The 40474-nt window shown below is 48.0% G+C and carries 39 protein-coding genes, 1 tRNA gene and 2 pseudogenes; 12 read left to right on the top strand and 30 right to left on the bottom strand.

What is annotated here, in order from left to right:
- The first annotated feature begins 290 nt into the window (after positions 1 to 290).
- The 4 genes from yqaB (at position 291) to luxS (ending at position 3576) form a co-directional block, all read left to right on the top strand.
- Entirely contained in the window at positions 291 to 857 is a 567-nt protein-coding gene (gene yqaB, locus EA14781_RS02570; RefSeq protein ID WP_000273324.1) for a fructose-1-phosphate/6-phosphogluconate phosphatase, read from the top strand.
- Complete coding sequence (locus EA14781_RS02565; RefSeq protein ID WP_001287448.1) at positions 854 to 1282, top strand: YqaA family protein; 429 nt, start codon at positions 854 to 856, stop codon at positions 1280 to 1282. Before yqaB ends, EA14781_RS02565 begins: the two co-directional genes overlap by 4 nt.
- Before the next feature lie 72 nt (positions 1283 to 1354).
- On the top strand, positions 1355 to 2911 hold the full coding sequence (gshA, locus tag EA14781_RS02560; protein WP_000611774.1) for a glutamate--cysteine ligase: 1557 nt from the start codon (positions 1355 to 1357) through the stop codon (positions 2909 to 2911).
- A gap of 149 nt (positions 2912 to 3060) precedes the next feature.
- Positions 3061 to 3576 carry an S-ribosylhomocysteine lyase gene (luxS, locus tag EA14781_RS02555; protein ID WP_001130206.1) on the top strand — a complete coding sequence of 172 codons (516 nt, stop codon included), beginning with the start codon at positions 3061 to 3063 and terminating at the stop codon, positions 3574 to 3576.
- A 194-nt stretch (positions 3577 to 3770) separates the two neighbouring features.
- Here the strand turns inward: luxS and EA14781_RS02550 are convergent.
- The 15 genes and pseudogenes from EA14781_RS02550 to EA14781_RS02480 all read right to left on the bottom strand — a co-directional run.
- Positions 3771 to 4037: pseudogene (locus EA14781_RS02550) on the bottom strand (AAA family ATPase); the annotation flags it as partial.
- Positions 4038 to 4073: 36 nt separating this feature from the next.
- Entirely contained in the window at positions 4074 to 5612 is a 1539-nt protein-coding gene (gene emrB, locus EA14781_RS02545) for a multidrug efflux MFS transporter permease subunit EmrB (protein ID WP_001187290.1), read from the bottom strand.
- Positions 5613 to 5628: 16 nt separating this feature from the next.
- The gene (emrA, locus tag EA14781_RS02540) at positions 5629 to 6801 is read right to left on the bottom strand and encodes a multidrug efflux MFS transporter periplasmic adaptor subunit EmrA (protein WP_002461492.1); all 1173 of its coding nucleotides are present in this window, start codon (positions 6799 to 6801) and stop codon (positions 5629 to 5631) included.
- Positions 6802 to 6927: 126 nt separating this feature from the next.
- Complete coding sequence (gene emrR, locus EA14781_RS02535) at positions 6928 to 7458, bottom strand: multidrug efflux transporter EmrAB transcriptional repressor EmrR (RefSeq protein WP_000378445.1); 531 nt, start codon at positions 7456 to 7458, stop codon at positions 6928 to 6930.
- A gap of 91 nt (positions 7459 to 7549) precedes the next feature.
- Entirely contained in the window at positions 7550 to 7885 is a 336-nt protein-coding gene (gene ygaH / locus EA14781_RS02530) for an L-valine transporter subunit YgaH (protein WP_000119741.1), read from the bottom strand.
- Positions 7875 to 8612, bottom strand: a complete 738-nt coding sequence (gene ygaZ, locus EA14781_RS02525) for an L-valine exporter subunit YgaZ (RefSeq protein WP_000445627.1) — start codon at positions 8610 to 8612, stop codon at positions 7875 to 7877. Before ygaZ ends, ygaH begins: the two co-directional genes overlap by 11 nt.
- A gap of 123 nt (positions 8613 to 8735) precedes the next feature.
- A complete protein-coding gene (locus EA14781_RS02520) occupies positions 8736 to 9920 on the bottom strand; it encodes an MFS transporter (RefSeq protein WP_000169336.1) in 1185 nt (394 codons plus the stop codon).
- Between the two features lie 192 nt (positions 9921 to 10112).
- Entirely contained in the window at positions 10113 to 11105 is a 993-nt protein-coding gene (proX, locus tag EA14781_RS02515) for a glycine betaine/L-proline ABC transporter substrate-binding protein ProX (protein WP_001216542.1), read from the bottom strand.
- A gap of 57 nt (positions 11106 to 11162) precedes the next feature.
- A complete protein-coding gene (proW, locus tag EA14781_RS02510) occupies positions 11163 to 12224 on the bottom strand; it encodes a glycine betaine/L-proline ABC transporter permease ProW (RefSeq protein ID WP_000774957.1) in 1062 nt (353 codons plus the stop codon).
- Positions 12217 to 13419: a glycine betaine/L-proline ABC transporter ATP-binding protein ProV gene (proV, locus tag EA14781_RS02505; RefSeq protein WP_000985480.1), complete on the bottom strand. Its 1203-nt coding sequence runs from the start codon at positions 13417 to 13419 to the stop codon at positions 12217 to 12219. The genes proW and proV overlap by 8 nt, the downstream gene beginning before the upstream one ends.
- Positions 13420 to 13773: 354 nt before the next feature.
- The gene (nrdF, locus tag EA14781_RS02500; RefSeq protein WP_000777912.1) at positions 13774 to 14733 is read right to left on the bottom strand and encodes a class 1b ribonucleoside-diphosphate reductase subunit beta; all 960 of its coding nucleotides are present in this window, start codon (positions 14731 to 14733) and stop codon (positions 13774 to 13776) included.
- Positions 14734 to 14742: 9 nt separating this feature from the next.
- Positions 14743 to 16887 (bottom strand): class 1b ribonucleoside-diphosphate reductase subunit alpha, encoded by a 2145-nt coding sequence (nrdE, locus tag EA14781_RS02495; protein ID WP_000246555.1) that lies wholly within the window; start codon positions 16885 to 16887, stop codon positions 14743 to 14745.
- Positions 16860 to 17270, bottom strand: a complete 411-nt coding sequence (gene nrdI / locus EA14781_RS02490; protein WP_000053318.1) for a class Ib ribonucleoside-diphosphate reductase assembly flavoprotein NrdI — start codon at positions 17268 to 17270, stop codon at positions 16860 to 16862. Before nrdI ends, nrdE begins: the two co-directional genes overlap by 28 nt.
- Positions 17267 to 17512 carry a glutaredoxin-like protein NrdH gene (gene nrdH, locus EA14781_RS02485; RefSeq protein ID WP_001223222.1) on the bottom strand — a complete coding sequence of 82 codons (246 nt, stop codon included), beginning with the start codon at positions 17510 to 17512 and terminating at the stop codon, positions 17267 to 17269. Before nrdH ends, nrdI begins: the two co-directional genes overlap by 4 nt.
- A 208-nt stretch (positions 17513 to 17720) precedes the next feature.
- Entirely contained in the window at positions 17721 to 18152 is a 432-nt protein-coding gene (locus EA14781_RS02480; RefSeq protein WP_000209801.1) for a carboxymuconolactone decarboxylase family protein, read from the bottom strand.
- 87 nt (positions 18153 to 18239) lie between these two features.
- On the opposite strand from EA14781_RS02480, the gene pdxR reads away from it, so the two are divergent.
- A complete protein-coding gene (gene pdxR, locus EA14781_RS02475) occupies positions 18240 to 19574 on the top strand; it encodes a MocR-like pyridoxine biosynthesis transcription factor PdxR (RefSeq protein WP_001138447.1) in 1335 nt (444 codons plus the stop codon).
- Between the two features lie 55 nt (positions 19575 to 19629).
- On the opposite strand, the gene EA14781_RS02470 is transcribed toward pdxR, so the two are convergent.
- Positions 19630 to 19959: an ElaB/YgaM/YqjD family protein gene (locus EA14781_RS02470; RefSeq protein ID WP_000483315.1), complete on the bottom strand. Its 330-nt coding sequence runs from the start codon at positions 19957 to 19959 to the stop codon at positions 19630 to 19632.
- A 151-nt stretch (positions 19960 to 20110) separates the two neighbouring features.
- On the opposite strand from EA14781_RS02470, the gene EA14781_RS02465 reads away from it, so the two are divergent.
- Positions 20111 to 20455: a DUF2002 family protein gene (locus tag EA14781_RS02465; RefSeq protein ID WP_000281308.1), complete on the top strand. Its 345-nt coding sequence runs from the start codon at positions 20111 to 20113 to the stop codon at positions 20453 to 20455.
- A gap of 36 nt (positions 20456 to 20491) precedes the next feature.
- Here EA14781_RS02465 and alaE read toward each other — a convergent pair whose 3' ends face one another.
- Positions 20492 to 20941, bottom strand: a complete 450-nt coding sequence (gene alaE, locus EA14781_RS02460) for an L-alanine exporter AlaE (protein WP_000492664.1) — start codon at positions 20939 to 20941, stop codon at positions 20492 to 20494.
- Positions 20942 to 21610: 669 nt separating this feature from the next.
- On the opposite strand from alaE, the gene stpA reads away from it, so the two are divergent.
- On the top strand, positions 21611 to 22012 hold the full coding sequence (gene stpA / locus EA14781_RS02455) for a DNA-binding protein StpA (RefSeq protein WP_000115372.1): 402 nt from the start codon (positions 21611 to 21613) through the stop codon (positions 22010 to 22012).
- Positions 22013 to 22058: 46 nt separating this feature from the next.
- On the opposite strand, the gene EA14781_RS02450 is transcribed toward stpA, so the two are convergent.
- Together EA14781_RS02450 and EA14781_RS02445 are read right to left on the bottom strand one after the other, a co-directional pair.
- Entirely contained in the window at positions 22059 to 22583 is a 525-nt protein-coding gene (locus EA14781_RS02450) for a rhodanese family protein (RefSeq protein ID WP_001229486.1), read from the bottom strand.
- 9 nt (positions 22584 to 22592) lie between these two features.
- The gene (locus tag EA14781_RS02445) at positions 22593 to 22892 is read right to left on the bottom strand and encodes an ArsR/SmtB family transcription factor (RefSeq protein ID WP_001114364.1); all 300 of its coding nucleotides are present in this window, start codon (positions 22890 to 22892) and stop codon (positions 22593 to 22595) included.
- A 182-nt stretch (positions 22893 to 23074) separates the two neighbouring features.
- On the opposite strand from EA14781_RS02445, the gene EA14781_RS02440 reads away from it, so the two are divergent.
- Complete coding sequence (locus tag EA14781_RS02440) at positions 23075 to 23233, top strand: YqaE/Pmp3 family membrane protein (protein WP_000508177.1); 159 nt, start codon at positions 23075 to 23077, stop codon at positions 23231 to 23233.
- Positions 23234 to 23312: 79 nt separating this feature from the next.
- On the opposite strand, the gene csiR is transcribed toward EA14781_RS02440, so the two are convergent.
- The 7 genes from csiR to EA14781_RS22555 all read right to left on the bottom strand — a co-directional run bounded on the left by csiR (position 23313) and on the right by EA14781_RS22555 (position 33282).
- Positions 23313 to 23972: a DNA-binding transcriptional regulator CsiR gene (gene csiR / locus EA14781_RS02435; RefSeq protein ID WP_000156802.1), complete on the bottom strand. Its 660-nt coding sequence runs from the start codon at positions 23970 to 23972 to the stop codon at positions 23313 to 23315.
- Positions 23973 to 23992: 20 nt separating this feature from the next.
- Positions 23993 to 25393, bottom strand: a complete 1401-nt coding sequence (gene gabP, locus EA14781_RS02430) for a GABA permease (RefSeq protein ID WP_000531677.1) — start codon at positions 25391 to 25393, stop codon at positions 23993 to 23995.
- A gap of 328 nt (positions 25394 to 25721) precedes the next feature.
- Positions 25722 to 27002, bottom strand: coding sequence for a 4-aminobutyrate--2-oxoglutarate transaminase (gene gabT, locus EA14781_RS02425; protein WP_000097685.1), 1281 nt, complete (start codon positions 27000 to 27002; stop codon positions 25722 to 25724).
- A 13-nt stretch (positions 27003 to 27015) separates the two neighbouring features.
- On the bottom strand, positions 27016 to 28464 hold the full coding sequence (gabD, locus tag EA14781_RS02420; RefSeq protein WP_000772871.1) for an NADP-dependent succinate-semialdehyde dehydrogenase: 1449 nt from the start codon (positions 28462 to 28464) through the stop codon (positions 27016 to 27018).
- 22 nt (positions 28465 to 28486) lie between these two features.
- Positions 28487 to 29755: an L-2-hydroxyglutarate dehydrogenase gene (gene lhgD, locus EA14781_RS02415; protein ID WP_000272005.1), complete on the bottom strand. Its 1269-nt coding sequence runs from the start codon at positions 29753 to 29755 to the stop codon at positions 28487 to 28489.
- A gap of 19 nt (positions 29756 to 29774) precedes the next feature.
- Positions 29775 to 30752, bottom strand: coding sequence for a glutarate dioxygenase GlaH (gene glaH, locus EA14781_RS02410; RefSeq protein WP_000993129.1), 978 nt, complete (start codon positions 30750 to 30752; stop codon positions 29775 to 29777).
- Positions 30753 to 31065: 313 nt separating this feature from the next.
- Complete coding sequence (locus EA14781_RS22555) at positions 31066 to 33282, bottom strand: alpha amylase C-terminal domain-containing protein (protein WP_001134939.1); 2217 nt, start codon at positions 33280 to 33282, stop codon at positions 31066 to 31068.
- A gap of 518 nt (positions 33283 to 33800) precedes the next feature.
- Here EA14781_RS22555 and EA14781_RS02400 point away from each other — a divergent pair.
- Positions 33801 to 33876, top strand: a tRNA-Ile gene (locus EA14781_RS02400).
- 614 nt (positions 33877 to 34490) lie between these two features.
- Here the strand turns inward: EA14781_RS02400 and ykgO are convergent.
- The 3 genes from ykgO to ykgR form a co-directional block, all read right to left on the bottom strand.
- Complete coding sequence (ykgO, locus tag EA14781_RS02395; RefSeq protein ID WP_000866440.1) at positions 34491 to 34631, bottom strand: type B 50S ribosomal protein L36; 141 nt, start codon at positions 34629 to 34631, stop codon at positions 34491 to 34493.
- Positions 34628 to 34894 (bottom strand): type B 50S ribosomal protein L31, encoded by a 267-nt coding sequence (locus EA14781_RS02390; protein WP_000812361.1) that lies wholly within the window; start codon positions 34892 to 34894, stop codon positions 34628 to 34630. Before EA14781_RS02390 ends, ykgO begins: the two co-directional genes overlap by 4 nt.
- A gap of 461 nt (positions 34895 to 35355) precedes the next feature.
- On the bottom strand, positions 35356 to 35457 hold the full coding sequence (ykgR, locus tag EA14781_RS02385; protein ID WP_000662203.1) for a small membrane protein YkgR: 102 nt from the start codon (positions 35455 to 35457) through the stop codon (positions 35356 to 35358).
- 758 nt (positions 35458 to 36215) lie between these two features.
- Between ykgR and EA14781_RS24085 the strand changes: the two genes are divergently transcribed.
- Together EA14781_RS24085 and EA14781_RS25580 are read left to right on the top strand one after the other, a co-directional pair.
- Positions 36216 to 37304, top strand: coding sequence for an OTU domain-containing protein (locus EA14781_RS24085; protein WP_002461502.1), 1089 nt, complete (start codon positions 36216 to 36218; stop codon positions 37302 to 37304).
- 59 nt (positions 37305 to 37363) lie between these two features.
- Positions 37364 to 37599, top strand: a pseudogene (locus EA14781_RS25580) (transposase); the annotation flags it as partial.
- Positions 37600 to 37705: 106 nt separating this feature from the next.
- On the opposite strand, the gene EA14781_RS02370 reads toward EA14781_RS25580, so the two are convergent.
- On the bottom strand, positions 37706 to 38287 hold the full coding sequence (locus EA14781_RS02370; protein ID WP_000062487.1) for a hypothetical protein: 582 nt from the start codon (positions 38285 to 38287) through the stop codon (positions 37706 to 37708).
- 997 nt (positions 38288 to 39284) lie between these two features.
- On the opposite strand from EA14781_RS02370, the gene EA14781_RS02360 reads away from it, so the two are divergent.
- Complete coding sequence (locus EA14781_RS02360) at positions 39285 to 40472, top strand: EspG domain-containing protein (RefSeq protein ID WP_000606939.1); 1188 nt, start codon at positions 39285 to 39287, stop codon at positions 40470 to 40472.
- Positions 40473 to 40474 lie beyond the last annotated feature (2 nt).

Below are 40474 nucleotides of genomic sequence, written 5' to 3'. Positions count from 1 at the left end.
GGATGCACCATTTTCTCCGTAATCTTCAGCGATGAAGATATGGAGGAGGTGGCGGTAACGATCGCCTGCACCAGGAAGGATAACGTTGCTTCAGCAACGGCCCGAAGGGAGAACGCCAGTGAGTCATCCTCCCGGATGCACCATCTTCTCTAAAAATTTCCTTTAAAAAATCTCTCATTTCTAAATAACTATTTTCTCCGTTTCCTGAATATTCTTCTCCTTCGCCATCAGCGACAAAATCAAGCAATTACGCTAAAGTAGCGTCATATTTTTCGACTTGCGAGAAGACCATGTACGAGCGTTATGCAGGTTTAATTTTTGATATGGATGGCACTATCCTGGATACGGAACCGACACACCGTAAAGCGTGGCGCGAAGTATTAGGGCGTTACGGTCTTCGGTACGATGTTCAGGCGATGATTGCGCTTAATGGCTCGCCCACCTGGCGAATTGCTCAGGCGATCATTGAATTGAATCAGGCTGATCTCGACCCGTATGCGCTGGCGCGTGAAAAAACAGAGGCAGTAAGAAGTATGTTGCTGGATAGCGTCGAGCCTCTGCCACTTGTTGAAGTGGTGAAAAGTTGGTACGGCCGTCGGCCTATGGCTGTCGGTACGGGGAGCGAAAGCGCGATAGCAGAGGCGCTGTTAACGCATCTGGGATTACGCCGTTACTTTGACACGGTCGTTGCCGCTGATCACGTCAAACACCATAAACCTGCGCCAGACACATTTTTGTTGTGTGCACAACATATGGGCGTGCAGCCAGCTCAGTGCGTGGTCTTTGAAGATGCTGATTTCGGTATTCAGGCAGCTCGCGCCGCAGGTATGGACGCTGTGGATGTTCGCTTGTTGTGAGTGAAGCGTTATCGCTCTTCTCGTTGTTTGCCAGCAGTTTTCTCAGCGCTACACTATTACCCGGTAATTCCGAAATAGTTCTGGTGGCAATGTTGCTTTCCGGGGTGAGTCATCCCTGGGTTTTAGTATTAACAGCAACAATGGGTAATAGCCTTGGAGGGCTAACTAACGTTATCCTTGGGCGCTTCTTTCCATTGCGCGAAACATCGCGCTGGCAAGAGAAAGCCACCGGCTGGCTGAAACGCTATGGCGCAGTCACACTATTACTTAGCTGGATGCCAGTGGTTGGCGATTTACTGTGTCTGTTAGCGGGATGGATGCGCATTTCCTGGGGACCAGTAATCATTTTTTTGTGCCTTGGTAAAGCGTTGCGCTATGTTGCGATTGCAGCAGCCACCGTTCAGGGCATGATGTGGTGGCACTAATTGTAGGCCTGCACACATGGCCACCATTACAGTTATGCTAATTAAAACGATTTTGACAGGCGGGAGGTCAATTTGATCCCGGACGTATCACAGGCGCTGGCCTGGCTGGAAAAACATCCTCAGGCGTTAAAGGGGATACAGCGTGGGCTGGAGCGCGAAACTTTACGTGTAAATGCCGATGGCACACTGGCAACAACAGGTCATCCTGAAGCATTAGGTTCCGCATTGACGCATAAATGGATAACTACCGATTTTGCCGAAGCATTGCTGGAATTTATCACACCAGTGGATGGCGATATTGAACATATGCTGACTTTTATGCGCGATCTGCATCGTTATACGGCGCGCAACATGGGCGATGAGCGGATGTGGCCGTTAAGTATGCCATGCTACATCGCAGAAGGTCAGGATATCGAACTGGCGCAATATGGCAGGTCAAATACCGGTCGCTTTAAAACGCTGTACCGTGAAGGGCTGAAAAATCGCTATGGCGCTCTGATGCAAACCATTTCCGGCGTGCACTACAACTTCTCTTTGCCAATGGCATTCTGGCAAGCGAAGTGCGGCGATATCTCGGGCGAAGACGCCAAAGAGAAAATTTCTGCGGGCTATTTCCGCGTTATCCGTAACTACTATCGCTTCGGTTGGGTTATTCCTTACTTGTTTGGCGCATCTCCAGCAATTTGCTCTTCATTCCTGCAAGGTAAACCGACGTCGCTGCCGTTTGAAAAAACCGAGTGCGGTATGTACTACCTGCCGTATGCGACCTCTCTTCGTTTGAGCGATCTTGGCTATACCAATAAATCGCAAAGCAATCTTGGTATTACCTTCAACGATCTTTACGAGTACGTAGCGGGCCTTAAACAGGCAATCAAAACGCCATCGGAAGAGTACGCGAAGATTGGTATAGAGAAAGACGGCAAGCGGCTGCAAATCAACAGCAATGTGCTGCAGATTGAAAACGAGCTATATGCGCCGATTCGCCCGAAACGCGTTACCCGCAGCGGCGAATCGCCATCTGATGCGTTGTTACGTGGCGGCATTGAATATATTGAAGTGCGTTCGCTGGACATCAACCCGTTCTCGCCGATTGGTGTAGATGAACAGCAGGTGCGATTCCTCGACCTGTTTATGGTCTGGTGTGCGCTGGCTGATGCACCGGAAATGAGCAGTAGCGAACTTGCCTGTACACGCGTTAACTGGAACCGGGTGATCCTCGAAGGTCGCAAACCGGGCCTGACGCTGGGCATCGGTTGTGAAACCGCGCAGTTCCCGCTGTCGCAGGTGGGTAAAGATCTGTTCCGCGATCTGAAACGTGTTGCGCAAACGCTGGATAGCATTAACGGCGGCGAAGCGTACCAGAAAGTGTGTGATGAACTGGTCACCAGCTTTGATAATCCCGATCTGACTTTCTCTGCCCGTATCTTAAGGTCTATGATTGATACTGGTATTGGCGGAACAGGCAAAGCGTTTGCTGAAGCGTACCGTAACCTGCTGCGTGAAGAGCCGCTGGAAATTCTGCGCGAGGAGGATTTTGTTGCTGAGCGCGAGGCATCAAAACGTCGTCAGCAGGAAATGGAAGCTGCAGATGCTGAGCCGTTTGCGGTGTGGCTGGAAAAGCACGCCTGACAGAAAAGAAAAAGGCCACTCGGGAGTGGCCAAAATTTCATCTCTGAATTCAGGGATGATGATAACAAATGCGCGTCTTTCATATACTCAGACTCGCCTGGGAAGAAAGAGTTCAGAAAATTTTTAAAAAAATTACCGGAGGTGGCTAAATGCCGTTGTTAGATAGCTTCACAGTCGATCATACCCGGATGGAAGCGCCTGCAGTTCGGGTGGCGAAAACAATGAACACCCCGCATGGCGACGCAATCACCGTGTTCGATCTGCGCTTCTGCGTACCGAACAAAGAAGTGATGCCAGAAAAAGGCATCCATACTCTGGAACATCTGTTTGCTGGTTTTATGCGTAACCATCTTAACGGCAATGGCGTAGAGATTATCGATATCTCGCCAATGGGCTGTCGCACCGGTTTTTATATGAGTCTGATTGGTACGCCAGATGAGCAGCGTGTCGCTGATGCCTGGAAAGCGGCAATGGAAGACGTGCTGAAAGTGCAGGATCAGAATCAGATCCCGGAGCTGAACGTCTACCAGTGTGGCACTTATCAGATGCATTCGTTGCAGGAAGCGCAGGATATCGCCCGTAATATTTTGGAGCGTGGCGTGCGTATCAACAGTAACGAAGAGCTGGCGCTGCCGAAAGAGAAGTTGCAGGAGCTGCACATCTAGTTAGCTCAGGCAGAAGAAGTCGGGCGGTGATATCACTGCCTGGCTTGCCTGATGCGCGATGCTTATCAGGCCTACGTGGAAATCTCAATTTATTGAATTTTCTCACTATTGTAGGCCGGATAAGGCGTCCGCGCCGCATCCGGCATCAAACCGCGAGCAATTTGTCAGCAATATACGAATATCACAGTCTGTTTTTACCGATCAGTCACCCGATATTCCACACTATGCGCTTCATCTGGTTGAGGAACTTCCAGTCTTGAGGCCATTCGCATCACGACCGCTTCAGGCACCGCATACTTGCGCCTAGCATTTTGCTGCTTCCATTGCGCCCATGGTACTTCCAGATAAACGATTTTTGCCCGTGCGCCATAAGCCGTAAACAGACTGATGAGCTGGCTACGCAGCTGGCGGGTAATGTTCGTCGCATTCCAGACGAACGGCTTTTTATGGCGTAAGATGAGCAAACAAAAAGGGAGCCGTAGCTCCCTTTGATAACATTAATGCGCGCCGCCTGCGCCGCCACCTGCGCCAAATGGCGGTTTAGCAAACCACACCAGCCCCAGCAGGACGAGGAATATCCCGGCTGACATCCAGAAGATCTCATTGGCGGAAATAATCAGCCCCTGATTGGTGATCTGCTGGGCAATCCAGCCAGATGCCTGTTGTTGCGTCATCCCCAGCCCTTCCAGTTGACTGTACATCGCCTGGGCGTTCGGATTATACGGATTCACTGACTCGGTCAATTGCGCATGGTGCAGCGACTCGCGATTGGTCCACATGGTCGTGGTGATGGACGTACCGATGGACCCTGCCAGTGTTCGCGTAAAGTTGGAGAGACTTGACGCCGCCGCCAGCCGTTCAGGCGGCAAACCAGACAGCGTAATGGTGGTCAGCGGCATAAAGAAGCAAGCCACCGCGAAGCCCTGGATAAACTGCGGCCAGGCCGACGCGCCAAAATCCATACCTGGTTCAAAGGTATACGCACGCCAGTAGAAGCAGACGGCATACATAATAAAACTAAAGGTTACCAGTCGACGCATATCCAGTTTATGTGCGAAGCGGCCAATAATCGGCGACAGGATCACCGGAATAATCCCTACCGGCGCAGACGCCAACCCTGCCCACGTCGCCGTGTAACCGTAGACCTCCTGTAATAACTGCGGAAGTAAAACAATAGCGCCGAAGTAAAGCATATAGGCGAGGCTGATACATAAGCAGCCAATGGTAAAGTTGCGCGACTTAAACAACGACAGGTCAACTATCGGGTTATCGTCCGTCAGTTCCCAGACAATCAGGAAACTGATAGCCACCACAGCCACCACAGTGAGAATGATAATTTCCTGTGATGAGAACCAGTCCAGTTCTTTACCCCGGTCGAGCATAATCTGCAGGCTGCCGATACCAATCACCAGCAGCGCCAGCCCCACGGCATCAATTCGCCGCCGTTCGGTACGGGTTTCGCGTCCGCGCAGGGTTTGCAGCGTCATCAACACTACTGCTATGCCAATTGGCACGTTGATAAAAAAGATCCAGCCCCAGTGATAATTATCGCTGATATAACCACCAAGGATTGGGCCGCAAATTGGCGCGACAATCACCGTCATCGACCACAACGCCAGCGCAATAGAACGCTTAGCTGGCGGGTAGTTATTCAGCAATAGACTTTGCGAAAGCGGGATCAACGGTCCGGCGACAATCCCCTGAATCACGCGGAAGAAGATCAGCATGTTCAGGCTGCTGGAGACACCACACGCCCACGAAGCAATGGCGAAAGCGATGGTCGACCAGAGGAACAGTTTTACTTCCCCGACACGCTTTGCCAGCCAGCCGGTAAGGGGGATCGAGATGGCATTCGCCACCCCGAAAGAGGTAATTACCCACGTTCCCTGACTGAGCGATGAGCCCAGATTTCCGGCGATAGTGGGGATCGCCACGTTAGCAATGGTGGAGTCCAGCACCTGCATGAATGTCGCCAGCGACAGCGCAATCGTCATAATGATCAGTTGCGCGCCTTCCAGCGGTTTTTGCTGTTGCATCACACACACCTCTGGATTAGCCAGCGTTAGCTTTTACGATGTCGTCGATCAGTTTATTGACAGGTTCCAGGCTGATTTCACGGGCGGTACTTTCCGCTACTGGAGTGGAGCGCACTGTGCTTGCCAGTACCTGACCGTTACGGTTAGTCGTATTGACGCTTACCAGCGTGGATAAACCGATACGCAGCGGGTGCTGTTCCAGTTGTTTCTGGTCCAGTTCGACACGAACAGGAAGACGCTGAACGACTTTGATCCAGTTTCCGGTGGCATTTTGCGCCGGAAGTAGTGAGAACGCGCTACCCGTACCCATATCCAGACCGACCACTTTCCCGGTGTATTTCACATCATCGCCGTAAATATCGGTGGTGATGGTGACCGGCTGACCGATACGCATATTGGCAATTTGCGTCTCTTTAAAGTTAGCATCGACCCACATGTTAGTGGCTGGAACCACTGCCATCAGCGGCGTTGTCGGGCTAATTTGCGCACCAGGCTGTACAGCACGGCGAGAGACATAACCGGTCATCGGGCTGACAATACGAGTACGCTCCAGTGCCAGCCAGGCATTACGCACTTCGGTAGCGGCCTGTTGCACCGCAGGCTGATCTTCCAGTTTAGTCCCCAGAATCATCGCCTGATTGGCATTGTATTGTTGGATGGCGACATCCAGTTGCGCCTGGGCGCTGGTAACGGCGTCGCGGGCGTGTTGCAGCTCTTCGCGGCCAATCAGGTTGGCGTTGCCCAGCGGGACACGGCGGTTGTAGTCGCTCTGTGCTTTCGCGAGGGCGATTTTTTGCACCTCAATATTCGCCTGCAACTGTTTGCTATTAATCATTAACTGGTGGGTCTGGCGCACGCTGGAGGCCAGCGCCGTTTTGGCTTTTTCAAACGCCTGACGGGCATCCGTCGGGTCGAGAGTGACCAATACATCGCCTTCTTTCACAAAGTCGGTGTTATCGGCCCAGACTTTCGTCACGCTGCCCGACACCTGAGACATAATCTGAATCTGATTCCCTGCTACGTATGCGTCATCAGTTTCTTCAAAATGACGCAGTACCAAAAACCAATAAATCCCTGTCGCTACGGCAATAATAATAAAGAGCAAGGTGAGAAGGAGTAGCAGGCGTTTACGCTTGCCGTTCTTCTTTACCGGTTGCTGCGGGGTTTGAGTCTCCGCATTTGCGCTCATAGTGTTCTCCACGATCTTCTTAACTCATCGGCTGAGCCGACCTGCTTGCCAAAAAGGCCAGCACGTTACGATGCTGGCCGGTCAGTTTTTCTTTTATAAATCTGGATTTTTGAGCGAGATGACGCGTTAGCTCATCGCTTCGAGAACCACACCGTCTTGTTCCATCTGGTCGAGACGAGAGAGCAATTTGCGGGTGATTTGCTCGAGTTGATCTTTCTCACTTGCGGTAAGTGAAGACCAGAGTTGATGCAGGCAGTTATGCTGCGGTGGTAGGACCTCGCGCAAAAACTCATGACCTTTTTCCGTTAATTGCAGATGCAGGCAACGGCGATCGTTATCGCTTTCACGACGCTCGATCCAACCACGTTTTTCCAGCTCATCGGCAATACGCGTCGCATTGGTACGGGATGATCCAAGAGCACAACTCAATTCAGAAGGCTGAATACTGTGATTTTCCTGAGACTCCAGCGTAATCAACGCCATAAACAACGTCTCGTTAATCCCCTGAGCCTTCAGCATTTTATTGCGGTTCTCCAACAACTTGCTTTGCATGTGCATACAAAGACGAGTCAGAAGAATCTCCTGATAAGGAAAATCTTCATGGCGGCTGGCGCGAAATTTTAGCATTTGTTCAATGGGCGTAAACGAACTATCCATTTGGGTATGACCTCATTAATTTCAGCCGATATAGTAACGACAGTGACAAATAAAGTAAATGTATTGTTTTATAAAAATCAATTCTTGTGAGTTATATAATCGTCAGCACTTTCCAGGCGAGCCCATAGGCCAGCGCGCTGAGTAGAGTGGGGACGATAATGCTGCGTGTTTTGTAGAAGCTGGCGCCCAGTACCACAAAACCGACCAGCGTGGGCACGAAACGGCGTGAGTCGTGCATCACTTCTGGTGCAGTAGAAACAACCAGCAGAGCGCAAATAGAGGCAATGCCAATGGTGTCGAGCAAAATACCCACCGCGCCGCGTTTGGCTGGACGAGCATTGCCCGCCTGCAGACGCAGTGGTAAATAACGAAAACAGTAATTCGCAGCACCGACCAGTAATCCGAGCAGCAGAACCTCATAGCTCATCAGGTGCTCCTTGCCAGAACGACTGGATGAGCGCGGTGAGGCAACCACAGACAATACCTGCCAGAATGGCGACGGGAATTGAAAACAACGTTACGCCTGCGAGGGCGCCAATTAACGCTGCGGTAACGCAAAGGGATTGTTTGCGTTGGAAAGAGGCGAGCAGGAAACTCATAAAGAGCGCTGGCAGCATAAAGCTTAATGCTGCTTCAACGGCTGGATAACCTTGCAGCAAACCGCTGCCGGAGAATGCCCCTATTACCGTACCAAATACCCACGACGACCACGAACTGAAGGCGATGCCAATCATCCAGTTTTCACTCCAGCGGCGATTATTGCGTACCAGCTTTGCCGTTGCCGCTGCAAAAACTTCGTCTGTCAGGCCAAACGCCCACAGCGCAGTTTTCGATTTTTGCAGATGCCGGGCTATGCGACTACGCAATGACGGGCCATACAAAACATGGCGAACGTCCATTGCCATCACGGTCAGTGCAGCAACCCACAAACTACTCCCGGCCGCCAGCATCGCAGTAATGACGAACTGACTGGCTCCTGCATAAATAATGCAGGAGAAAAAAACACTTTCGAGAGGGGTAAATCCCAGACGGGTCGCATTCAGACCGAAAGCAAAGGCTACCGGAATATAACTAATAACAATCGGTAAACTGTCTTTGCATCCTTCCATGAAGGTCGCCGAATCAGAAACAGGCTGAGGAATTGGACTTTCCATAGAGTGTACGCTTAACGACTGTTAATATTATAAATAGACTGAATGAATATCTTAACCTTATCAGACTGATGGGATTCTTAACACCCTTATCAGTGTAAAGCGACGAAAACGGTTGCTGATTGCTTAATTTGCAGCTTTCTGATGATGAAAACCTCGCCACCAGACCAACAAGTTAACCAGAGCAATCGTCGCGCCAGCCAGACAAACGCCAGCCCAACCAGCATGTTGCCAGGCGGAGGCCGAAATCAACGAGCCGGCTGCGCCGCCCATAAAGTAGCTGGTCATATAACCCGCGGTCAGGCGATTACGCGCATCTGGGTGAATTCGATAAATCACGGTCTGATTAGTGATATGCACGCCCTGGACGGTGAGATCCAGCACCAGGATGCCAATAATCAGCGCCAGCACGGAGGTATGACCGAACCAGATCGCCAGCCATGAAAGTAATAACAGCAGTAAACCAAAAGTCGTTGTGAGGTGCGATTTGCCCTTATCAGCAAAACCTCCCGCTGGACGTGCGCCTAATGCTCCCGCGGCACCTGCCAGGCCAAACAGACCAATCATGCCGTCGCTATAATTAAAGGGCGGTGCAGCGAGCAGAAAAGCCATCGATGTCCAGAGAATACTGAAGTTGGCAAAAGTCAGGCAGCCCAGTACCGCACGGGTGCGTAGTATCTTATCGTGCATAAACATACTGAAAACGGAACCTAACAACTGTGGATAGTTGAGTTGGGTTTCTGATTTCATTTGTGGCAGACCGCGCCATAACGCCAGCGCCATCAGTGCCATTAACACCGATGCAACCCAGAAGACGGTACGCCAGCCGCCGAGGTTTGCCAGCAGCCCGGCAATAGTCCGCGCCAGCAAAATCCCCAACAGCAGGCCGCTCATAATGGTGCCAACCACTTTGCCGCGTTTATCGGGTGAAGCCAGCGTCGCCGCCAGCGGAACCAGAATTTGTGCCACGACCGAGAATAAGCCGGTTAATGCCGTGCCGAGGATCAACATTGCCAGCGACTGACTGCTGGCGGTGAGCAACATGCCTCCGGCTGCCAGTAAGGTCATGAAGACAATCAGGCGGCGGCGTTCAAACATATCCCCGAGGGGGACAAGAAACAGCAGACCGGCGGCATAGCCTAATTGTGCGACGGTGACGATAAAGCCTGCTGAACTGGCGGAAAGGGAAAAGTTACGCGCGATGGTGTCGAGCAACGGCTGGGCGTAATAGTTGCTGGCGACTGCCAGACCGGTGGCGATCGACATCAGCACGATCAGCGCCGGGCTAAGCTCATGATTGGTTTTAGTCATTGTTTTTGTTTATCAGGTGATGATTAGTCTGGAAACCAATCATAGCGGATGTTTATGGATGTCGGGTAAAAAGATAGATTGTTGAAATGTGCGGTGTGGTTTGTAGGCCTGATAAGACGCGTCAGCGTCGCATCAGGCATTGTGCACAAAACGGCGGATGCGGTGAAAACGCCTTATCCGCCCGAATAAAAATTATTTCTGCGCCGCCAGCGCCTCATTCACCCAGCCGTCAAATTGCTGCTGGTGGGCTTTGATCCAGCCATCAACGTGGCCCTGAATATCGCTTTCTGAGGCTTTGCCGTCATGCATAATGGCGTTCTGGGCGTTAATATCCGCCACTGGCAATTGCATAATGGCAAATAGTTTTGCTGCCGCCGGGTTTTTCTCTGCCCAGGCTTTGTTGGCGACAATATGTATGGTACTTACCGGGAAGCCATAATTCGCGCCATTCGGCAGTTTGGTGTCGGCGTTTTTATCTCCCGGCAGTGCGGAGAACGGCACCTGCAACCAGACCACATCTTTCCCCGGTTTTAGTTCATTACTCACCCAGTACGGCGTCCAGGTGTAGTAAAACACCGGCTTGCCCTCTTTGTAACGACTGATGGTATCGGCCATCATTGCCGCGTAGTTCCCCTGATTGTGGGTTACGGTATTGGTCAGGTCATACGCGGCAAGCTGATAGTTGATGGCACCTTCGCAGCCCCAGCCTGGGTTACAACCGGTTAAATCCGCTTTACCGTCGCCGTTGGTATCGAACAGTTTGGCTATTTTCGGATCTTTCAGTTGTGCGATGTTGGTAATTTTATACTGGTCGGCGGTTTTCTTATCGATCAGGTAACCCTGTGCCGCACCGTTAACAAATATCCCTTCACGATAAAATTTCTTATCGCCACCGGCAGCTTTGTACATGTTGTCATGCAGCGGCGTCCAGTTTACTGCGGTAAAGGTCGCATCGCCGGAAGCCAGCGACGTATAGCCAACGTTGTAATCCACTTCGCTGGCCTGGTTGACGGTATAACCTAATTTCTCCAGCGCACGGCTGACCAACAGGGTCTGGAAGGTTTCTTCGGTAATGGTGCTCTGAACCGGGTTTACGGTAATTCCCTTGCCCGGTAGATCGGTAGCAAAAGTTTGTGTAGAGATAAGCGTGGCAAACGCTGTCGCAAAAAGTACGCTATGTCGCATTGTTATTCCTTTTTTTTGGCAGGGGGTAATGCCCGGCGTCACCGGGCAAGTGCATAGTTATTTAATGAATGGACGGGTCAGCAGACCGACAGGGCCAGTGGTATACCAGCGACGGTTGCCGCGACTGCGGGCGTCGCGCCCAACGGCCTGTGTCAGGCGATCGAGGATAATGGCGAGGATCACAATCCCGATGCCGCCAACGGTAGCAAGTCCCATGTCCAGACGACCGATACCGCGCAGTACCATCTGACCCAGCCCGCCGACGGCAATCATCGAGGCGATGACCACCATGGAAAGAGCCAGCATCAGTGTCTGGTTGACGCCCGCCATAATGGTCGGCATCGCCAGCGGTAACTGAACTTTGAACAACATCTGGTGCGGGCTGGCACCGAATGAGCGTGAGGCTTCAATCAGATCCGCCGGAACCTGGTTAATCCCCAGAATAGTCAGTCGGATAATCGGCGGCAGAGCAAAGATGATCGTCACCACTACGCCCGGTACGTTACCAATACCAAACAGCATGACGATTGGCACCAGATAAACAAACGCAGGCGTCGTCTGCATGGCATCAAGCAGAGGACGGATTATTTTTGCTGCCCGTGGGCTTCTCGCCAGCCAGATCCCCAGAGGCAGGCCGATGACGATACAAAACAGCAGGGCGGTTAACACCAGCGCCAGAGTAACCATTGCCTGCGACCAGGCACCGATTGCACCGATGGCAACCAGCGAAATCAGCGTTGCCACGCCCATTCCTGCGCCGGAAATCTGCCAGGCTAACAGGGCGAAAAGGATAATCGCCACAGGCGCGGGCATACCCAGCAGCAGTTGCTGGAAACCGTTGAGGATATAATCCACCGGAACGCGCACGCCCTGAAAGACAGGACGGAAATGGGTAACGACCCAGTCGATCCCTTCAGTTACCCAACTGTCGAGTGGGATCAGCGTTTTATGGAACGGATCCATAATATTGAAATGTTCAGGTGCCGGCGGGGGCGTATTCGTCAGCCAGTCAGCGCCGCCGTCAGTAGGCGTTGTTGCCGGCATTCCCCAGGCGTCTGCGGATTGTGCGGCGCTGTCCGCCGCTGCTGTGGTATCCCACGGATTGTTTTGATCAGCCATTGTTTACCCCCTCACGATCTAAAGCGCGTAGCAGCATCCCTTTGGAAATGATGCCGACATACTGTTGGTCCTCGTCGACCACGGGCACCGCACAGGGTGCCTGTCCGACATGCGAGAGCAACTCGCTGAGAGGCGTTTGCGCATCAACCGCTAAGGGAGTATCAATCAACGCGGCATCAAGACCTTGTTGCTGCGTTAATGCCGCTTTTAACGAATCGATAGACACGGCGCCGACAAATTTATTACCGCGTTCGATGACGTAACCATATTCGCGATCTTCATCCTGCAATAATTTCAGTGCCGAACGCGGGCCGAAGCCGGGCGTTTTACGAATTAAGCCGTTTAGTGTCCGACGAGCAATATCTTTTGCGCTGAACACCTGGCTAATATCGACGCCACGGAAGAAGGTTCGGACATAATCGTTTGCCGGATTATTGAGAATTTCGTCCGGTGTACCGACCTGTACCACTTCGCCATTTTGCATAATGGCAATCCGGTCGCCAATACGCATCGCTTCGTCGAGATCGTGGGAAATAAAGACAATGGTACGTTGATGTTTCGCCTGTAATTTTACCAGCTCATCCTGCATCTCCGTGCGAATTAATGGATCTAGCGCAGAGAAGGCTTCGTCCATTAATAAAATATCTGGATTAATCGCTAATGCACGGGCTAGTCCAACGCGCTGACGCATGCCGCCAGAAAGTTCATCCGGGTAGCTGTGGGCATAATTTTCCAGCCCCACCTGACGCAGAGCATCAAGTGCTTTTTCCCGACGTTCCTCTGCGTTAATTCCCGCTAATTCCATACCGAACGCGGTATTATCCAGCACGGTCATATGCGGCATTAAAGCAAATGACTGAAAGACCATCGCAATCTTTTTTCTGCGCACCTCACGGAGCTCTGCGTCGGATATTTGGGCGATATCGATGCCGTCAATTAGCACTTGTCCACGGGTGGGTTCAATCAGGCGATTGAGAAGACGTACCATTGTAGATTTACCCGAACCGGATAATCCCATGATGACAAATATCTCGCCTTCTTCAATCGCCAGACTGGCGTCTTTTACGCCAAGCGATAGTCCAGTTTTTTCCAGAATTTGTTCTTTTGAAAGTCCCTGTTCGATATATTTGAAAGCTCTCTGTGGATGCTCGCCAAATATTTTATAGAGATTTTTAATTTCTAATTTAATTGCCATGCAATAGAAGGATTCCTGTTATTTGTTTATGTCGATATATTACCCAATAGAAATAGTTACTTTTTTCTACCCTAACATACTGAGAATCTGAGGCAACCCCTGAGGGCAAATGTGGCATGAATATTGATGCGAGCAAATCGCCGGAATTTCCCATGATATAAGGGCTGAGAGCAAATCGAGAAAAGTTGATATTTTTTGTTATAGATAGTGGAAAAATGCCTGAATATTGTGGTTTCAGGCGAATAATGCAACAGAGAATCAATGTAGATCACCACAAAATATTTACGTGATAAAAGGCTATTTGGCGGAAATTATTTCCCTGCTGTGGTTGGTGATATATTCAAAAATAACTGGTCAGAAATTCCAGTCTTCATCTTCTGTTTCGACCGCTTTTCCCATTACATAAGAGGAGCCAGAGCCGGAAAAGAAATCGTGATTCTCATCGGCATTCGGCGAAAGAGCGGCGAGAATTGCCGGATTCACTTTCGCCATTTCTGCTGGAAATAACGGTTCGTAGCCCAGATTCATCAACGCCTTATTGGCGTTGTAGCACAGAAACGCTTTTACGTCGTCAGCCCACGTGGTTTCGGCGTACAGCTCATCGGTGTATTGCAACTCGTTGTCGTAGAGTTCCAGCAACAAATCGAAGGCGAAACGCTTCAACTCTTCACGTTGTGTCAGGGATATTTTTTCCTGGTTTTTCTGATGCTTATAACCGATGTAATAACCGTGGACTGCTTCATCACGGATAATCAGACGGATCAGGTCGGCGGTATTAGTCAACTTACCGCGACTGGAAAGATACATCGGCAGCCAGAAACCAGAATAGAACAAAAATGATTCAAGAAAGACACTGGCGATTTTCTTTTTCAGCGGATCATCACCGCGATAATGTTGCTGAATAATCTGTGCTTTTCGCTGCAACGGCGCGTTTTCTTCACTCCAGGCGTAGGCGGCATCGACATCTTTTGTCTGGCACAGCGTCGAGAAAATCGAACTGTAAGAGCGGGCATGAACCGCTTCCATAAAGCTGATATTCGATAATACCGCCTCTTCATGAGGCGTGAGCGCATCGGGCATCAGCGAAGGCGCGCCGATAACATTTTGCAGCGTGTCGAGCAGCGTCAGGCCAGTAAAAACGCGCATCGTCAGTTGTTGTTCTGCGGCACTTAATGTCTGCCACGCAGGAATATCGTTCGACAGCGGCACCTTTTCCGGGAGCCAGAAATTGCTGGTCAGGCGATTCCACACCTCCAGATCTTTATCGTCAGATATCTTGTTCCAGTTGATGGCGCTGATACGTGAGAGTTTCATAGATATTCCTTAAAGCGCGCAGGAGACGCAGCCTTCAATTTCAGTACCTTCCAGCGCCATCTGACGCAGGCGGATGTAGTAGAGCGTTTTGATACCTTTACGCCAGGCATAAATCTGCGCTTTGTTGATATCGCGAGTGGTGGCGGTATCGGGGAAAAACAGCGTCAGCGACAGCCCTTGATCGACATGGCGAGTCGCTTCGGCGTAGGTGTCGATGATCTTTTCTGCGCCAATTTCGTAAGCGTCCTGATACAGCGCCAGATTTTCGTTAGTCATAAACGGGGCAGGGTAGTAAACGCGTCCTGTTTTGCCCTCTTTGCGTATCTCTACTTTCGCTACAATCGGATGAATACTCGACGTGGCGTGGTTGATGTAAGAGATAGAACCGGTTGGCGGCACCGCCTGGATATTCTGGTTGTAAATGCCATAGCGCATTACGTCATCGCGCAGTTGCGCCCACATTTCGCGGGTAGGTAACGTGATACTGCTATGAGCAAACAACTCGCCAACTTTCGCCGTTTTCGGTTGCCAGTTACCTTGCAGATATTGGCTAAAATATTCACCGCTGGCATAGCGTGACTGTTTGAACCCGGCGAAGGTTTCACCGCGTTCGCGCGCCAGCAACATCGAAGTACGCAGGGCGTGCCAGGTGATGGTGTAGAAATAAAGATTGGTGAAATCCAGCGCTTCCGGCGAACCGTAGGCGATGCCTTCTCGCGCCAGATAGCCGTGTAAATTCATCTGCCCCAGACCGATGGCGTGCGAGGCGGCATTCCCGGCTTCGATGGATGGCACGCTGCGGATATGACTCATATCTGACACCGCCGTTAAACCGCGTATGGCGGTCTCTACCGTGCGGGCAAAGTTTGGGGAATCCATGGTGTGGGCAATATTCAATGAACCTAAATTGCAGGAGATATCATGGCCTGTGCGCGCATAGTCGAGATTCTCGTCATACGCTGAGGCGCTGTTAACCTGCAAAATTTCTGAGCAGAGATTGCTCATATTTATGCGCCCGGCTATAGGGTTAGCACGGTTAACCGTGTCTTCATACATGATGTACGGATAGCCGGACTCAAACTGGATTTCTGCCAGTCGTTGGAAGAAATCACGGGCATTGATGTATTTTTTGCGGATGTGTTTATTGGCAACCAGTTCGTCATAGTATTCACTGATGGCGATATCGGCAAACGGCTTGCCATAAACTCGCTCAACGTCATAGGGTGAAAAGAGCGCCATCTGCGCATTCTCTTTCGCCAGATGGAAGGTGATATCCGGGATCACCACCCCCAGCGACAGCGTTTTAATGCGGATTTTTTCGTCGGCATTTTCCCGTTTTGTATCGAGAAAACGCAGAATATCGGGATGATGCGCGTGCAGATATACCGCGCCAGCTCCCTGACGCGCGCCGAGCTGGTTGGCGTAGGAAAAGGCATCTTCCAGCATTTTCATCACCGGGATCACGCCAGAAGATTGATTTTCAATACGTTTAATTGGCGCGCCCGCTTCCCGCAGATTCGACAGTAAAAATGCCACGCCGCCGCCGCGTTTCGACAGTTGCAGTGCAGAATTTACCGCCCGACCAATCGACTCCATATTGTCTTCAATACGCAGCAGAAAACAGGAAACCAGTTCGCCGCGCTGCTGCTTACCGCAGTTGAGGAATGTCGGTGTGGCAGGCTGAAAGCGTCCTGACAGCATCTCATCAGCTAGTTGCGTCGCCAGTGTTTCATCGCCTTGTGCCAGCGTCAGCGCCACCATCGTGACGCGATCGGCAAAATCTTCCAGATAACGCTTACCGTCGAATGTCTTCAACGTATAGCTGGTGTAAAACTTCCATGCCCCGAGGAATGTCTGGAAACGAAAACCGCTGGCGTGCGCGTGGGCAAACAGTGTAATGACAAAATCGCGAGAGTAGCGGTTGAGGACGCCTTCATCATAGTAACCCTCGTTGACCAGCCAGTTCAGTCGCTGCTGCTGGCTGCTGAAGGTCACAGTGTTCGGACGCACATGCGTCGCCATAAAGGCGTCTACTGCCTGGCGGTCTTTATCGAACTGGATGCGACCTGCGTTATCGTAAAGGTTAAGCATCGCATTCAGGGCGTGATAATCCATCGTTTCCTGCGTCAGGCGTTCTGCGGTTGTCGTTGCCAAAATTCGGTTACTCCTTTACGAACGTTTTCGATATCGCTTTGTGTACCCATGAGTTCAAAGCGGTACAGCCACGGCACGCCGCATTTCCGGGCAATCACATCTCCGGCGCGGCCATACGCCTCACCAAAATTGCGATTACCCGAAGCAATAACGCCGCGAAGCAACGCCCGGTTATGCTCGTCATTTAAAAAGCGAATTACCTGTCGTGGTACTGCGCCAGCCATACCGCCGCCGCCGTAAGAGGGCACGATCAGGATGTAAGGCTCGTCTACCTGAATCCGTTCCCGCTCATTGAGTGGAATGCGCACCGCAGGCAGCCCTAAACGTTCGATAAAACGCTGCGTATTTTCGGAGCGACTGGAGAAGTAGACGATCAAACTCATGCACTGACCGCGCGTGGTGCAGGATGCAAGCGATTAATCATATCCGGGCGAAAGCCTGACCAACTGAGATCGCCTGCAATCACCACCGGCAACTGGCGAAAGCCCTGAGCGCGCAACGCTTCTGCCGCTTCAGGTTCGCGATCGACATTAATCATTTCAAAGTCAAAACCCCGGTTTTCCAGCGCCCGTTTAGTGGCGTGGCACTGAACGCAATCGTTACGAGTGTAAATAGTAATGCGCATGATTCGTATTTCCGTTTAAAATGAAGATACGGCGCGATGATTCGCGTCGGGTTATCTCTCTGTTACCAGAGAGATACTAGATGTAGTTGAAAAAAGATTCAACCATACAAGATATGGGAAATTTCGATAAATTTCACCACCGTTGAATGACTCAACGGGGAAGGGGATTTTGTGCTTGCTTGCCGGGCGAGTACCCGGCATCAGGGAATTACATGCGCATGGAAACCGCCAGACGGTTAAAGCAATTCATCAGCCCGATGGCGAACGTCAAGTCGCTGATCTCTGTTGCGCTGAAATATTCAAGCAAAGGCTGATAAACCTCATCTTCCGCATGGGTTCTGGCAATATCGGTTACCGATTCCGCCCACGCCAGCGCTGCTCGCTCGCGCTCATCAAAATGATGGCTTACGCGCCAGCCTGCAAGTGCGTCGAGTTTATGCTGTGGCACACCGGATTTGCGTAATGCTTTGCTGTGCATCTCCAGACAAAATGCGCAGCCGTTGATTTGCGAAATACGCAGATAAACCAGCTCCATCAGTGTGATGTCCAGCGTGCTATTTTCCAGCGCTGTTTTAGCCTGTACCAGGGCGCTATACACCGCAGGACTAAGCTCATAGTAAGGCTGACGTAACGTAGTCATACAGTTTCTCCTCTTATTAACGCCCGCAATGTAGCACTATAATGGACTGTTAAAGAGAGCCATAAATTGCGTAAAAAAGCAGACCATATGCCACGTTATCAGGATATCGCCCGTCAGTTAAAAACGGCTATTGAGCAAGGGGAACTGAAGCCTGGCGCACGGTTGCCTTCCAGTCGAACCTGGTCGCAGGAATTGGGCGTGTCTCGCTCCACTGTTGAAAGTGCTTATGCTGAGTTGGTGGCGCAGGGCTGGCTGATTCGGCGGGGGCAGGCTGGTACCTTTGTCAGTGAGCAGATACGTCTACAAAAATCCGCTGTTGATGTGGTGGCTTTTGCCGGTGAAAGCCAGCAGTCGCTGCCATTTCAAATGGGATTACCCGCACTCGATCTCTTTCCTCGTGAACTGTGGGCGCGGGTAATGGGGCGTCGCCTGCGCACTCAGACGCGTTTTGATTTGGCGTTAGGCGATGTCTGTGGCGAGACGGTGTTGCGTGAGGCGATTGTTGATTACCTTCGTGTTTCTCGTGGTATTGATTGTCAGCCAGAGCAGGTATTTATTACTCACGGTTATGCGGCCTCAATGACCTTAATTTTGCACGCGCTGGCGAAACCGGGAGACGGGATGTGGATGGAAGATCCCGGCTTTCCACTGATTCGCCCGATTGTCACTCGTCACGGTGTGGAGATTTTACCTGTGCCCGTTGACGATAACGGACTGGATGTCACAAGCGGAATGCAAAATTATCCTGATGCGCGTTTTACCCTGATAACTCCGGCACACCAAAGCCCGCTCGGTGTGGCGCTCTCTCTGGCGCGCAGGCATCAGATACTGGAATGGGCGGAGCGTAGCCGCTCATGGATTATTGAAGATGATTATGACAGTGAATTCCGCTATCACGGTAAGCCGCTACCGGCGTTGAAAAGTCTCGATGCGCCGCAGCGGGTAATTTATGCCGGAACGTTTAGCAAATCACTGTTTCCGGCGCTGCGTTGCGCGTGGCTGGTGGTGCCGGTGGAACAGATTGCCCAATTCCGGCAGCAGGCGTCACTGGCGCCGTGTGCTGTGCCCATTCTGTGGCAAAATTCGCTGGCGGATTTTATTCATGAGGGGCATTTCTGGCGACATCTGAAAAAAATGCGTCAGCACTATGCTCAACGGCGACAGTGGATTGAGCAGGCGCTTATGCAACAGGGATTTCAGGTCGTGCCGCAAAAAGGGGGGATCCAACTGGTCATCAGATTGCCCGGAGATGACATTGCTCTTGCGCGTAAAGCCAGTGCAGCCGGGCTGGCGGTGCAAGCGCTGAGTGACTGGCGTATTCAGTCATCCGGGGAAGGGGGATTGTTGCTCTCATTTACCAATATCATCAATGAGAATATGGCGCAGCAGGTTGTACAGCAATTGTACTACGCCTTAAATTAAAAACCCCAAAGCCAGGTTTCGGGGTTAAAGACGTGTATTTATTATCATGGTTTCACTACGATTTTCGTATACCTAACAGCACGCCGATAAAAATACCCACCGCCGCCGCTGTTCCTACGCTACACCAGGGTTTTTCTCGCATAAACGTATTGGCACAACTCACTGCATCGCGTGCGGCTTGCTGCACTCGGGTACGACCATGCATCCGTGCTCTGGTATCTTTCAGTAGAGCCTGAGCTTTACTGCGAGCGGCTTCGGCTTCACCTTTGACCTCGCTTCCCCAGGATTTCAGTACAGATTCGAGGCTGTCGGCTAATTGATTGACATCATTCTGAATATCTTGCACGTCCTCATCGACGTCGTTACGGCTCGGTCTGTTAAACATATGATCCCCCATTAGAATTTGATGTAATTTTCAGTGTAGACCAAAATATTCCTTGCAGAGGTTTATCACGGCTTTATGGATTTTTCTGAAAGCGCTGTTAATGCTCAATCGGGTAAGGTAAGCCCGCGGTAGATAATAACGAGGACAAAATATGTATTTACGACCAGACGAGGTGGCGCGCGTACTTGAGAAAGTTGGTTTTACCGTCGATGTGGTAACCCCGAAAACGTATGGTTACCGTCGTGGAGAACATTACGTTTATGTTAATCGCGAAGCGCGAATGGGACGTACCGCACTGGTAATTCACCCGACATTAAAAGAACGTAGCTCGACGCTGGCAGAACCCGCTTCCGATATTAAAACTTGCGATCATTACCAACAGTTTCCGCTCTATTTAGCCGGTGAACGGCACGAGCATTATGGTATTCCGCACGGCTTCAGTTCGCGTGTAGCGCTTGAACGTTATTTGCACGGATTGTTTGGCGAAGCCAGTTAAAGACGCGACTGGCAATGCCAGTCGCGAAAAGAAAGGTCAGGCTTTTACCTGCTGGTAACGGCTGACTTTGAACAATCGACGGCAGTAATCGAGGAAGTAACCATAGACCGCTCCCATCAACATCGAAACCACGATGTTAGAACTGACCGCAGCCATAATCTGGTGCCAGTCCGCGCCAACCACTAACAAGATCGCCACATACACCGGTGACTGAAACGTCACATAAGCCAGGATATCCGCCAGATTTTTTATCCAACCCGACGGGCTAACTTTGCGTGCTGCCCGCATAAACAGATCGCGATACATGCCGTATGGCCATGCAATTAAGATGTTCACCGGGATAGCGACCAGTCTGGAGTAAAGAGACTGTTCAACGCTCATTCCAGAGAGGAAAACTTCAATACACATGTTCACGACAGAACAGTAAACAACCATCGCGAACGTGTCTGCAACTGCATGACGCAAGCGTGACTGCGGTGAGAACATGTTAATGCTCCTTAATAAAAGCGAAATTGGATATGAATAAAAATGAAAGTAGTGATTTCGAGTGCCATTTTCATTTTCGCATAGCGTATATTGCTGGCTATTGGTAATCAATTAGTGAAAAATTTTTATTTAATCCGTTTTTGTAGATAAAATGTTCCGCAGTGACTTGTTTTTCGTACATTCTGGATTTTTTAATGCCACGATATTAAATGTTGTTATAAATCATGTCGTTATAGCGTTAATCTACGGTTCGCATGTGGACTGTCCTGGTGCTCTTGCTGTTTTAAAGTGTAGAGAATATGGATTGAGTCGCGGTTTAACACCATTCAGCATTTTTAATGTTATAAAACGAGAAATGGCAGCATAAAGTTTCGATAGGTGACCGTTTGTTCTATTCTTTGTTTCTGCATATTTATGCATGTTGTATTTGTCTGACATTAACAATGGTGTTGTAAAGAACAGCCAATCAGTTGTTAATAACCGTAATGAGTAAGCCAAATGGCTAATATACAATCTGAAAATAATTACTGGTGCGTCAGGAAATAACAGTTGAAATAATATCGTGTGCGATTGTGAATAGATTAAATCTTGTGGAAATATAATAAGTGATCGCTTACACTACGCGCTGAAATACTTTTTTTGTGTTGGCGTTAAAAGGTTTTTTCTATTATGTCTGTAATGTTACAAAGTTTAAATAACATCCGCACCCTCCGTGCGATGGCTCGCGAATTCTCCATTGACGTTCTTGAAGAAATGCTCGAAAAATTCAGGGTTGTCACTAAAGAAAGACGTGAAGAAGAAGAAAAGCAACAGCGTGAACTGGCTGAACGTCAGGAAAAAATTAGCACCTGGCTGGAGCTGATGAAGGCTGATGGAATTAATCCAGAAGAGTTATTTGCTAACGGTGCGACTGCGCCGCGCGCAGGTAAAAAGCGTGAACCGCGTCCAGCGAAATATAAATTCACCGACTTCAATGGTGAAACAAAAACCTGGACCGGTCAGGGTCGTACGCCGAAGCCGATCGCTCAGGCACTGGCTGAAGGTAAATCTCTCGACGATTTCCTGATCTAATCCCTGCTGCCGGATGCTGCCGTTATGGCGCGTCCGGCGTCGTTTCTTAAGTTCGCTGATTCCACGGCATCTTATCCAACAGTCTTGCCATCCCACAAAAACCGCTGATTCCTGCAAACATTAATCCAGCCCCAACAAAGCCACTTAATAAGAAGAAACCACTATTCAGGGTATAACCCAGGACAACGCCGATTAATATTAACCCGCCAGCGGCAATCTGTACCTGACGCATTAACGGCAAGGGCTGTGATTTATTTATTGCTACCGGCAACCCTGCTTTTTTCCAGCCATCAATCCCACCATCCAGTAAAAAGATATCTGCGGGGGCGGCAATCGCTTCCAGCTTTTGAGCATTATTAGCGGTGCGTTTACCTGCCTGGCAGTGGAATATAATTTGTTCACTCCGTAATTTTGTTGGAAGGCCAGACTGTTCCAGTACGGATAATGGAGCCAGATCTGCTTCGGAAATATGTTCACGAAGATATTCATCAGCATCACGAATATCGATTAACTTCGCACCATGCGCGATTAATTCTTGTGCGTCACGGGGAGAAATAGTTGTCAAAGCCATAGTCACTCCTTACGGACAATAGACATTTTTCAGAGTGGCGATAATGGCATTTACCGCCTCATTTTTAATGGAATAAAGAATGCGTTGCGCATCCCGTTGGCTGTCTATAAGCCCTTCTTCACGCATACGAGCAAGATGCTGTGATGCTGCGGAGGCGCTAAGACCAGTGATGCGTGCCAGTTCACCGGCGCTGGTGCCAGGCGAACCGCAAAGCATACACAGGATCAACAGGCGTTTGGGATGGCTCATCGCTTTCAGTAAGGCTGCGGCCTGTTCGGCGCTGGCTTGTAGTTGGGCTAATTCAGGCATAGTAATTTAAGAATTTTCTAAATTTAGAAAATTCTAAACTAAAAATGCATCATATACCAGCACCAGCAGCGTAAATGAGAGTAAAAGCGTAGTCTGAAACTGGCAGGCTACGCTAAAATCACTACGCTTAAGAGATAAAATCTCTTTTTAAACAATGGGTAATTTTCTTATAGGGAGTAAATATGGGGTTCTGGAGAATCGTCATCACCATCATTTTGCCGCCGCTTGGCGTGTTGCTGGGCAAGGGATTTGGTTGGGCGTTCATCATTAATATTCTGCTGACGCTGCTTGGCTATATCCCTGGTTTGATTCATGCTTTCTGGGTGCAAACCCGCGATTAATCCTGTGTTCGCTCCGCGGCGTTAACGCGCCGCGTTCAAACTGCCTGCGCCAATAATGTCTACTGAACGGTCTTTAAACTTATCCCGCCATTGCCTGCTGGATAATCGGGATCGGCGTCAGCAAATGTTGACGCATTAACTCACTGGCGCGCGCGACATCTCGCGCCAGCACTGCCTCGGTCAGAGCCTGGTGCTGATCGTGTTTATCTTCCAGCATTTCCACGGAAAGCACTGTTCGTCGCAGCCAGATAAATCGATAGCGCGCCGCCAGATCAAACAACCGTTCACGCATTTGCAGCAAATAGTGAGAACCACAGCCCGCCACAATTGCAGTGTGAAAAGCCTGATGACGCAGATCCCACTCATCAAGCATTTTCTCACTGGCATCACACGCCGCGAGCTTACTGAGCAGATGCGCCTTCGCAAGAACGTCTGCCTCCCATTCATCGCCACCGCGGGCAATCGCCAGACTGACCAGCATTGCTTCCATATTGGCGCGGGCGTCGAAAATATCGAGCAGCTCCTGCTCTGACATAGACGCCACCCGATAGCCTTTTTGGTTTACCACCGTGACCAGTCGTTCCGCCACCAGTTGTGAAAGCGCTTCCCGCAACGGCCCGACGCCGAGTGCATAACGCGAGGTCAGCAAACTCATCCGTAATTTTTCATCCGGTTGAAAATTACCGCGAATAATATCGTTCTTCAGCCAGCGATAGCCATCCAGGGACGTAATGGTCATGGTGTAACTCCTGATGATTATCAGCGCGTGTTATGAACGGGCGTTTTTTGCCACAAGATAAGCTTCTTCCAGCGTGCCATAATTGGCACGGTACAGATAATCCCTATCGCTAATAAGCCGGTGGAGATCACTTCTAACTGTTGCGCCGGGCGGAATAACATCACTACCAATACAAAGGTAATAAAGCCAATGACCAGCCAGGTGAGCCACGGATAAAGCCACATGCGCAGGCGAATTTCGCTTCCTTCAGCTCGTAGAATTTTGCGCATCCGCAACTGCGAAACGGCGATGACTAAATAAACCAGCAGAGCGATAGCGCCGGAGCTGTCGATCAGAAATTTAAACACTTTGGCAGGTGCGTAATAGTTCACCACCACCGTTAAAAACGCCGCACCGGTGGAGAGTAATACTGCCACATACGAGGTTTTGCTGCGGTTGATTTTGCCCATTGCCGCAGGGGCATCACCGCGACGGCTTAAGGAGTAGAGCATTCTTGACGCGATATACAGCGCCGAGTTCAGGCAACTGGTTACCGAAAGCAAAATAACGCAATCCATAATGAATTTTGCGTGCGGAATATTCAGCAACTCCAGCACAGAACGGTAGGAACCCACGGTTTTCAGTCCTGGCATATTCCACGGAATGAGAGCCACGACGACGAAAATAGAACACAAATAGAAGATAGAAATACGCCAGATAACCGAGTTGGTGGCGCGAACAATATGTTTATCCGGCGTGTCAGATTCAGCTGCGGCGATGGTGACAATTTCTGCGCCCATAAACGAGAACATGGTGATCAACATCGCGCTTAGTACCGCCCCGAAGCCGTTGGGCATAAAGCCGCCGCTATCCCATAATCTTGAAATACCGCTCACTTCGGCATACGGGTAAAAACCGCTAATTGCCACTGCACCGAGGAAAATAAACGCCAGGATAGCGATGACTTTGCACAGCGCCAGCCAGAACTCAAATTCGCCGTAGTTTTTAACGCTTAATAAATTACTGCCGGTTAAGGCGAGGGTGATGACCAGGGAAAATAACCAGATGGGAATGCCTGGAACCCACGAGTGCAGGATCATGGCGGCGATGTTGGCTTCAAGTGGGATAACCAGTACCCAAAACCACCAGTACAACCAGCCGATGGTATAGCCCGCCCAGCGGCCAATGGCTTTATCGGCATAGGTGGAAAACGAACCGGTATCGGGCGTGGCAACCGCCATTTCCGCCAACATCCGCATAATCATAACCACCAGTAATCCGGCGAACAGATAGGCCAGTAATACCGCCGGGCCCGCTTCGGCGATGGCGACGCTGGAACCGACAAACAGACTTGCGCCGATAACACCGGCAATAGACAACATGGTGACGTGGCGTGACTTCAGCCCGCCGCCTAACTCATGTGGTTGCGATGATTGCCCCATCCTGAATCCTCTCGAAAGTGCGTCACTTGGGAGAGCGCCCCGACATTTCCCGCGTCAGGTCACGCGTTTAATTGTTATTGGTTCTTTTTGCCGGAGAGCGGCTCCGCCTTATCCGGTCGACATAGATTTATTCCTGTTCACGTACAAATTGTCGGATGTGGCGTAAACGCTTTATCCGACCGGGATTCCCGTAGGCCGGACAAGACGCGCAGCGTCGCCTCCGGCATGGGTGCGCCGATTGTCGGATGCGGCGTAAACGCCTTATCCGACCTACGCTCTCGTAGGCCGGACAAGACGCGTAAGCGTCGCCTCCGGCATGGGTGCAGTGCTACTGTTTTGCCTCAGCAAAACACTGGCTGATGATCTCCAGACCCTGACGAATCTGAGCGTCTTCAATGGTGAGTGGTACAAGGATGCGCAGCACGTTGTAATACGGGCCGCAGGAGAGAAGAATCAGGCCTTTATCGCGGGCACGCGCCACGATCTCGGCGGTGAGTCTGGCGTCCGGTTTACTGTGATCGCCACCTTCAAACAATTCGATAGCGATCATCGCTCCCAGCCCGCGTACGTCGCCTACCTCCGGGTGTTTTTCGGCGATCGCCAGCAATCCGTCTTTTAGCTTCTGCCCCAGATCGTTGGCTTTTTGCAGCAGATTTTCCTGCTCGAACACTTTCAACACTTCCAGCGCCGCCACGCAGGCAATCGGGTTACCGGCATAGGTGCCGCCTAAGCCACTTGGAGCGACAGCGTCCATCACTTCGGCGCGTCCGGTGACGCCCGCCAGCGGGAAGCCGCCTGCGATCGATTTCGCAAAGGTGGTGAGATCCGGCGCGACGCCCATCTGCTCCATCGCAAACAGCGTGCCGGTACGCCCCGCGCCGCTCTGCACTTCATCGGCAATCAGCATGATCCCGTGTTCGTCACACAGCGCGCGTAAACGTTGCATAAAGGCTGGCGTTGAGGCGTAGAAACCGCCTTCGCCCTGAACTGGTTCAATCACGATGGCGGCGATATCTTCCGGCGCGGCGTCATTTTTGAAGATTCGGTGGATACTGGCGATAGCGTCATCCTCGCTGATGCCGTGCAGCGGGCAAGGATAAAGCGCGCGATAAACATGGCCCGGCATCAGTCCCATCCCCGCAGAGTACGGATTCACCTTGCCAGTCAGCGCCAGTGTATAGTGTGTGCGCCCGTGATACGCGCCGCTAAAAGCGATGGTGCCGCTACGTTTGGTGGCGGCGCGGGCGATTTTCACCGCATTTTCCACCGCTTCAGAACCTGTCGTCACCAGCAGCGTTTTTTTGGCAAAATCGCCCGGCACCTTCTGATTCATCATCTCGCACAGCTCCAGATACGGCTCGTAAGCCAGCACCTGGAAGCAGGTGTGCGACAGTTTTTTCAACTGCGCTTCCACCGCCGCCACCACTTTCGGATGCAGATGTCCGGTATTGAGCACCGCAATGCCGCCTGCGAAATCAAGATACTCACGGCCTTCAACGTCCCACACCCGGCAGTTTTCTGCGCGGTCAGCGAAAATCGGGTGAATTTGCCCAACGCCACGAGGAACGGCCTGACTGCGGCGCTGCATTAACTCTTTATTACTGCTCATTCGCGTTCTCCAGTTAAAGACCGATGCACATATATTTGATTTCTAAGTAATCTTCGATGCCATACTTCGAACCTTCACGACCCAGACCCGAGGCTTTAATGCCGCCGAACGGGGCCACTTCATTGGAAATAATCCCGGTATTGATGCCGACGATGCCGTATTCCAGCACCTCGCCCACGCGAAAGACGCGGCTTAAATCACGAGCGTAGAGGTAGGCGGCAAGGCCAAATTCGGTGTCATTGGCTTGCGCAATCACATCGGCTTCATCTTTAAAGCGGAACAGCGGGGCGAGGGGGCCGAATGTCTCTTCTTTTGACACTTTGGCGTTGGCCGGAACGTCCACCAGAATGGTCGGCTGGAAGAAGTTGCCGCCGCGTTCGTGCGCTTTACCGCCGCAAACCACGCGCGCGCCTTTCTCCAGCGCATCGGCAATATGCTCTTCCACTTTTGCTACCGCTTTTTCATCGATCAGCGGCCCGATGGTGACGCCTTTATCCAGCCCGTCGCCAATGTGCAGTTTACTCACCGCCTGCTGCAATTTTTCAGCAAAGCGGTCATACACGCCGTCCTGCACGTATAAACGGTTGGCGCAAACGCAGGTTTGCCCGGCGTTGCGGAATTTCGAGGCCAGCGCGCCTTCCACGGCTTTATCGAGATCGGCATCGTCAAAGACGATAAACGGCGCGTTGCCGCCCAGCTCCAGCGACACTTTTTTGATGTCTTTCGCGCACTGTTCCATTAACTGGCGGCCAATTTCGGTTGAGCCGGTAAATGACAGCTTGCGCACCAGCGGGTTGCTGGTCAGTTCGTTACCGACCGCGCCAGCAGACCCCGTCACTACGTTGAATACGCCAGCCGGAATGCCCGCGCGAGTCGCCAGTTCCGCCAGCGCCAGCGCAGAGAACGGCGTCTGACTGGCGGGCTTCAGCACCATCGTGCAGCCTGCCGCCAGCGCCGGACCGGCTTTGCGGGTAATCATCGCCGCCGGGAAGTTCCACGGCGTGATAGCCGCGGTGACGCCAATCGGCTGCTTGATAACAATCAGGCGCTTATCGGCCTGATGACCGGGAATGGTGTCGCCATAAATGCGTTTGCCTTCTTCAGCAAACCACTCAATAAAGGAGGCGGCGTAGCTGATTTCGCCTTTCGCTTCAGCTAACGGTTTGCCCTGTTCGAGGGTCATCAGGCGCGCTAAATCGTCCTGATGCTCCATCATTAAATTGAACCAGTTGCGCAGAATGTTGGCGCGTTCTTTGGCAGTGAGCGCACGCCAGGCGGGCAGGGCGCGGTTGGCGGCGTCGATAGCGGCGCGGGTTTCATCAGCGCCCATTTTCGGCACGCTACCCAGCTTGTCGCCGTTCGCCGGATTGGTGACGTCGATGACCTCGCCATTGTTGGCGTCCAGCCATTCCCCGTTAATCAACGCCTGCTGGCGGAATAAGTTACTGTCGTTAAGTTTCATTGTTACGTCCTGTTTTCAAAGGTTATTGATTAAAGGCGGCGTGTAAGGCATCCACACTACGTGCCGCTCGCAGCGTGCGTCCGGGGTTACTCTGGCTTGCCAACAGCGTTTGTACCTTGCTGACAATATGCGCACCAATAGGAATTGCTGATGTCGCTGCCGGGGAGGGCGCATTACAGGTGTGGATCGTGCGCGGGGTGGTGACAAACAGAAAATCGTCAATCAGCTTGCCGTCCGGCGATACCGCCTGCGCCCGCACACCGGCGGGCCAGGGCTGGAGATCGCTTAACGAAAGCCGGGGACAATACTTTTGCACCAGCCGCAGATAGCCGCTTTTGCACAGCGAGTTTTTCATCTCGCCCAGTCCTGAGCGTAGATGGTTTTGCAGAACCCGGCGAATCCCCGGCGAGCCTAAAATCTCCAGCGTGTCGCGAAATGAGAAGTCGCGCTTGCGATAGCCTTCGCGTTTGAAAGCCAGCACCGCGTTTGGCCCGACGGTCACGCTGCCATCGATCATACGGGTGAGATGCACGCCCAAAAATGGCATCGCGGGGTCGGGAATGGGGTAAATCAGGTGGTTAACAATCTGGTTATGCTCCGGCGCAAGGCGGAAATACTCGCCACGGAACGGGCAGATGATAAAGCCCGGTTCGAGGCCGAGCATTTTCACCAGCCGGTCAGCCATCAGCCCGGAACAGCTGATCAGCGTTGACGTCTGATACTCGCCGCCCTGACGGGTACGTATCACCACGTCGTTTTTATGCTCACTAAGGCCGCTGACTTCGGCGTTATAGATAATCTTGCCGCCTCTGGCCTGGAAAATTTTCGCCATCGCCGCCGTCACTTCGCGGTAGCTGACAATGCCGCTGGACGGCACAAAAATGCCGCCAAGCCCGGTGATATTCGGTTCGCGCTCGCGCAGTTCCTCGGCGTTTAACCACTCGCGCTCGATACCGTTCGCCGCCGTGCGTTCCCATAAGGCGCGCATCCGTTCCATTTCGAGTTCGGACGTGGCAACCAGCATCTTGCCGCAGTTGTCGTAGCGAATGCCGTTTTGATCGCAAAAGGCTTTGGTGGCGCGGTTTCCCGCCAGGCAAAACTGCGCCTTCAGGCTGCCTGGCGTATAATAGACCCCAGCATGGATCACGCCGCTGTTGTGGCCCGTCTGATGACAGGCTGGACCGGACTCTTTTTCCAGCAACACAATGCGGGCGCCCGGATAGACATCAATCAGTTGCATGGCGGTCGACATGCCGATGATGCCGCCGCCAATAATCACAAAATCATACATCCGCTCAATTCCTTTGCGCTTACTGATGCGTCTGGTAGTGATGAGTGGCGTAGGCGAAGTAGCCACGCTGACGCATCAGTTCACGACGCAGATCTGGGTGCGCGGTAAAGCGGTCGCGACCGTGCAGCCAGAACAGGTTGTTAATCAACAGGAATTTGCCAACGGGAACGGGTACAGAAAGAATGCCTTTACTGGTTTCAATGGCGTCCGAAAGCTCGCTCAACCACACGCCTTCTTCGAAGTCTTTCGGCTGGACAAACTGGTCGATATAGCGCATCACCGGGCGGCCCTGCTGATCGACATCGAACACCGGATGGAAGACATCTTTGCTGACGTTTTTGCTCGGCGGTGCGGCAAAGCGCATCGGACGGCGCGCCAGCGGGTGGCGGAAATAGTGGTCCAGATGTTCCCAGTCATCGAGATGCAGCAGCAGCGAATTTCCGCCCTGCATGTTCTGCTCGTCGATTTTCATCATCAGCACATAGTCGGTGATTTCTTCAACGTAGGTGCCGTCGTTATGCAACTCCATCACGCGGTGCGGCTGGCGCAGATAGCTGTCTGAGTTATCGACATTTTTCACCACGAATCGCGCGTAATACTGACCGCTCATCGCATCGAAATTTGAGCGGCCAATCAGATGCGCTACCGCCGTTGCCAGCTTCACCATCTCATCCGCCTGCGCGACATCATCGATACCCACCGCATTGATCAACAGCGCACCTTCAGCGCGGTTTAATAGGGTCTTCAACAGCAGCGGTTGCAGCTGATTCGCACACAGATCGTCGAGAATTTTGCCTACCCGAAAACGCAGAAACGATTTGTACTCCAGCGCCTGCACGGGCCAATCGGCAACCTGTTCGAGGAACCGATTGGTCGTCTGTTCGGTAAAGGTGAGTTCCAGCAGACGCGGGGATTGCGCCGACGGGGTGAGGGTGAATCCGCTATAGTCCTGGCCGGAATCGACAGCGCTGTTTTGTACGGCGGTCAGTGCATTCATCAGAAGCGATCCTCTTAGGGTTTCAGGGAGAAATGGTGATGCTCATTTCGTAGCCATAATCTAAAAGTATCTACATTTCTAAAAAATGCGCATAAAACTCACATATTGTTTTCTTATTGTGATCAAAAACAACAAATTATTAACTTTTTTGTAGTGATAATAGATATGTTATGAATAAAATAATCAATAAAAACAAATGATTAATGATAGGGGATGATGAAGACGATAAAAATCATGAGTGAGGATGTTTTACAACAAAAAATAACTCTACCCTGAGAATTTATACAGGGCAGAGTAAATTTAAGATCAGCAGTTATCTGATATCAGGCAATTCACCTGTTTTACCTAACAAGATGGCGCTTCGTCCGGGTACGCTGATATGTAAATTCTTACCTGATGTATTGAATATTTCACCGGGAGGAATATCCTGAGCAGAACTGTATTTATCATTAATAACAGTAACCGTATCACACCCCATATTTTTATATTTTCCTGGCTGTAATGGGTTTTGCCAAATGCTATCCACGGATTCCTGGCCTTTATTTATAATAACTAATCCATCGTGAGGACCTTCATTGATGTCCAGTAAATTTCCTCGACTAAAGGCAAGCACATTTTTTGTCGAGAGTGCTCCTCTAAATTCGTACCATATACCTGGTTTTTCACGAAATAGAGAGTGAAATTCATTAAATAATTTCTGAGATGGAGATAATCCGCCGTTAATCCAGGCTTCGCCACCTGCTCTGATTGTTCCATCGAAGTTTCTAATCTCGGTGGTTGACGTTAATTCCTGTCCGTCATCATAGACTAAAAGTCTGCCATAGGGGAGAGCGGTCAGAAACGCCATTGCCAGTATTTCATCTCGTAGAGCTCTGAACATAAGATGTAGAAATGTTTCGTTATTATTAGGAATATCATGATTAATAGTCATAAATACATATTTGTCGAAGGAGAGATTGCTTACTAGTATTGGGGCAAGGAGTCGAATATCACCGTTAAATTTTAGTGCCTCTAATAATATCATCAAGCGCTCAAAATCAATTGCTCGTAAATGATCCATTTCCTGAAGTAACGATGTGAGATTTTGTGCATCCGAAGTGTTGCTCACAATATATTCAATATAGCTCATTACGGGGATATCTTGATCCTCAGTGTCAAAAAGATTAGTTATATGAGAACGCCTTTTGATATTTTTTACTGGTGGTGATATTGACTTCTTTATCTGTTCATGGCTTGAGTGTTTTGCAGCATCATAGCGTAGACCAAATACCCCCAGTTTTCGCATGTTATGAACATATGTATTTTCTAATGCTATAACTCTGTCACATTCAGGTGTTGTTTTTGGCATGTTTGATAAGCGCTTTCTTATTAAGACCTCATGATTTCTCCATTCATCATCTTTTATATCCCCATAATCTTGCTCAAAGCATTCAGAGGTCATGTGAATTTCTTCTGGATGGATTTGACAACATAGTTTTGTTTTTGGGGCCTCGATAAATGGAATAAACACTTGCCCTTGCCAATATCCAGGAATACCACTTTCTATATCCTCAGCGATCCTCTCTCTTATATCTGCAGAGGGGTAGTTTAAGTCATCTTTACCGCTCCCGCCTTTTCCCATAAAATTAAATGTATAATCAGGAATGATATCTATATTGAACTTGCGGGCATCTTTGACTAGCGCGATGAAATCCTGTAAATCACCCATCGGGTTATGTATGGTGCAAAGATCTTCAGGTTGATAAGCGTGATACCATAAATTCTTTTCATTTTCTGGTGTCGCAGGTCCATCTGCACGAAAAAATGTTACTGGTGGTATTTGTATGTAGCCATAGTAGCACTGAGCGAGTTCAGGTAACTTTTTTCTGATTTGGTTATAACTGGCATTAAAGGCGTGGTAGATCACTTCCCCTGGCTTTTCTGGCGTGATGACTTCACACCTTGATTTTTGTACATAAGTCAGATTTTTTCTTTCTAACGTTTGTTTCAGATGGTCAAGATTAATTAATGCTTTAAAAAATTCCTCCTGGCCGGAGGGGGCAATGACTCTGATATTGTAAACTTCAGCAGATAACTCATAATCAGGAATATTGATGCTATGGACAATATAATTATCTTTGGGGGATAAGTTTTGAGGATCTCTTTCAGTAAAATGCTCAGCTTTTCCATAATAATGGCCGCAGTCCTCTCTTTGATAAACCCATGTTTTTCCCTGACCAATTCTGTCTGGTGCAATAGGGTTGCGTTGTGCCGCCTTATTGGTTTCTCGATATGTGATATCGGGAGAGAGGGAAACTGAATAATCATTTAATAACAATGTGAAGATATCGATTTCAGCACGAGAGGTGGATAAAAAATCTCTTTCCTTTAACTCAATGGGATAGATTCCATTATTATCGATAATATCAGTGGTACGATTTAAGTTATCTCTTGCAGAGGTGCTAGGGGGGATAATATGTTCATTTAACGTTTCTTGTTGTAGCAATCTGGCTGTAGTTAGCCCTGATATATTAGAATTATTGGGTGGCATAGTGAGCATCCTCTGGTGATCATACAATGATTTGATTTACAGTGTTTAATTTTATTGAAGTGTTAATGTATTACTGACCTGTATATATCGGTGAGTACTGTAATTAGTAACACTGTTTTGATTATTAAGGTGTTTTTAGTTAACAACTGTCAAAAATCGCTCATCTGAATCTAATGATTAGTTTAATAAGTTCTATAAAAGAAAATATTGCTATATAAGATTTGTTTTTTTAGTCAAAAAATAGTTTTTATTGTTATGATAAAAATTAGCCATGATGGGTTGAGACAATCAGGCTGTAATCGTTACAAGAGATGTTAAGATTAGATATTCTTTTTATATAAATAAAATTTAACAATTGAGGCTATATACTGAATACCTGGTATGATTGAAGAGGATTTCTTTGACTACTTGTTATGATAGATATTTTTCAGGAAAGAAGGACGATATGCAAAAGTATGCTATTTACATCATATGATCACCATGTTTATTAGTGGGTATTTAAGTATTGTATATGTAATGGCCCCTTAGCTCAGTGGTTAGAGCAGGCGACTCATAATCGCCTGGCCGCTGGCTCAAGTCCAGCAGGGGCCACCAGACCACTATTAGCTCATCAGGAAGTGCAAATGATAACTGATACAATTGTATAGTACAGAGTTCGGGCCTTGATGATGATTCTGTTTTATTATCTGACAGAGGGAATTAGCGGTATTTCAGAATAGAAAAACGAATGGGGGGTTTCGAATGAGGACTGATGTTTCAGTACATGGCATGCCACTGCAATGTACTCATCCGTCAGTACTCATTCAAAAGCATCAGGAAAAAATGCCCGCTATGCCGAGCGGGCAAATTGCTTACATGTGGAATTAAGTAATTAACGATAAAGCCGTAACATTATCATGTTTTGTATTCATTTATGTAATCGGGTTAATTACCTAATTCACTTGAACTTATTCTCGCATGACAAGTATTACGACTGCCTCTGTCCTGGTCAGCTTCGGGCGTTGTGTGGCTGAAAGAGGATTTTATTCATTTTATGTCGGAGAAATTAATCTTATCCAAAAACTGGGAGGACTCAGCTGGCAAACCATTAATGAGCAAGATGAGTCCATTCGCAGATAAGTTAATGCTGGCATACTGAATATACCAGCATTAATTAGACATGATTATGTGGTCAACCAAAAAATGTTATTAAGCGGCTGAACTCAGAATTAACGCTTTCTTTTGCGTCCCTGAACAGCTTTAAAACGAGGATTAGATTTGCAAATGACATACAGCCGTCCTTTGCGCTTCACAATCTGACAGTCCGGGTGACGTTCTTTTGCTGTACGCAGAGAGTTCAGTACCTTCATTGTGCCCCCTTTTTCGCACCAACAAAACGACCAAAACACTGGGTAAATCGTGCCACATTTCCTTCTGATGCAACGGTTCTCAGTTTGCCCGTATAGAACGGGTGTGATTTTGAAGAGACATCAATCGTCACGTACGGATATGTTACGCCATCCAGTTCAATCTCACGGTCTGTTTTGATGGTAGAGCCAATTTTAAAGTACTCATCAACACTCGTGTCATGGAACACCACGGTACGATATTCAGGATGGATATTCTGTTTCATTTTTGCTTTCCTGTTATGTTATAACATAACTCATAAGAATACATTCTCATCTATACAATTACAACACTCAATCTTCATGGTCGTTCATGGTATGTGGAATTCCAGCAACTAAATCGAACTGCCGGGGATAAGTGATAATGTTGACGGTTGTTAGTGATGGCACAATTCAACAGCCAGATTACTGATTTATGATAGCTTTGCTAAGCGGTATGGCCCCTTCGAGAATGTCGGTTTTTCTGCTTTGCTGGCACGATTATGTATCTTTAGGTAAGCGTTACGGTGCGCGTCCAGTAGCAAAAATGCTGATTCAATTCACAGTCTCTTCCAGAGCCACAACAAATACAGTTTCTTCAAAATTCCTTTCGAAAAAATGCAAACATCCCTCCCTCTGGGATAGTTATTATAAAGGAGAGAGAGTATATATATATTAAATATCACCTAAGCAAACTATTTTGATGTTATTAATAGAAATGGAGAAATAAATAGGCGTATTCAACAACTGCAACGAAAACAACGATATTAATCAGTTTGTTACTGATTTTCTGTATTTTATTCTCTTTCATTGGTATTTCCTCGCTTTAAAAAAGAGCACGCCTCATGAGCGCCTCTTCTATAAATAGCGATTTTGGCCAACCAATTTTTTGAGATGTATCACAAGTTTGAATGGATGTGTTACATCACGTACTAGATTCAGGAACAAGCATGGTTGCTTTTTGAACAATTATGCAAATTAAAATCTTGTAACGAGGGGGATGAGTAATCAAGGAATTGCCAGAATTCGGGTGAGCTCTCCTGCAATATTGTCATATTTTCAGACACAGCCAACAGAGTAGCTGCCACTTAGTCTGACAGTTATTGTGAACCATTTAGTGAGCCGCACATCAGTGCGTGGTAGTCTTTTCTCCAGACGGAGAGCCTGCTTTCCTGTCTCACGAATACGTTGATGTGCCTCAGTAATAGGCGTGGTTAAAGAGGTAATATCCTGATCCTCTTGCCTGAATTCAGGGATGAAAGTATGTTTAGTTTTCTTTTTTATTAAGTCAACCTGTTTTGTGCTAGTGGGAGAATATGATCTTTAATCAAGTGGCTAAATTTAGTTGACTGCTACAGAATGGATAGTTCACTATAATAATGTGTAAGTGTAGATACTCCCCAACAGAAACATGACTGGAAGGTGTGTTTATCGGGGATAAGAAGATTTTTAGCAATAGGCAACTTGAATAATATCTGCACAAAGAAACGATAAGCATACTTTTTAAATAACATAAAAAATCACAAAAAATGATATTGCAACCAATAAAAACTCTTATGGATTGATAATATGCCTTTGTCTAAACCAATAAATAATTTTGTAAGTGCGATTAGAGATGCATTTACGGGCGATTGTTGTAAACACAGACGTAGTGATAATAAAAATCAAATGGCGTCTGGGAGGAAAATAACAGTCCTCAGTCGTGATAATATCACTTCCCCTCCTGGCAAACAAAAAATATCAGATGGTTTATCATGCGGTACAACAACCTCGGCACATTTACTAAATGTAAAATCAACAGTAGCTTTTACACAAAACATAACATCAGATATGGCGACATCTCCGTCTTTATCGGTAAAACGTTCAACCCCCCCGCTTACGACATTAACGACTCGCAGGGAATTTATGACCAAACGACACCTTCCTCCACCAGTCCCTGCCCGGCCCTCTAAGTCAACTCTTGCCGCATTTATGAATCGTAATGTAGCAGTGTCAGGAGGAAAGGGGCTCCCTCCACCAGTTCCTCCCCGGCCCTCTAAGTCGACTCTTGCCGCATTTATGAATCGTAATGCAGCAGTGTCAGGACGAGATGTGCCTTTGTCAGCGTTGATAAAACCGTCGAGCCCGCAATCAGTTTTTTCTGATTCTGTGAGTTCGTCACGGCTGGAATTAAAAAAACAAATAATAAAAGCTCTTGACCTGGATTATTGGCAAGGCTCCGGTGGTGAGATAATGCCATTAGTTCTAATAGATTTTTATAAACGCCATAACATTAATATTAATATATATTTGAATCATTGCAAAGTGAATAATTTTGATAAAAAAGCAATAAATTTAATTAATGCCGGCAATCATTATAACGCCTTGACCATGAACAGTCGTGGTAATATTGAGCGGATAGATGTGCCCGGTGATGGAAATTGTTTATATCATGCTGTGGTTAAGTCTCATCAAATAACAAGAAAACCAAAACCATATGGTAATGAATTACAAAAAGATAAGCCTGAATGGTGTATCTTAAAAGAGTCTTTAAAAACTCATTTTGATAAGGATTTTGATCAGTTTGTAGAACAGGTAAAATGTATTTTAATTTCTGAAAATACACATGAAGCAAACAAAATACTCGATAAGGTAGCTCAGTATTCAGGTGTTAAATGAAATATTTGACTCCCTGAATTGATACATCAAAGGTATAAAAATAACCCTTCGTTTAAATAATAGTGCTGCCAAAAATCTCGATATCAACGCTGATGTGGCACCTGAAAGGACGCAGGACAATCGGACTCTACAAGCGATTTCCGCATATCAGGAAGAAGTTATGGGGAAACCATTTTGGGTCTCCAGACTATTTGTCGATACGGTAGATATGAGCGAAGAAATTATCAGACGTTATGTGAGACATCATGAAAAGATGGAACAAATACACGAACAGCAAATGGAGTTGCTGAAGTAGAACACGAAATATGACCATCGCCCCCTAATAGGGGGCATTCTGAAAGGCCACCTCCTCAGGAGGTGGCCTTTTACTGAGTATAAGTTTCAATGCGGCTAGTAATTATTTACTCAGAGAGATCATATATTAATGATTCTGAAATCCCACAAAGGTTATGCAAGTTTTGTGTATCTAGCTTGCAATGATTTGCACCAACTAAAATAACGCCACTGGTGGCTTTTTTTATTTTATTAAATGAGATAGCCATACCTTCATTACGCTCTTTAACTTTTTCTATTATGCTTTTCTTTCTCGATATTTCATTGTCTATTAAATTTATTTCTACGCAATGCATTCTCGCAAATAAAATTAATGTAGGTAAAGAGATTTCATTATCTTTACTGCCAGTAATGGCTGAGCAATCTGAAGAGAACTCATTGAACAACGGATCCTTTATTAGATCATCATATTTTCGATCATTTAAATACATACTAAGCTTCGTTCGTTCATCCCCTCCAAACAGATCACATGTAAAATCAGGAAATTCAAGATAAATATTATTAACCTTTCCTGTTTCAATTAATTTTATTAAAAAAACTCTAGCGTTTGCGCGATCATGTCTTTCGCAAACAATAATATTGTCTCTGTCAATATTTAATATTGCATCCGATAATAATTTATTTTCCCGTTCTGAGAATGGCATGGACATTGTTAAGTTCATGGGGATGGTAGTGGTTACGTCATGAGTTTTTTGATATATGAGGGAATTTCTTATACTACTGTTGACACTAAGCATACATATAAACTATTTGGCTGGATTTTGTTCTCTGTTTACCTGTTAAATAATTATACACGTCATTAAGATAAATACAAAAAATGTGCGGTTACGGACATGCGATATAGATAATTCAAAACTTCCTTATTGCTTTAATGTTTTTTTGCTGGAGCCATTTCTTCGGTTAGATGTTACTGCTTAACCAGATAATAGCTAAATTTATTATCCAATATAATTATTATTCCCCCTTAATGCTTTGAGTGTTTTTTTGTAATGTTTTAGAAATAACTTTATATTGTTATGTCCTGCATATACTAAACATATGCGCCACTACGTACACAATGTTGATGTGGAATAAATTTTCTCAGGAGGTTGCTGGAAAATCACAGCGTGAGCCAGGAGAGGGGTTATCAGCTCAACCTGCCGATAAATTGAGAGACGTGCAGTCGGAGAGAAGTATTTTGAAAATGAGAAAGATTGGTAAAAAGTTGACTATGCGAAATAGAATATCGACATGTAGTTTGATACAAGGCATTCTAAAACGATTTCAAATAGATAAACAATTAAGCTCAAATTGTTTGCAATGCTTTATTTTGTGTGTGTCAAATGATTCAGTATTCCTTTTAATAAAGATACGAATTGAATACCATGCATCCATACCACCAGAGAAACTGAAGTACTTGGGGTATGGGCTGCGCAACAACTCGGGACTTTTCTTTGGCAGTATGTTCGTCGGCAATTACTTTAATTTTTTGCGTAAGATTTTCCTTAAACATAACACGATGTCTGTGTTCTGTTGATGAAATATCCGGTTTAAGTGGGGCAGCTACGATGTAATCATATTCAATTAGTTGCCCAATACAATTATTTGAGGTTATATTTTACGGTCTGGCGGGATTCGACTTCTAACAGTAAGTAAAAAGGATGTATAATGATAAATGGTATTTCTCAGCTGAATTCAGCTCAGCCAAATACGGTTCAACCAAATACAGAGCAGCAAAATTCAGCTTTGTTAGCTTTGAAATCAGTGTTAGAGGTAAGTTATTACCTGGGTAATAACTGGCTTGATCAGTCATGGACTGGGCGAATATTAAACTACTTAGGTTTAGGCCAATGTTATTCAGAATATAAAATTGATGACCAAAGATTGTTGGATATATTGAATATATTAAGACCGATATTACCAAAGTGCAATGAAGCAGGAAAAACACAGGCAAGTTTTGCTGATGACTCGAAACTAGTCATTTCGGTCAAAAAAAGTGAGCTGATTGAAATAACAATTATAACACCTGAAAGGAGAGATATTTCTGTATCTCTTGAACGAAGTAAACAAGATTGTTTATTAAAATCATTACCTGTTGCTTTGCATATGCCATATATTCAAAAACATCATTCTTTACCAGAAATGGAGATTAATGGACCTGATGATATGAGGTTTTTGTGTAACTTTGCTGCAAAGCTTTCAACAGCAATAGTTCCTTACAGTGAGAAAACAAATCCCCTTTCTGGTATGAGTCCCCTGAACTCTATATATGCAGACACGTTCAGAGGGCTTGGAAATTCAGACGTATCTATTAATGGCGTAAAATTATCTCGAGAAGCACAACAACTTCTTTGTCATTTTATTGGTCTTAAAGATACAGGCTCCTCTCCTCCCTTAAGTATCATAAATAGAGGTATTAGTTATGATAAGGCTGTGGAGATGGTAGTTAAAAGTAATGCTGGAGAAGAACAGAAGGAGCGCTTGACTGCGGTGTTGTGTCAGCCTGAATTTGTTGCTGCTATATGTTCCTCTTTCTATCAATCATTTACTGTTCCTGCTTTTTTGTTAATGCATGAGCGAATATCTCTCGCGCGTCAGCATTTCGCAGAGAAATTATTAAATTTACCAAATGCACATTTTAGTATAAATATATCGAGTTCTTCAGAGGGGGGACTCTATGTTTTTAACAATGTGGGAACCTGCATCATGGCTTCAGAAGATAGAGATAATGTTGTCGGTGTATTAACTATGAGAACATCTTATGAAATACCTTTGGGTACAAAGTGTGAAATTCCCGAGCTTGTTCGAGTAATTAAACCTACGTATAGCGCATCTGAAGCGTATTCGAGGCGTTGATA

The sequence above is a fragment of the Escherichia albertii NBRC 107761 = DSM 17582 genome (assembly GCF_000759775.1).
GTDB lineage: Bacteria > Pseudomonadota > Gammaproteobacteria > Enterobacterales > Enterobacteriaceae > Escherichia > Escherichia albertii.
Note: the sequence above shows the minus strand (reverse complement) of the source record. Positions and strands in the feature narration are given on the sequence as shown.

Coding starts and splice junctions, on each gene's coding strand:
- EA14781_RS02450 (WP_001229486.1), bottom strand. CDS start 22,583: ATGGCTTTGACAACTATTTCTCCCCGTGACGCACAAGAATTAATCGCG.
- proW (WP_000774957.1), bottom strand. CDS start 12,224: ATGGCTGATCAAAACAATCCGTGGGATACCACAGCAGCGGCGGACAGC.
- proX (WP_001216542.1), bottom strand. CDS start 11,105: ATGCGACATAGCGTACTTTTTGCGACAGCGTTTGCCACGCTTATCTCT.
- alaE (WP_000492664.1), bottom strand. CDS start 20,941: ATGTTCTCACCGCAGTCACGCTTGCGTCATGCAGTTGCAGACACGTTC.
- EA14781_RS02390 (WP_000812361.1), bottom strand. CDS start 34,894: ATGAAACAGAATATCCATCCTGAATATCGTACCGTGGTGTTCCATGAC.
- nrdI (WP_000053318.1), bottom strand. CDS start 17,270: ATGAGTTTGATCGTCTACTTCTCCAGTCGCTCCGAAAATACGCAGCGT.
- EA14781_RS02440 (WP_000508177.1), top strand. CDS start 23,075: ATGGGGTTCTGGAGAATCGTCATCACCATCATTTTGCCGCCGCTTGGC.
- EA14781_RS02360 (WP_000606939.1), top strand. CDS start 39,285: ATGATAAATGGTATTTCTCAGCTGAATTCAGCTCAGCCAAATACGGTT.
- glaH (WP_000993129.1), bottom strand. CDS start 30,752: ATGAATGCACTGACCGCCGTACAAAACAGCGCTGTCGATTCCGGCCAG.
- nrdH (WP_001223222.1), bottom strand. CDS start 17,512: ATGCGCATTACTATTTACACTCGTAACGATTGCGTTCAGTGCCACGCC.
- gabP (WP_000531677.1), bottom strand. CDS start 25,393: ATGGGGCAATCATCGCAACCACATGAGTTAGGCGGCGGGCTGAAGTCA.
- EA14781_RS24085 (WP_002461502.1), top strand. CDS start 36,216: ATGCCTTTGTCTAAACCAATAAATAATTTTGTAAGTGCGATTAGAGAT.
- yqaB (WP_000273324.1), top strand. CDS start 291: ATGTACGAGCGTTATGCAGGTTTAATTTTTGATATGGATGGCACTATC.
- ygaZ (WP_000445627.1), bottom strand. CDS start 8,612: ATGGAAAGTCCAATTCCTCAGCCTGTTTCTGATTCGGCGACCTTCATG.
- EA14781_RS02465 (WP_000281308.1), top strand. CDS start 20,111: ATGTATTTACGACCAGACGAGGTGGCGCGCGTACTTGAGAAAGTTGGT.
- EA14781_RS02445 (WP_001114364.1), bottom strand. CDS start 22,892: ATGCCTGAATTAGCCCAACTACAAGCCAGCGCCGAACAGGCCGCAGCC.
- EA14781_RS02480 (WP_000209801.1), bottom strand. CDS start 18,152: ATGACTACGTTACGTCAGCCTTACTATGAGCTTAGTCCTGCGGTGTAT.
- csiR (WP_000156802.1), bottom strand. CDS start 23,972: ATGACCATTACGTCCCTGGATGGCTATCGCTGGCTGAAGAACGATATT.
- gabD (WP_000772871.1), bottom strand. CDS start 28,464: ATGAAACTTAACGACAGTAACTTATTCCGCCAGCAGGCGTTGATTAAC.
- luxS (WP_001130206.1), top strand. CDS start 3,061: ATGCCGTTGTTAGATAGCTTCACAGTCGATCATACCCGGATGGAAGCG.
- EA14781_RS22555 (WP_001134939.1), bottom strand. CDS start 33,282: ATGCCACCCAATAATTCTAATATATCAGGGCTAACTACAGCCAGATTG.
- emrB (WP_001187290.1), bottom strand. CDS start 5,612: ATGCAACAGCAAAAACCGCTGGAAGGCGCGCAACTGATCATTATGACG.
- ykgR (WP_000662203.1), bottom strand. CDS start 35,457: ATGAAAGAGAATAAAATACAGAAAATCAGTAACAAACTGATTAATATC.
- proV (WP_000985480.1), bottom strand. CDS start 13,419: ATGGCAATTAAATTAGAAATTAAAAATCTCTATAAAATATTTGGCGAG.
- EA14781_RS02520 (WP_000169336.1), bottom strand. CDS start 9,920: ATGACTAAAACCAATCATGAGCTTAGCCCGGCGCTGATCGTGCTGATG.
- stpA (WP_000115372.1), top strand. CDS start 21,611: ATGTCTGTAATGTTACAAAGTTTAAATAACATCCGCACCCTCCGTGCG.
- pdxR (WP_001138447.1), top strand. CDS start 18,240: ATGCCACGTTATCAGGATATCGCCCGTCAGTTAAAAACGGCTATTGAG.
- EA14781_RS02470 (WP_000483315.1), bottom strand. CDS start 19,959: ATGTTTAACAGACCGAGCCGTAACGACGTCGATGAGGACGTGCAAGAT.
- ykgO (WP_000866440.1), bottom strand. CDS start 34,631: ATGAAGGTACTGAACTCTCTGCGTACAGCAAAAGAACGTCACCCGGAC.
- lhgD (WP_000272005.1), bottom strand. CDS start 29,755: ATGTATGATTTTGTGATTATTGGCGGCGGCATCATCGGCATGTCGACC.
- gabT (WP_000097685.1), bottom strand. CDS start 27,002: ATGAGCAGTAATAAAGAGTTAATGCAGCGCCGCAGTCAGGCCGTTCCT.
- emrR (WP_000378445.1), bottom strand. CDS start 7,458: ATGGATAGTTCGTTTACGCCCATTGAACAAATGCTAAAATTTCGCGCC.
- emrA (WP_002461492.1), bottom strand. CDS start 6,801: ATGAGCGCAAATGCGGAGACTCAAACCCCGCAGCAACCGGTAAAGAAG.
- nrdF (WP_000777912.1), bottom strand. CDS start 14,733: ATGAAACTCTCACGTATCAGCGCCATCAACTGGAACAAGATATCTGAC.
- ygaH (WP_000119741.1), bottom strand. CDS start 7,885: ATGAGCTATGAGGTTCTGCTGCTCGGATTACTGGTCGGTGCTGCGAAT.
- EA14781_RS02370 (WP_000062487.1), bottom strand. CDS start 38,287: ATGTCCATGCCATTCTCAGAACGGGAAAATAAATTATTATCGGATGCA.